42 protein-coding genes, 1 tRNA gene and 2 pseudogenes are annotated in these 47,577 nt (G+C 40.4%); 17 read left to right on the top strand and 28 right to left on the bottom strand.

Annotated elements, in window-relative coordinates; genetic code table 11:
- Positions 1–749 precede the first annotated feature (749 nt).
- A complete protein-coding gene (locus PSE72_RS12220) occupies positions 750–1,178 on the top strand; it encodes a hypothetical protein (RefSeq protein ID WP_004906643.1) in 429 nt (142 codons plus the stop codon).
- Between the two features lie 114 nt (positions 1,179–1,292).
- Here the strand turns inward: PSE72_RS12220 and PSE72_RS19965 are convergent, their stop codons facing one another.
- The 5 genes from PSE72_RS19965 to acs all read right to left on the bottom strand — a co-directional run bounded on the left by PSE72_RS19965 (position 1,293) and on the right by acs (position 6,014).
- Positions 1,293–1,433: a 3-deoxy-7-phosphoheptulonate synthase gene (locus PSE72_RS19965; protein ID WP_109913247.1), complete on the bottom strand. Its 141-nt coding sequence runs from the start codon at positions 1,431–1,433 to the stop codon at positions 1,293–1,295.
- A complete protein-coding gene (locus tag PSE72_RS19960; RefSeq protein ID WP_244069410.1) occupies positions 1,402–1,749 on the bottom strand; it encodes a 3-deoxy-7-phosphoheptulonate synthase in 348 nt (115 codons plus the stop codon). Before PSE72_RS19960 ends, PSE72_RS19965 begins: the two co-directional genes overlap by 32 nt.
- 156 nt (positions 1,750–1,905) lie before the next feature.
- Entirely contained in the window at positions 1,906–3,555 is a 1,650-nt protein-coding gene (gene actP / locus PSE72_RS12215) for a cation/acetate symporter ActP (protein ID WP_115166312.1), read from the bottom strand.
- The gene (locus PSE72_RS12210; RefSeq protein ID WP_004906633.1) at positions 3,552–3,863 is read right to left on the bottom strand and encodes a DUF485 domain-containing protein; all 312 of its coding nucleotides are present in this window, start codon (positions 3,861–3,863) and stop codon (positions 3,552–3,554) included. The genes actP and PSE72_RS12210 overlap by 4 nt, the downstream gene beginning before the upstream one ends.
- Positions 3,864–4,058: 195 nt before the next feature.
- A complete protein-coding gene (acs, locus tag PSE72_RS12205) occupies positions 4,059–6,014 on the bottom strand; it encodes an acetate--CoA ligase (RefSeq protein ID WP_115166313.1) in 1,956 nt (651 codons plus the stop codon).
- 417 nt (positions 6,015–6,431) lie between these two features.
- Between acs and sodA the strand changes: the two genes are divergently transcribed.
- Positions 6,432–7,058, top strand: a complete 627-nt coding sequence (sodA, locus tag PSE72_RS12200; protein WP_004906628.1) for a superoxide dismutase [Mn] — start codon at positions 6,432–6,434, stop codon at positions 7,056–7,058.
- Between the two features lie 137 nt (positions 7,059–7,195).
- Positions 7,196–7,873 carry a 6-hydroxyaminopurine reductase gene (gene yiiM, locus PSE72_RS12195; protein WP_115166314.1) on the top strand — a complete coding sequence of 226 codons (678 nt, stop codon included), beginning with the start codon at positions 7,196–7,198 and terminating at the stop codon, positions 7,871–7,873.
- A 91-nt stretch (positions 7,874–7,964) separates the two neighbouring features.
- Here yiiM and PSE72_RS12190 read toward each other — a convergent pair whose 3' ends face one another.
- Together PSE72_RS12190 and PSE72_RS12185 are read right to left on the bottom strand one after the other, a co-directional pair.
- Positions 7,965–9,599: an ATP-binding cassette domain-containing protein gene (locus PSE72_RS12190; RefSeq protein WP_198641958.1), complete on the bottom strand. Its 1,635-nt coding sequence runs from the start codon at positions 9,597–9,599 to the stop codon at positions 7,965–7,967.
- Positions 9,592–11,277 carry an ABC transporter ATP-binding protein gene (locus PSE72_RS12185; protein WP_272690971.1) on the bottom strand — a complete coding sequence of 562 codons (1,686 nt, stop codon included), beginning with the start codon at positions 11,275–11,277 and terminating at the stop codon, positions 9,592–9,594. The genes PSE72_RS12190 and PSE72_RS12185 overlap by 8 nt, the downstream gene beginning before the upstream one ends.
- A 186-nt stretch (positions 11,278–11,463) precedes the next feature.
- Between PSE72_RS12185 and PSE72_RS12180 the strand changes: the two genes are divergently transcribed.
- Positions 11,464–12,369 carry a LysR substrate-binding domain-containing protein gene (locus PSE72_RS12180; RefSeq protein ID WP_004906621.1) on the top strand — a complete coding sequence of 302 codons (906 nt, stop codon included), beginning with the start codon at positions 11,464–11,466 and terminating at the stop codon, positions 12,367–12,369.
- Between the two features lie 44 nt (positions 12,370–12,413).
- On the opposite strand, the gene PSE72_RS12175 is transcribed toward PSE72_RS12180, so the two are convergent.
- Complete coding sequence (locus PSE72_RS12175; protein ID WP_115166317.1) at positions 12,414–13,289, bottom strand: pirin family protein; 876 nt, start codon at positions 13,287–13,289, stop codon at positions 12,414–12,416.
- A 266-nt stretch (positions 13,290–13,555) separates the two neighbouring features.
- Between PSE72_RS12175 and PSE72_RS12170 the strand changes: the two genes are divergently transcribed.
- Positions 13,556–14,233 (top strand): hydrolase, encoded by a 678-nt coding sequence (locus PSE72_RS12170; protein ID WP_004906617.1) that lies wholly within the window; start codon positions 13,556–13,558, stop codon positions 14,231–14,233.
- Positions 14,234–14,378: 145 nt separating this feature from the next.
- Here the strand turns inward: PSE72_RS12170 and PSE72_RS12165 are convergent, their stop codons facing one another.
- From PSE72_RS12165 to PSE72_RS12105, 13 genes are all read right to left on the bottom strand, one after another.
- Complete coding sequence (locus PSE72_RS12165) at positions 14,379–14,936, bottom strand: class I SAM-dependent methyltransferase (RefSeq protein ID WP_115166318.1); 558 nt, start codon at positions 14,934–14,936, stop codon at positions 14,379–14,381.
- Between the two features lie 31 nt (positions 14,937–14,967).
- Positions 14,968–15,225, bottom strand: coding sequence for a hypothetical protein (locus tag PSE72_RS12160; RefSeq protein ID WP_115166319.1), 258 nt, complete (start codon positions 15,223–15,225; stop codon positions 14,968–14,970).
- Positions 15,226–15,452: 227 nt separating this feature from the next.
- Positions 15,453–16,496, bottom strand: coding sequence for a tryptophan--tRNA ligase (trpS, locus tag PSE72_RS12155; RefSeq protein ID WP_115166320.1), 1,044 nt, complete (start codon positions 16,494–16,496; stop codon positions 15,453–15,455).
- Between the two features lie 16 nt (positions 16,497–16,512).
- Positions 16,513–17,205 (bottom strand): phosphoglycolate phosphatase, encoded by a 693-nt coding sequence (locus PSE72_RS12150; RefSeq protein WP_115166321.1) that lies wholly within the window; start codon positions 17,203–17,205, stop codon positions 16,513–16,515.
- The gene (gene rpe, locus PSE72_RS12145) at positions 17,202–17,876 is read right to left on the bottom strand and encodes a ribulose-phosphate 3-epimerase (RefSeq protein WP_004263207.1); all 675 of its coding nucleotides are present in this window, start codon (positions 17,874–17,876) and stop codon (positions 17,202–17,204) included. Before rpe ends, PSE72_RS12150 begins: the two co-directional genes overlap by 4 nt.
- Positions 17,877–17,891: 15 nt before the next feature.
- Positions 17,892–18,794 (bottom strand): adenine-specific DNA-methyltransferase, encoded by a 903-nt coding sequence (gene dam, locus PSE72_RS12140; RefSeq protein ID WP_004906600.1) that lies wholly within the window; start codon positions 18,792–18,794, stop codon positions 17,892–17,894.
- An 82-nt stretch (positions 18,795–18,876) separates the two neighbouring features.
- Positions 18,877–19,788, bottom strand: a complete 912-nt coding sequence (locus PSE72_RS12135; RefSeq protein ID WP_004906598.1) for an SPOR domain-containing protein — start codon at positions 19,786–19,788, stop codon at positions 18,877–18,879.
- A gap of 263 nt (positions 19,789–20,051) precedes the next feature.
- On the bottom strand, positions 20,052–21,140 hold the full coding sequence (aroB, locus tag PSE72_RS12130; protein WP_004906595.1) for a 3-dehydroquinate synthase: 1,089 nt from the start codon (positions 21,138–21,140) through the stop codon (positions 20,052–20,054).
- Positions 21,141–21,185: 45 nt separating this feature from the next.
- Complete coding sequence (aroK, locus tag PSE72_RS12125; RefSeq protein WP_004906592.1) at positions 21,186–21,707, bottom strand: shikimate kinase AroK; 522 nt, start codon at positions 21,705–21,707, stop codon at positions 21,186–21,188.
- Between the two features lie 507 nt (positions 21,708–22,214).
- Positions 22,215–23,279 carry a transporter gene (locus tag PSE72_RS12120; RefSeq protein ID WP_227024235.1) on the bottom strand — a complete coding sequence of 355 codons (1,065 nt, stop codon included), beginning with the start codon at positions 23,277–23,279 and terminating at the stop codon, positions 22,215–22,217.
- A complete protein-coding gene (locus tag PSE72_RS12115) occupies positions 23,272–23,820 on the bottom strand; it encodes a hypothetical protein (protein WP_115166323.1) in 549 nt (182 codons plus the stop codon). The genes PSE72_RS12120 and PSE72_RS12115 overlap by 8 nt, the downstream gene beginning before the upstream one ends.
- Complete coding sequence (locus PSE72_RS12110) at positions 23,813–24,358, bottom strand: PilN domain-containing protein (protein WP_115166324.1); 546 nt, start codon at positions 24,356–24,358, stop codon at positions 23,813–23,815. The genes PSE72_RS12115 and PSE72_RS12110 overlap by 8 nt, the downstream gene beginning before the upstream one ends.
- A 3-nt stretch (positions 24,359–24,361) precedes the next feature.
- Entirely contained in the window at positions 24,362–25,201 is an 840-nt protein-coding gene (locus PSE72_RS12105; protein ID WP_115166325.1) for a pilus assembly protein HofM, read from the bottom strand.
- Positions 25,202–25,317: 116 nt separating this feature from the next.
- Here PSE72_RS12105 and mrcA point away from each other — a divergent pair, with 116 nt between their 5' ends.
- The gene (gene mrcA, locus PSE72_RS12100) at positions 25,318–27,834 is read left to right on the top strand and encodes a peptidoglycan glycosyltransferase/peptidoglycan DD-transpeptidase MrcA (protein ID WP_115166326.1); all 2,517 of its coding nucleotides are present in this window, start codon (positions 25,318–25,320) and stop codon (positions 27,832–27,834) included.
- A 156-nt stretch (positions 27,835–27,990) separates the two neighbouring features.
- Here the strand turns inward: mrcA and nudE are convergent, their stop codons facing one another.
- A complete protein-coding gene (gene nudE / locus PSE72_RS12095; protein WP_004906579.1) occupies positions 27,991–28,542 on the bottom strand; it encodes an ADP compounds hydrolase NudE in 552 nt (183 codons plus the stop codon).
- 326 nt (positions 28,543–28,868) lie between these two features.
- Here nudE and PSE72_RS12090 point away from each other — a divergent pair, with 326 nt between their 5' ends.
- From PSE72_RS12090 to pckA, 4 genes are all read left to right on the top strand, one after another.
- Complete coding sequence (locus PSE72_RS12090) at positions 28,869–30,962, top strand: IgaA/UmoB family intracellular growth attenuator (protein ID WP_198641956.1); 2,094 nt, start codon at positions 28,869–28,871, stop codon at positions 30,960–30,962.
- 64 nt (positions 30,963–31,026) lie between these two features.
- Positions 31,027–31,437 (top strand): ribosome-associated heat shock protein Hsp15, encoded by a 411-nt coding sequence (hslR, locus tag PSE72_RS12085; protein ID WP_004906574.1) that lies wholly within the window; start codon positions 31,027–31,029, stop codon positions 31,435–31,437.
- A gap of 39 nt (positions 31,438–31,476) precedes the next feature.
- Complete coding sequence (gene hslO, locus PSE72_RS12080; RefSeq protein ID WP_115166327.1) at positions 31,477–32,349, top strand: Hsp33 family molecular chaperone HslO; 873 nt, start codon at positions 31,477–31,479, stop codon at positions 32,347–32,349.
- Between the two features lie 203 nt (positions 32,350–32,552).
- Positions 32,553–34,172 (top strand): phosphoenolpyruvate carboxykinase (ATP), encoded by a 1,620-nt coding sequence (gene pckA / locus PSE72_RS12075; RefSeq protein ID WP_004906570.1) that lies wholly within the window; start codon positions 32,553–32,555, stop codon positions 34,170–34,172.
- Positions 34,173–34,239: 67 nt separating this feature from the next.
- Here pckA and PSE72_RS12070 read toward each other — a convergent pair whose 3' ends face one another.
- Together PSE72_RS12070 and PSE72_RS12065 are read right to left on the bottom strand one after the other, a co-directional pair.
- Positions 34,240–34,938 carry a pirin family protein gene (locus PSE72_RS12070; RefSeq protein WP_115166328.1) on the bottom strand — a complete coding sequence of 233 codons (699 nt, stop codon included), beginning with the start codon at positions 34,936–34,938 and terminating at the stop codon, positions 34,240–34,242.
- 496 nt (positions 34,939–35,434) lie between these two features.
- Positions 35,435–36,637: an NAD(P)/FAD-dependent oxidoreductase gene (locus tag PSE72_RS12065; protein WP_004906564.1), complete on the bottom strand. Its 1,203-nt coding sequence runs from the start codon at positions 36,635–36,637 to the stop codon at positions 35,435–35,437.
- Between the two features lie 375 nt (positions 36,638–37,012).
- Between PSE72_RS12065 and pitA the strand changes: the two genes are divergently transcribed.
- Positions 37,013–38,503: an inorganic phosphate transporter PitA gene (pitA, locus tag PSE72_RS12060; protein ID WP_115168232.1), complete on the top strand. Its 1,491-nt coding sequence runs from the start codon at positions 37,013–37,015 to the stop codon at positions 38,501–38,503.
- 131 nt (positions 38,504–38,634) lie between these two features.
- Here pitA and uspB read toward each other — a convergent pair whose 3' ends face one another.
- The gene (gene uspB, locus PSE72_RS12055) at positions 38,635–38,970 is read right to left on the bottom strand and encodes a universal stress protein UspB (RefSeq protein WP_004906561.1); all 336 of its coding nucleotides are present in this window, start codon (positions 38,968–38,970) and stop codon (positions 38,635–38,637) included.
- 450 nt (positions 38,971–39,420) lie between these two features.
- Here uspB and uspA point away from each other — a divergent pair, with 450 nt between their 5' ends.
- On the top strand, positions 39,421–39,855 hold the full coding sequence (gene uspA, locus PSE72_RS12050) for a universal stress protein UspA (RefSeq protein ID WP_004263149.1): 435 nt from the start codon (positions 39,421–39,423) through the stop codon (positions 39,853–39,855).
- Positions 39,856–40,121: 266 nt separating this feature from the next.
- Positions 40,122–41,456 (top strand): NADP-specific glutamate dehydrogenase, encoded by a 1,335-nt coding sequence (gene gdhA, locus PSE72_RS12045; RefSeq protein ID WP_004263145.1) that lies wholly within the window; start codon positions 40,122–40,124, stop codon positions 41,454–41,456.
- A gap of 83 nt (positions 41,457–41,539) precedes the next feature.
- On the opposite strand, the gene rsmJ is transcribed toward gdhA, so the two are convergent.
- Both rsmJ and prlC read right to left on the bottom strand, forming a co-directional pair.
- The gene (gene rsmJ, locus PSE72_RS12040) at positions 41,540–42,310 is read right to left on the bottom strand and encodes a 16S rRNA (guanine(1516)-N(2))-methyltransferase RsmJ (protein ID WP_115166329.1); all 771 of its coding nucleotides are present in this window, start codon (positions 42,308–42,310) and stop codon (positions 41,540–41,542) included.
- Positions 42,303–44,345, bottom strand: coding sequence for an oligopeptidase A (prlC, locus tag PSE72_RS12035; RefSeq protein ID WP_115166330.1), 2,043 nt, complete (start codon positions 44,343–44,345; stop codon positions 42,303–42,305). The genes rsmJ and prlC overlap by 8 nt, the downstream gene beginning before the upstream one ends.
- 309 nt (positions 44,346–44,654) lie before the next feature.
- On the opposite strand from prlC, the gene PSE72_RS12030 reads away from it, so the two are divergent.
- From PSE72_RS12030 to rhuM, 3 genes and pseudogenes are all read left to right on the top strand, one after another.
- Positions 44,655–44,749, top strand: a tRNA-Sec gene (locus PSE72_RS12030).
- A gap of 252 nt (positions 44,750–45,001) precedes the next feature.
- Positions 45,002–45,181: pseudogene (locus PSE72_RS12025) on the top strand (DUF932 domain-containing protein); the annotation flags it as partial.
- Between the two features lie 41 nt (positions 45,182–45,222).
- A pseudogene (gene rhuM, locus PSE72_RS12020) lies at positions 45,223–45,587 on the top strand (RhuM family protein); the annotation flags it as partial.
- A 177-nt stretch (positions 45,588–45,764) separates the two neighbouring features.
- On the opposite strand, the gene PSE72_RS12015 reads toward rhuM, so the two are convergent.
- The gene (locus PSE72_RS12015) at positions 45,765–46,127 is read right to left on the bottom strand and encodes a YibL family ribosome-associated protein (RefSeq protein WP_109912301.1); all 363 of its coding nucleotides are present in this window, start codon (positions 46,125–46,127) and stop codon (positions 45,765–45,767) included.
- Positions 46,128–46,466: 339 nt separating this feature from the next.
- Here PSE72_RS12015 and PSE72_RS12010 point away from each other — a divergent pair, with 339 nt between their 5' ends.
- A complete protein-coding gene (locus PSE72_RS12010) occupies positions 46,467–47,024 on the top strand; it encodes a tyrosine-type DNA invertase (protein WP_004266220.1) in 558 nt (185 codons plus the stop codon).
- The last annotated feature ends 553 nt before the right edge of the window (positions 47,025–47,577 follow it).

The following is a 47,577-nucleotide window of genomic DNA, read 5'->3' as shown; positions in this document are numbered from 1 at the left end:
GGTTTGTTTGGTATGTAGCGAAATTTTAATGAAATTAGAGGTTGAATGCTAATGAGAGACTCAGAGTAGTAAGTAACAGCTCACAAGTTGTTTGGTGGGTAGCAGAGTTTTAGTAAAATCCAATGGATATAGCGGGTTGGTGGTTTACCTATCACCTCGATGAATGGAATTGCTTGGGAAATAAGTGACAGTCCACTTAAAAAATAAAGTGGAGCAGTGAAGGTAAGCTTGAACCATCATTTCTTAAATAGGTATGAAATGAATTCATTTATACACTCTACCGATAGATAAATTCTAATCTATTAAAATAAATAATGAATTAGTAAGGTTAGTTCATCGATTTACTCTACTTTACTTATTTAGATTTTTTCTATTTTATGGTTTTTATGGTGTTAATTAGTATGTACAAAAAGTATGTGTTTATCATTTAAATATTAATAATATCAATAGATAAAATGTTATAAGCCATTTTTTCTGGTATAAAAGCTGTTCATCACCATTTTAAATTTACGTCTAAAATTTATTCGAATGGTTATTTTTATATATAAAAATTGTTAAATTGATGTTTTATTTTATTGTGCTTATAATGAGTAAATCAACTTAAGATATTACATTAGATATAAAATTTGTTTATAAATAGAATTTTCAATGGAAAGAACACAGTCCAAGGTGTCGTTAATAGCATAAGCTGTAATCATTAACTAACTGTATTTCATGTAAATATTGTTTATGTGCCAAAGGTGGATCACATGAAAAAGGCAAAAAGCGCTAATCATAAGATTTTTGATCAAATTCTTTCTGTAAATAAGCAGAATGAATTTGAATTTAACAATGGGCAAGATGGTGCAATTATTCTTTCTATACTTGTGATGTTTTTTGTACCATTTTTACTATTAAATGCAGCAAGAATTTATTTTGGAATAGATTACAGCTTTGTCGCGGTGATCTCCATGTTGGCGGTTAGTGCCATCATCACATACACATTGTATAAGCGTCTAAAAATGGATTCTGAATTTGCTGAAAAGCATATTGTATTAGACCAATTATTGATGCGTTATACGCCAAAAAATAAAGCAGAGTTTAAGAGCCTTCAAGAAGAGAGAAAGGCAAACCCATCAAGTACTTATTCACTTGTTGAAGATTGGGCTAATAGAGAAAGACTGCACTATGCAAATTAGCACACACTAACAATCTAATAAATGTTTGCATATCCCTCGGCTACTTTTAGTTGGGGGATTTTTTATCTATTGCAAAGGCTGGCCCTACATTGAGGGCTAGATTAATAAAAATAACTAATTCCAATTTTTACCTAGAAGATATGCAATTTCGAGAGATTGCATTTTGTTGAGTCTAGGGTCATATAATGACTGATATTTATAACTAATATCTTCTTCGCTGATTTCAAGGATACCTCCCTGTGCACTCAGTAACATCTAGTCCTGTCATTTCTAAATGGGCACCTCCTAGATGTACTCCTGCCTCCTTTAATATATGAATGAATTGAATCATTTCATTAGTAATACCCGTAAAATAGCGTGTTTTATATCCTTCTTTGGCATTTTTAGTATTACCATGCATAGGGACAATCATCCAAATGACGGGCTTGCCACTGGGCTGAATTGATTTTATGAGAGCCGGGAGTTTTTGTTTAATAACACCTGCTCCCATTCTAATGATGAGAACTGTTTTTCCTTTTTCTTGACTAGGGTTTAATTTCTTTATTAATTTCAGCAATGTATATGATGTGATATTTGGCCCGCATTTGATACCAATAGGTTTTTCTACCTCTCTTAAATATTCGATATGTAATTGTTATTCATTGTTATTTAATATTTACGTTATATAGAATAAAAAAAACGGCATAAATAGCCGTTTTTTATTCTATATAATTATGAGAGGTCGACGTTAATGCGATTTTCCTTGTTCAATACCAAGCCCAATCTGTGAACGAATAAATTGTTCTTTAAAGCGCTCTCTTTCCATTTTTCCTTGTTCTGAATTATCTGTTACAGAGAATAACCAGGCAGCAATAAACGCAACAGCCATAGAAAAAATTGCTGGGTATTCATAAGGGTAAATTGGTTTCTCATGATGAAGAATGCTGACCCAGATGGTTGGCCCTAAAATCATCAAGACAACTGCAGTAATTAAACCAAACCAGCCACCAGCTAATGCTCCACGAGTAGTCAGTTTGCGCCAGTACATTGAGAGTAAAATGATTGGGAAGTTACAGCTTGCGGCGATGGAGAAGGCTAAGCCAACCATGAAAGCAATGTTTTGTTTTTCAAACAGAATGCCTAACCCGATAGCAACAAAACCTAAGATAACAACGGTAATTTTAGATACGCGTAATTCATCTTTTTCATCAGCTTTACCATTTTTCATTGCCATCGCATATAGGTCATGAGAAACCGCGGAGGCGCCTGCTAAGGTTAAACCAGCAACAACTGCAAGGATGGTGGCGAATGCAACTGCAGAAATAAAGCCTAAGAAGAAATTACCACCAACTGCATCAGCAAGGTGTACAGCGGCCATATTGGTGCCACCAATTAATGCACCAGCAGCATCTTTAAATGCAGGATTGGAACTGACAAGAACGATGGCACCAAAACCAATAATAAAGGTTAATATGTAAAAGTAACCGATAAATCCAGTGGCATAGAACACACTTTTACGTGCTTCTTTCGCGTCACTAACGGTGAAGAATCGCATAATAATGTGAGGGAGGCCTGCTGTACCAAACATTAATGCTAAACCAAGGGATAAGGCGGATATAGGGTCGGAGACCAGCCCTCCAGGACTCATGATAGCAATACCATTTTTATGAACTTCTACGGCTTCTTTAAATAAGGTATTAAAGTTAAAGCCAACATGCTTCATAACCATAACAGCCATGAATGTTGCACCAGCTAATAACAAGATGGCTTTAATAATTTGAACCCAAGTTGTGGCTAACATTCCACCAAATAGGACATACAGCACCATCAATATACCCACAATAACAACCGCGACGTGGTAATTGAGACCAAATAATAATTCAATTAATTTACCCGCACCCACCATTTGAGCAATAAGATACAGTGCAACAACAACCAGAGAACCAACCGCAGATAGAATGCGAATTGGTCTTTGTTTTAATCGATAAGAAGCGACGTCAGCGAAAGTATAGCGACCTAAATTACGTAAGCGCTCGGCAATTAAGAATAGAATGATCGGCCAGCCAATTAAGAAGCCAATCGAGTAAATCAGGCCATCGTAGCCAGAAGTATAAACCAGGGCGGAGATCCCTAAAAAGGAAGCCGCTGACATAAAGTCGCCCGCGATAGCCATCCCGTTTTGGAAACCTGTAATTTTCCCGCCTGCAGTATAGTAATCAGAGCGAGAACGCGTTCTTTTTGACGCCCAGTAAGTTATATATAAGGTAAAGCCGACAAACAGTAAGAACATCACAATCGCCTGAATATTCACAGGCTGGCGTTCAACATCCCCTGTCAATGCATCGGGAAACGCTATTGAGGAGGTAAAAAAGAGAATGAGTGAGAGCAATATTTTCATTTTTCTACCTCTTTTAAAATTTCTGCTGTTAAACGGTCGTATTCACCGTTAGCCCGGATAACGTAAAGCCCCGTTAGTACAAATGAAATGACGATCAGCCCTACACCAACAGGAATTCCTCTTGTAATGTATGAACCTTCGGATATTGGTGTTCCAAGCCAGCTTGGGTCAAAAGCGATAAGAAAAATAAAACCAACATACAGCACGAGCGTTATTATTGATAACAACCATGAAAAGCGACTACGTTTTCTAACCAGTTCTTTAAAGCGAGGGTTATCCTCTACCTTTTCGTAAGCAGTAGCATTCATCAGAGTTCTCCTCTGTTATACTCGTCATACTTCAAGTTGCAGCTTTGTTGACTACACTCACTCACACGAGTTACATACTTGTGTATGCCCCTCGTGCTTCGTTCGCTTGTCGCCTAGCTACCCCTCGAATTATTTAGAGTAAACCATCTTGTTGGGATGTATGTAAGGCCGCCTCTATGAGTTGGCCTTTTGGCGTTATGACATACTCATAGACTGTTTTTCTTCGAGTAGTTTTTCGACAACACCAGGATCGGCCAGCGTGGAGGTATCTCCGAAATTACTGGTGTCTCCTGATGCAATTTTTCGTAGGATGCGACGCATGATTTTACCGGAACGAGTTTTAGGTAGTGAATCTGTCCAGTGAAGTACATCCGGGGTGGCAATAGGGCCGATTTCCTTACGAACCCAGTTGCGAACTTCGGTGTATAGCTCTGGTGATGGCTCAACCCCAGATATTAATGTGACATAAGCATAGATTGCTTGGCCTTTAATATTATGAGGAATCCCGACCACTGCAGCTTCGGCCACTTTCGGATGTGCAACGAGCGCTGATTCTATTTCTGCAGTACCTAAACGATGGCCCGAAATATTCAGTACATCGTCAACACGGCCTGTGATCCAGTAATAACCATCTTCATCACGACGAGCACCATCACCACTAAAGTACATGCCTTTAAAGGTTGAGAAATAGGTTTGCTCGAAGCGTTCGTGATCGCCAAATAAGGTTCGGGCTTGGCCCGGCCATGAATCAACAATCACTAAGTTACCTTCTGTGGCGCCTTCGATAGGCTCACCAAGGTTATCGACTAATGCAGGGCGAACACCAAAGAATGGCAATGTTGCAGACCCTGGCTTTAACATGGTTGCTCCCGGAAGTGGTGTGATCATGAAACCACCTGTTTCGGTTTGCCACCATGTATCAACCACTGGGCAGCGGCTATTACCAATTTTTTTGTAGAACCATTCCCAAGCTTCAGGATTAATGGGTTCTCCCACTGAACCGAGAATTCGTAATGAGCTGCGATCTGTACCTTCAATGGCTTTATCGCCTTCGGCCATTAATGCACGGATAGCAGTTGGGGCGGTATAAAGGATATTGACTTGGTGTTTATCAACCACTTGGCTCATTCGGTTAACTGCTGGGTAATTAGGTACCCCTTCGAACATTAATGTTTTAGCACCATTGGATAATGGGCCATATAACAAATAGCTATGGCCTGTAACCCAGCCCACATCTGCAGTACACCAATAGACTTCACCTGGATGGTAGTCGAAGGTGTATTTGAATGTCAGTGTAGCATAGACTAAATAACCGCCAGTGCTATGCAGAACGCCTTTTGGCTTACCTGTAGAACCAGAGGTATATAGGATGAACAGTGGGTCTTCTGCGTTAATTTCTTCTGGAGGGCAATCTGCACTGACCCCTTTGATGACGTCGTGCCACCAGAGATCACGCCCTTCTACCCAGCTCGGCGCATTGCCTGTACGTTGGTAAACAATCACATTAGAAACCGTAGTGACTTGCGGGTTAGCGAGTGCGTCATCCACATTTTTCTTTAATGGAATTGCACGACCCGCTCGTAAGCCTTCATCTGCGGTGATGATTAGCTTTGCTTTACAGTCAATAACGCGACCAGAGACCGCCTCAGGGGAGAAACCAGCAAAAATGACTGTATGTATCGCGCCAATACGAGCACAAGCCAGCATCGCGACAGCAGCTTCGACAACCATCGGCATGTAAATGGCGACAACATCGCCTTTACGAATACCTTGTTGTTTCAAAACATTAGCAAACTGACAAACATCATGGTGTAGTTCGCGGTAAGTGACATTTTTTGACGATGAGGGGTCATCGCCTTCCCAAATAATCGCAGTTTGGTCGCCTTTTTCAGCCAGATGGCGATCCAAACAGTTTGCACTTAAATTTAACGTACCATCTTCAAACCAGCGGATATCAATATGGCCGGGGTCAAAAGAGGTGTTCTTGACACGTGTATAAGGTTTAATCCAATCAACGATTTTTCCTTTTTCGCCCCAAAATCCTTCAGGGTCTTGAATCGAGCGTTGGTACTCATCGTTATACTGTTGTTCGTTTATCAGGGCATTTTTTGCAATTTCAGCAGGAACGGGATGTTTAGTTATTTGAGTCATATTATTATCTCCTTGCAGATGTTAATACTATGTCAAAAAATGGTTAACTAAAGCACGATTTTTAAATTTGTTTTTCTTTTGCGCGGAAGATCACGTATTAATTGTAATGAGATTTGCAGGATTATCATTTGATGCTAAATATCAAATTGAAATATAAAGCTAAAAATATAATAAAAGGTAGATTTAAAGAAAAATAAACGATGGGGTTATTGGTATTAGTTACTGAATAAAGGAGTTCTCATAGCGAATATAAATATCCATATATTTACTATGGGTTTGATAATGATTTTCATTAACAGTAAAATAACTATAATAGATAGTTATTCACAAGGTGCGAAGTTACGCAAGTGTTTACCCTATGAGCCTTGTGGTAAAAATGAGAAACATAGCGGTATTTACGTCACTGGAGACAATAATATGAGTTATACATTACCTGCTTTACCTTATGCTTATGATGCGCTGGAACCACACTTTGACAAGCAAACCATGGAAATCCACCATACCAAGCACCATCAAACCTATGTGACTAACACCAATACAGCGTTAGAAAAACTGCCTGAATTAGCGGGTTTAGATATCGATGTTTTGATTCAAAAATTGGACCAAATCCCAGCTGATCAACGTACGTTTGTTCGTAACAACGCTGGTGGCCACTCAAACCATAGTCTGTTCTGGAAAGGTTTGAAATTAGGTACTGAATTAAAAGGCGAACTGAAAGCTGCGATTGAGCGTGATTTCGGTAGCGTTGATGCATTTAAAGAACTGTTTGAAAAAGCAGCTGCAACACGTTTCGGTTCTGGCTGGGCATGGCTGGTTCTGAAAGATGACGGTAAATTAGCTGTCGTTTCAACTGCTAACCAAGACAGCCCATTAATGGGTGAGGCTATTTCAGGCGTATCTGGTTACCCAATTATCGGTTTAGACGTATGGGAACACGCTTATTACCTGAAATTCCAAAACCGCCGCCCTGATTATATTAAAGCATTCTGGTCAGTTGTGAACTGGGATGAAGCAGCGGCACGTTTTGCAGCAAAAGCTAAATAATTTTATAAGATAATTTATTTGCCATAAGCGCAGCGTTAATGCTGCGCTTTTTTTATTTGTACTCCACCAATTGTTATCTCTACTGGCATTCTTTATGATGGAAGATCTATTACTTTGCTAAGTGGAGAGCACTGTTCATGTCATATTTTCCCCAGGTCTTTATCGGTAAAGTCCAAGCAACCCAGTCTTGTGGGCACAGCGCTATTCATAAGCAAGCTGCCGACGGGTTATTGATGTTAGGGCAATTGGGGCTTGATGGCGATGAACAAGCTGAAAAGCGCTTCCATGGTGGGCCAGATAGAGCACTTTGCCATTATCCTAGGGAACATTATGATTTCTGGGTCAATGCATATCCTGATTTAGCCGATTTATTTGTTGCCTCTGTATTTGGGGAAAATATATCAACGTTGGGTATGACTGAAGAAAACGTATTTATTGGGGATATTTTTGCATGGGGTGATGCGCGTATTCAGGTCACTCAACCTCGTTCCCCTTGTTATAAGCTCAATGGGTTAACGGGAATTGAAAATTTTGCACAAATGATGCAAGACAATGGGCGCTGTGGTTGGTTGTACCGTGTCATTAAAACAGGCAATGTTAGTGAAAATGCGCCATTAACGCTATTGAGCCGCAATAGTGATATTTCAGTACAAGAAGCCATTATGATTGCATTTCACGCTCCTTATGATGAGGAACTATACCAGCGCCTGTTAAGTGCTGCAGGGTTATCCGCAAGTTGGAGCTTAACCATGCAGAACCGTTTAGATAACCACCGCATCGAAGAGTTTAAGCACCGGTTGTTTGGTAAACGTTAATCGCTAGCGAAAAGCTATTGTGCGCTTATAACAAAGAGAGTCTTTAGCCATAAGCGTTTGCTAGTAATATAACGTGCGATACTGAGAATGCCTATGTCTTAGGTGTTTGTTGTATAAACTGTTGGTACCACGGGATATTCGCCATTAATTCGAGATGTGTTCCCTGAGCGATAATTTTTCCTTTCTCCATATACACAATTTCATCTGCTTGTCGGGCTAGATTAGGCTGGTGGGTGACGACGATACGTGTCTGTTGTTTGGCTTGAGTAATAAGGTCAATCACGGAGGCTGTATTGATGTTATCAAGGCTTGCTGTTGGTTCATCCATTAAAATGATATTAGGATGCTGTAGAATCAATCTTGCAATACACAGCCGTTGTCTTTGTCCTCCAGAAAGTAACATACCGCCAGAACCAACCTCTTTTTCTAAGAACGTATGATTGGCAGTGAAATTAAGTTGTGTCAGTAATGCACTGATTACCCGGTCATCAATATTATCATCATCAAGTACCAAATTTTGGCGTACGCTACCGCAAAATAAACGGCTATCTTGTAGTAAGACTCCCCGGTGAGCACACAACACCTCTTGTGATAGGTTTTTAATATTTTTATTACCGTAGTTCACACTGCCATATGTTGGGTCTTGTAAGCGAGCGAGTAAGCTTAATAATGTACTTTTTCCTGCTCCTGATGGCCCTACAATGGCGGTAAGTGTATGTTCCTTAAAGCTAAGACCTATGTTTTGTAAAATGCATTTTTTATTGTCACTGTAAAATGATAACTGTTCACAGCTAACGCTATCGATAGTGGGTGTTGATGAACGATAAGGAAATGTTAATACCGGAGCCTGCAAGGCTATTTCGATTCGTTGAATTGCTTTTTTCATTTGTCTAATTGATTGATCTAAATGAGAAAGTAACCACATAGGTTCAATTAAGCGCGCTAATAAAACTAACCCTGCTAGCCACATATTTAATGGCATCTTTGCATGATCAACTAAATAAATACCGAACCCAAAGAGCGTAATAAACGCGGTTTGTACCATTAATGAAAATAATAAGTGAAATGGCAAGCTTCTTCGTTGTAGCTGTCTCTGAGTTTGATATTGGGATGCTAAGGCAAATTTGGGATGCAGCTGCTCATAATGGGTATTTGAGCGACGAATCAATGGCTGGTGGAGCGCATATTGGTTGAGTGCACTCATTGCTTGTTGTTCTGATTCATGAGCTGCTCGTTCAAAAAAGGCAATTTTTCTGGCAGATAAGCGTAAAGAGACTAATAACAAAAGGAGTATAAACAGTAAAATAGCGCCAAATGCACCTTGATAGACTAACATTCCAATCACGATAGTACAGGGCGTGACTAACCCATTAATAATAGGATGGAGTAAATGTGCGGGTACAGACATAACCTGTGATACAGGTCCTGAAATTAATTGGTTGCTGTTTGAAATGGGTTGCAATGAAAGCGGCAGATGGCGAATAAGTGCCGTAGCAAGATAGCGCATCACCAATCCCCCTGCAACATAGCCTTTCTGGGTGGCTATAAATGTTACGGCGAGTGTTGTTAAGCTAGAAAGAGTGAATAGTATTAATGGCATAGTGGTATCAAGGTGCCAATCTAAAATAACAACAAATAAAAATAACCCGCTAATTCCCTCTAAAACAGCGCTTAGGGTCATCCAAAATATAGCATTACGTACGGTGCACAATAAGCGTTTAAGCACAGTTCTCCTCCAATGCACGTAAAAGTTGCTGATAGGGTTCTGAATGTATTGAAAGTTGTTGATGCGAGCCTTGTGCGATTAATTTTCCGTTGTCTAACAATAATATGCGGTCTGCGAGATTCAAGCCGTTTAAGTCATGGGTAATAAGTACACAAGTTCGCGGCTCGCTATACAATAAATTAAGCACCCGCTGTGCATTTCGAGGGTCAAGTGCGGATGTCGGTTCATCAAGCAGCAATAAAGGCGCTGGTGATAGCAATGCTCGTGCAATCGCGAGGCGTAGAGCCTCTCCACCGGACAACACCATATCTTGCTCTATTACGGCATCCAGCCCTTTAGGTTGTTGTTTTACCAGTGATAATAAGTTGAGCTCACCAAGGTAACGGTACATATCATCTTCAGTGGAGTTAGGGGCAAATAGCTGTAGATTTTCACGCACAGAACAAGGCAGAGGCGGGGTGCTTTGCATGACGATGGAAACCGTACGGTTCAAACTAGTTAATGATAGCAGTGGTAATGGAACCGAGTTAAAGAGGACATTTCCCTCTGTTGGGTCTAAAAAGCGCGCCATAAGTTGTATTAAGGTGCTTTTTCCCGCTCCAGACGTTCCGACAATAGCAATAAATTCGTTGGGGGCTACGGTGATATTAATATTCGATAATATTGAGTTATCACCTATTTTAACGTCAACTTGGACAAGTTTGAGCTCACCTTGGGATGGGGTAATTTCCTTTTCTCCGTAATGCATATCCGGTTCAGCTAGAAGTTGGCGAATACGTTCTGATGCGCTAACAGCAAGGTTCAAGGCGTCTGCACCATGCCCCATTGCAGCAACGGGGGCAGCAATACTACTAATTAATAGAATGAATAAAATGATTTGAGCGAGAGGTACGGGCTCAGAGAGTAATGAAACCCCAAAAATAACCCATAATGACAGCAATGTGCTGCTGATACCGACTTGAGTCAGTGAGCTCAAGGCGCCTATTTTACTTATCCATCGCTTAAAGGCGATTTCAAATTGGTATAACGCTTGTGATGTTTTTTTTTGAATGGATTGATTGGGATATTGCCTTGCCTGTAGCGGGTTATCTGCAAGTTCAGCATATTGTTCATACAGGGCACTCATTGTCCGGTTACGTGAGGTATATAGCGCCTGATAACGTATAGAACGCATTTGTTTAAATAAAAAAACCGAGGTGATTAATGGCATTAAGCAAAAAATGGTGAGTAGTGCATTTTGCCATAATAAAATGAGAGCTGCTGTTATTGGGACGATAATTAATTTTGTGATATCTGCAGGGGCATGAGCGGTTAATTGATGTAGCCAGCGAACATCACGGTCAGCTATTTGCAAAAAGCCATCTCGACCATGTTGGGCAAAGTGGTTTAGAGGGAGTTTTTCTACTTTATCCAGAAGTTGTAGCCTGAGTTGATGGCAGAGATGGTTATCAGTTTGATGTGTTAAATACAGAGCAAAAGTTTGGCAAATTAGCCAGCTCACACCCCCTATGGATGCAATAACAACCCATTCATAATATTGATGAACGGAAGCGTTGGCAATTTGGCTAATTGCTATCAATGGAATGAGTGAACAGAGGCCTGCGATGGCTTGTAAAATAAGTGCAAATAATAGTGTGAAGCGATAGGGACGAAGTAATTCCCAAAGTGCGCGGTACATGCGAAACCTCCATAGCGAATCGGTCACTTTAATTTATTTCGCTTTGTTATCGTGAATTAGTTGTTTTGCTTGCCAGACTATTTGTTTTGTTTGCAGGCCTTATTGGCGGTATTCATTTTTAAAGCGCTTTTTTGGGGTTTTTAGTAAGATGGCGATATTGCGATTAGGAATATTGAGGGGGGTGAGATGCAATATGATTTAAATGATCTCTACTATTTTGTGAAAGTTGTCGAATATGGTGGTTTTTCACAAGCGGGTTTGGCTCTAGGGATCCCTAAATCTAAATTGAGTCGACGTATTGCAGACTTAGAGAAAAACCTTAATGTTTCATTGATTTACCGTTCTACTCGTCAGTTTCATGTCACGGAAGTGGGGCAAGTCTTTTATCAGCAGTGTAAAAATGTGGTGGATGAAGCTGAAGTTGCTCATGAATTGATTTGTTCCGTTCAGTCACACCCTAAAGGAACGATCAAGTTATCGTGTCCAGTCGCACTGTTACAAGTCTATCTCAATGAATTACTTGTAGATTTTATGATAAAGTACCCTGATATCGATGTTCAAATTTTAGCAGTTAACCGCCCTGTGGATGTGATTAGTGAAGGGTTGGATTTAGCTATTCGAGTGCGTTCATTGCCATTAGATGATTCAGGCTTAATGATGAAAGTACTAGGATATTCACGGCGTATCTTAGTGGCTAGCCCGCAGTTATTCGCAGAGCACGGTGAACTCACAGAGCCCGAAAAGCTGGTGGATTACCCGATGTTAGCGAATACAGAGCACTCACAAAATTACACGTTGACCCTAAAAAATAGTCACGATCTTAGCTTTACGCAGCATTTCACCCCGAAGTTAGCGACAACAGATATTTTAACGTTATACCATGCGGCACGCAAAGGTGTTGGGATCGCAAGGTTGCCTTATGGTGTGGTAGAAAAAGACATTGAATCAGGGGATTTGATAGAGGTATTACCGAAATGGCAGTTTCCTGAAGATATCATTCATGCGGTATATCCATCACGCAAAGGGTTGTTGCCATCAATCCAATTATTATTAAATCATTTAGCAGATAATATTTCGCCGTCAGTGAAATAAATTTCCCCGATAGCGCATTAGGCTATCAGGGAAATATTTCTCATTTACTGTGTTTCAGGAATGCGGCCAAATTTCCCACTGTTGAAATCATTCACTGCTTCATTGATTTCTTGCACAGTATTCATCACAAATGGGCCGTAACCAACAACCGGCTCGTTAATAGGATCACCACTGAGCAACAGTACTAAGGCATCTTCTGTGGCTTCTAACAGAATATTGCTATCTGTATCGTCGAGGATCATCAGCTCCCCTTCGTTTAAAGCAGAGCGGCCATCAACAAATATTGAACCACGTAACATGACTAAACCGACATAGCGTCCCGCTTTGGTTGGGATACCGACCGTTTTACCTTTGTTAAGCTGCAAATCCCATACATCTAATGGACTAAAGGTTTTTGCTGCACCTTTATTGCCTAAATAGTCACCCGCGATCACTCGCAGTGTTCCTGCATCATTGGGTAATGCGACTTTTGGCATACTATGGCTTTCTAACAGCTGGTAGCCGGGGGCCGCTGATTTGTCTTTTGCTGGCAAATTAACCCACAGTTGTACCATATCAAGAGTGCCACCTTGTTTCATGAAGGCGTCAGACTGATACTCTTGATGTAAAATACCCGATGCCGCAGTCATCCATTGAACATCGCCTGGGCCTATCACACCGCCTTCCCCTGTAGAGTCATGGTGAGCCACTTCGCCATCATACACTATTGTAACGGTTTCAAACCCACGGTGTGGGTGCTCGCCAACCCCCCTATTTGCTGAATTTGAGCTTGAAAAATCAAAAGGCCCCGCTCTATCGAGTAAAAGGAATGGGTTGAGGTATTTCCCATGATCGTTATAGCTAAACATTGAACGGACAGGAAAGCCGTCTCCGACCCAATGGCTGCGAGGAGATTGATAGATACCAATAATTTTTTTCATGGTTTTGCTCCTAAAATTGTTTTGATGACTGAATAATAAAGGAGCAAATCACTTGGCAGTAGTAGCAAAAATAGGTTTCATTGTTGCAGTGATAGAACAATAGAATAAAGACTAATTATTCTATTTATAGAACAGTGTTTATCAAAAACTGGACTACTCAGCCTTAAATCGATGAATTAATCTAAATAACACGAAAATAGAGCGTCTATCGTTCTATTTTTAAATCAAAAACAGATTTCATATTTTATCGATTGAGAGGTTTCATCATGAGTAGCCCAGCTAATTTTAATGGTCAACGTCCTGCTATTAACCCAGAAGATGCGGTGATGTTATTAATCGATCACCAGAGTGGATTATTCCAAACCGTAGGTGACATGCCAATGACGGAATTGCGTGCTCGTGCCGCTGTTCTGGCTAAAATGGCTTCCCTAGCTAAAATTCCAGTAATAACAACGGCTTCTGTACCTCAAGGCCCAAATGGTCCGTTGATCCCAGAAATTCATCAAAATGCGCCACATGCACAATATATTGCACGCCGTGGCGAAATTAATGCATGGGATAACCCTGAGTTTGTGGCAGCGGTAAAAGCAACAGGTAAAAAACAATTAATTATTGCAGGAACCATTACCAGTGTTTGTATGGCTTTCCCTGCGATTAGTGCGGTGATGGATGGTTATCAAGTATTTGTGGTCATTGATGCATCAGGTACTTACAGCAAAATGGCGCAAGAAATCACCTTAGCGCGTGTCGTTCAAGCGGGTGTCGTTCCAATGGATACTGCGGCTGTTGCTTCAGAATTACAAGGGACTTGGAACCGTGAAGATGCGGCGGAATGGGCAATGGCTTACACACAAATTTTCCCTGCTTATCAATTATTAATTGAAAGCTACAGCAAAGCGCAAGATGTTCTGAAAAATAATGAGCAATTAGATTCTGAACGTTAATTCGTGATAAACCCCACATTTAACTTACGGAATTAAATCAGGTGGTGGATGGCATATTTGCTCCAACCCATATGTGATATTAATCTAATTGATTGTTATTGAGCATGGTAAAAACGGGAAATTTATCCCGTTTTTTATGAAAAATTTATTTGGGGTAGCAAACATAAACCCAAGCGGGTGGAAAATTGAGATAGACACGTTGTTTTGTAAAATTAAAATAGCGAGAAAACATCTTTTCGCAGGATTGGGTGTATTGAAATAAAATAAAAACCCCTTGCTTGACAACTAAGCATTGATTCGCTTTTTTCAGAATTCTCATGCCTATCTTTTTATTTAGTGAGAGAAAAGGAATGCCAGAGATAATCACATCATACTCATCTTGAAGATATTCAGCCGAAATGGGGTAAACGACAACTCGGTTATCTTTAATCTGTTGAAGTTGTGTAATAAACGTATTATTAACTTCATAAATATCTAATGATGTATTTAATGAAGACTTTTGCAGTATTTGCTTTGTCATTACGCCATTACCAGCACCTATTTCTGCAAATTTACTTTGTTTGTCCCAATCGATATAACTCAGCATGGTATTACAGAGTGAACTAGATGATGGAATAATCGATCCCATCTCCCTTGGCGAAGTAATAAATTGCTTTATATATTCTTTGTATGAATTAAGCCATAGCGCATTAATAATAAACATTTGCACCTCCAATTAGGGGTATAAGAATTGTTTATTGACTTCGCACGGGTAAACCGCACTCACTACAGAATTTATCGCCATATCGGATAATTGAGCGACATTGTTGGCACTGCATTACGTTACGGTATTGCTGCTCGATCTGCTGTTTATCGTTGTAGTACCCATTATTATGGTCACTGTGTTTGGATGAGTGTCCTTGGTTTGAATACCCCCCATGCTTGGATGACCCACCATGTTTGGAATAGCGTGAACCTCGATTTAACCCAAATAATTTGCTGAAAAATGACATAGGTAATTCTCCGTTATTGAGTGTGTTCACGATTAATATAAACGTTAGAGTTAACTCCAGACACAAGGCAAAAAGAGATTAATTACACGATATTACATTTAATTACTGTGGGTAATTAATTTGACGTTTTGAATTGATGGGTTGGGTATTACGGGAGGAAATAGGCGTTGTCAGTAGCCTAATGGGGGACGAATTTCCCCCATTACACTTAATTTAAGTGGTGAATATTACAACTGCGGGCGTTTAACGAAGCCAATTGCTTCATAAACTTTATCTAACGTTTCTTGCGCGCGAGCAGCCGCTTTAGTTGCACCTTCATCCATAATTTGGTTGAGCAGCGCTTCATCATTACGGAATTCATGGTAGCGAGTTTGAAGGGTAGTTAACATGCCAGAAACAGCTTCTGCTACAGCACCTTTTAGATGACCGTACATTTGGCCTTCAAATTCTGCTTCGAGTTCTGCGATTTTCTTACCAGTCACGCCCGACATGATATCTAATAAGTTAGAAACACCCGGTTTGTTTTCTAAATCATAACGAATACGCGGTGGCTCTTCGGAGTCAGTCATTGCGCGTTTGATTTTTTTCACGACAGATTTCGGGTCTTCTAATAATGCGATAACGTTGTTACGGTTATCATCAGACTTAGACATTTTCTTAGTTGGATCTTGCAGCGCCATAACACGGGCACCACCACCAGTCGGAATGAATGGATCGGGTACAGTGAAAATATCACCGTAAATAGCATTGAAGCGTTGAGCAATATCACGACTCAATTCAAGGTGTTGTTTCTGGTCAATACCAACGGGTACTTGATTTGTTTGATAAATCAAAATATCGGCTGCCATTAGTACCGGGTAATCAAATAGGCCTGCATTGATATTTTCTGCATGACGGGCAGATTTATCTTTAAATTGAGTCATACGGCTCAATTCACCGAAATAGGTGTAGCAGTTAAGCGCCCAGCTCAGTTGAGCGTGTTGTGGGACATGGGACTGAACAAAAATAGTGCTTTTTTTCGGGTCAATGCCACAAGCTAAATAAAGCGCGAGTGTATCAAGGGTTCTTTTACGCAGCTCGATAGGGTCTTGGCGAACGGTGATAGCGTGCTGGTCAACGATACAGTAAATGCAATCGTAGTCATCTTGCATTTGTACCCACTGACGTAATGCACCCATATAGTTACCGATGGTTAATTCACCGGAAGGCTGTGCGCCGCTGAATACGATTGGTTTTTGGGGTTGCTTTAAATTTTCAGTGGGAGTGCTCATTTAGTTATGTCCTTGCTTATTTTATTTCAGATAACCCAATTGCAGGTAATAAATCAGAAAAATGTGTTAATACACAGTTCGGTTCACTCAGTGCAATAGATTCACCATAGTTATAACCGTAGGTCAGACCGACACACGGGCATTCAGCGCTTTTCGCTGCAATAATATCATTACGAGAATCGCCGACAAAAAGCAATTCTTCTTTACGTAAACCGAATGTTCCCATCGTTAAGTAGAGAGGAGCTGGATGCGGTTTTAAAGCTTTGACATCATCGCTACCCAATACTAGAGAAAAGTAGTGTTCAATGCCTAACTTATTCAATAATGGCGCAATAAATGGGGTTGCTTTATTCGTTACAATTCCCATAGGCAGGCCATGTTTCGCTAATTGCTCTAAAGTGTCTTTTACTTCAGGGAACAGTTGGCTGCCTGTTGTGACAGATGTTGCATAGAATTTATCAAAACTGGCTCGCGCTCTTTTTTGTAGCTCGGGCGTGATTTCGGCTCCTGCCCAAGAAAGCGCTCGCTCAACTAATATATCAACCCCATTGCCGACCCAAATAGAAACGCGTTCTTTACCTGCGGGAGGGAAATTTAATTCGTTGAGCATATTGTCGATAGCGTCAGCTAAGCCGCTGGCGCTATCTACGAGAGTGCCGTCTAAATCGAAAGCTATCGCTTTGATATTCTCTAATACGACTTGAGTCATTGAGATACCTTTTGTAATTCGTTACGCATCGCGTCGATAACAGTTTTATAGTCGGGTTGGTCGAAAATAGCAGAACCTGCAACGAAGGTGTCGGCACCTGCTGCTGCAATCTCTGCGATATTATTCACCTTGACACCGCCATCGACTTCCAAACGAATATCATAACCACTCTCATCAATTAATTTACGGACTTGGCGCAATTTATTGAGTGTTTGTGGGATAAAGGATTGTCCACCAAAGCCGGGGTTGACAGACATGAGCAGGATCATATCGACTTTATCCATCACATAATCAAGGTAGCTAAGTGGGGTTGCTGGGTTAAATACTAGCCCTGCGGTACAGCCATGCTCGCGAATTAACTGCAGTGAGCGGTCAACGTGTTCACTGGCTTCAGGGTGGAAGCTAATATGGGTTGCACCCGCTTTAGCAAAGTCAGGGATAATGCGGTCAACGGGTTTCACCATTAAATGGACATCAATAGGTGCGGTTATTCCGTAGTCTCGCAGTGCTTTACATATAGGCGCCCCAAACGTTAAGTTTGGTACATAATGGTTGTCCATAACATCAAAATGCACGATATCGGCACCAGCTGCAAGAACATTGGCAGTATCTTCGCCTAAACGGGCAAAGTCAGCAGATAAAATAGATGGGGCAATGAGAAAGTTTTTCATTATTGTCTCCGATTATTAATCGTTATCTGAGAGCCATTCATCGCTAGGTACAAGGCGCTGTGTTTTTTTCTTATCTATTTTTCTAGGAGAAAGGCTATTTGGTATACCCGGATATAATGCCAGTAACTCATTGACTTTTGTCCGGTTCAATATATTTCTACTGATAGTGCGACGTACTTTTACAATATGTAATTGGGCTTGATGATACCACTCTCTCGTCATCGGGGTATCATGATTTGAGATCAAGACAGGGATTTTGCTTTCTGTTGATAACTTTTGTGCCAAAATCGCTAAGTTTTGTTGTTCAAGCGAATTAAATGAATTCGTATGATACGCGGTGAAATTAGCGGTATCTGATAAAGGTGCATAGGGTGGGTCACAGTAGACAACAGATCCCTCTTTTGCGTTGAGCAAAGTTTCACCATAATGCTGAGTCATAAACATCGCATTTTGTGATTTTTCAGCAAACCACAGTAATTCTTCTTTAGGAAAATAGGGCTTTTTATAGCGGCCGAAAGGAACATTAAATTCACCACGAGAATTATAACGGCATAACCCATTATAGCAGTGGCGGTTTAAGTATAAAAAAAGGACACTGCGTTTCTCAGTATCGGTCGATTGGTTAAAGGCTTCACGCATTAAATAATATTGTTCGGAAGTATTATATTCAGGTGTGAAGATTTGCTGGGCTTCTTCGATAAAAGAATCAGCACGGTCTTTAACTGTATTATAGAGGTTGATGAGGTCACTGTTGATATCTGCCAGTATGTAGGAATCATAACTGGTGTTTAAAAACACTGACCCAGCACCAACAAAAGGCTCAATTAAGCAATCACCTTGTGGAAGGTGTTTTTTGATTTCTTCCACAAGGGGGTATTTGCCCCCAGCCCATTTTAAAAAAGCGCGTTTTTTTTTCATGCCGTCTTTATTATTACAATCGTTTAGAGTACTAAATCTATACTCTGTCAGGACAACATAATGCGCCCGGGGAAAAACGTTGTTATTTTTGATCCTGTTTGACTTGTTTCATATTTCTAACCCACGGTTTTTTCGCTTGCACTGCAGCAGGTAAGGTTCCTATTGCATTTTTTGCGTCGGTCACTGAACTATAATTTCCGTGAATAAGAACATACCAGGTTTGCCCATTACGTATAGTTTTATAGACTTTGTAATTGGCCAGTTTGTTTTCTTTTGCAAAAGCTTCCAATGTATCAGAGCGGCTTGCGCTGCTGAGTTGTAATGTATAGCTACCGGCTGGCGCAGACATGATATTACTACCTTGGCTACTTGCTGTTGATGCAGGTTTCGCTGGCTGTTTAGTCTGCACAGGATGTTTTTGCTCAACGGGTTTTGCAGGTGTTTTTTCTGGTGTAACTGGTTTTACCACGGGTTGCTGTTCGACAGGTTTAACGGTTGGTGGTGTTAACTGTGTCGTATTTTGTGGTTGGTTAGTATTTGGTACAGAAACTTGGCCTTGATTTAAGGCATCAACGACATCACCAGGTATTTCGATACGCTCACCCAGACCATTTGGTTGAGTTTGAGGCTCTCCTTGGGTTGGTGTCGGTGTGATTTGTGAACCGGTAATTTCTTGCGGTTGCCCTGATAACGTTTGACCTTGTGAATTTGTCAACGATGAGGAGCCCGATAAGTCGATATTCTGTGAATTATTTGCACCCGTTGTTTGTTGCTTTTCATGCTCTGTAGGGGCCTTTAAAGCTGAGCTGATAGCAATAATGAGCAGCAATAGAACCAGAACACCTACACCAATCATAATATGTTGGCGTGAGAGTGCAATTTTAGGTTTTGCAGTAGATGATGATTGGCGTGAGCGCCCTGTCGGTCTATCTGATGTATCTGGCCTAAGATCATTTTGACCTTGAGGCTGGTTATCTGGTTTAAATTCGTCCATTTTCCTCTCCCGAATAAAATTTGCCTATAGTAGAGATAAAATGTCTCTTATCAGTACAACCTCTTAACGACCAAGCAGGGCATCGCTGCTTATTTTAAAGCATATATCCTTTCGTAATACCACGCTAGCCAAAGTGGTATTGATAATACGCTTTTTCAGAGTTTCGTATATAGGCGTAGGCATACCGTATAATTTAACGACTTTAGCGAACATCTACCAGTAACATTTTAAAACGTCAGTAAAAATTCGGGTTTTTCTTCGTTTTATGACATACAGGATGATATTGCCGCAATGACAGTCTGCGTATCAACATCTGAACGCATTTCCGAATGGCCGATAGTGGTAGGCAAAATTAAATGTAGTTTTCCACCCATCACTTTTTTATCTCGCATCATATGTGGGAGATAATCATCGGGCTTCATTTGTGACGGGCCTGTGACGGGAAGTGATGCACGTTCTAGAAGAGTGACCACCCGCTGTGTTTGTTCAGGAGTAAATTGGCCAAGTAGCTCAGCTGTTTTTGCTGCCATAACCATGCCAGCCGCGACAGCTTCACCATGTAACCAGACGCCATAGCCCATATGCGCCTCGATAGCATGGCCAAAAGTATGGCCTAAGTTCAATAGTGCACGTAACCCACTAGTTTCTTTTTCGTCTGCCGCAACGACTTGTGCTTTTAATTCACAACAACGGCGAATACAGTAAGCCATCGCTTGGTCATCAAGAGCGACGAGAGCATCGATATTATCTTCTAGCCAGCTAAAAAACTCACTATCGAGGATAATGCCATATTTAATGACCTCAGCTAAACCAGAGGCGAGTTCTCTTGGGGGAAGTGTTTTTAAACAGTTGAGATCAATCACGACAGAAGCGGGTTGATAAAATGCACCGATCATATTTTTCCCTAATGGATGATTGACGGCAGTTTTACCACCGACAGAAGAGTCCACTTGAGATAATAAGGTCGTAGGAACTTGAATAAAACGCACTCCACGCTGATAACTTGCTGCTGCGAAACCGGTTAAGTCGCCAATGACGCCCCCACCAAGAGCGATGAGGGTGGTGTCACGGTTATGGTGTTTTTCAAGTAATGCGGTAAATACATCATTCATAATGAATAATGATTTGTATTGTTCGCCATCCGGTAGAATGATGGTATCAACTTTTACACCTGAAGATTCAAGAACATGCTTTATCTTATCAAGATAAATAGGGGCAAGAGTTTCATTTGTCACGACCATTGCTCGTTGACCTGCAGTTAATGGCCAAAATGCATCCGTTTGTTGATATAAGCCGGGTGCAATATTGATTGGATAACTACGTTCGTCTAGAGTGACGGTGACTTTTTCCATCTTGCTTTACCTTAAGTTCATTTTTGAAAATAACACCATGAATAATTAGTTTTTTTCTAATAGTTCAATGATTTGGCTGGCAACAACTTTAGCGCTTTGTTCATCAGTATGAATGGTAATATCAGCAATTTCTTCATACATCGGATTACGTTCGTCAGCCAGTTTCTCAAGAACTTCACGTGCAGGTTCGTCAACTTGTAGTAGTGGACGTTTTTTGTCACGCTGTGTACGAGATAATTGTTTCTCAATTGTGGTCTCAAGATAAACAACGACACCGCGAGCGGATAAGCGATTACGGGTCTCTTTGGACTTAACAGAGCCACCGCCTGTTGCTAAAACAATGCCTTGTTTCTCTGTAAGCTCATTGATGATTTTTTCTTCGCGATCGCGAAAGCCTTCTTCACCTTCAAGGTCGAATACCCAGCCTACATCTGCGCCAGTGCGTTTTTCTATCTCGTGATCAGAGTCGAAAAACTCCATATTAAGCTGTTGAGCCAACTGACGGCCAATAGTACTTTTGCCAGCACCCATTGGTCCAACCAGAAAGATATTGCGTTTCTCTGCCATGTTTTTTGGTATTACTACGATTATTCGTTAATGATTACCCGCCCCGCCAATCAGATTAGCGGCGGGACCTAAACTGAAACCTCATAAGTGATGATGTGAGATCAGATAAGAAAATTATCTCAATACATCAACCTGAATTGCAACTATATAAATATGGCACTAAGCAAGCAAAGTGCCATATTTAAAATTGCAGGTTTCTATATTTGAGCCGTCTATGTTGTCTAATACCTTGTTTATCATGGTTTTTAACAGTTTTTAGCTATTGGTATCAGCAAGTTATTTCTGTTAAGTGTAGAGCAACATTAATTGTGGCTGTTTTATAAGCGACTGACAGCTTGTTCTTTAATCTACGGATAGTTAGAACACTCAATGGATAACCTTGTATGCTAAAACGACGTCAGCGTCAAATTTATCCGGTAGGTTTATGGCATAAAAAATATTTTTTTTTGTCATCTTTGACTTATTGCTTATTCAACTATTTGAAGTATATGCGTTATTTTTTCTATATTAAATATTGATAAGTTTTGGTGTTATAAAAACGATAAGGACACGTTTATCTATATGCTCTGCCGTATTTGTGAATAATGTACCTAGAAAAGGAATGTGAGATAAAAAAGGTAACCCCGTCTCTGTTTTTTCTTGTTTTTGCTGAAAAATTCCCCCAAGGATAAGGGTTTCATTATTTTTGATAGTGACGGTCGTTGCGATTTCTTGCTTATTGATGGCCAAGTGATGATGTTGACTGCTAGTGAGTGCAGTATCAGGCGAGTTATGACTAATTTTTAGATTTAACTCAACTTTTTCATCACGCACAATAGCGGGAGTGACATCCATTCCGAGTACAGCATCTTTAAATTGTACGTGCGTTTTCTTTTCATTACTGGTGACGTAGGGGATCTCAGTACCTTGCTGAATACTTGCGGGTTGTTGGTGTGAAGCAACTAAACGAGGACTCGCAATAATAGAAAGCAAATTTTCTTTTTCTAATGCTTTAAGTTTCATTTCAAGTAAACCCTCTCCAAGGCTAAGAACATTGAAGGAAAATTGCCCGGATATTGAAGAGTAACGGTTGTAACGATGTAAATGATTAGCGCTCAGGTTTCCCCCTGCCATCATTCCCCATTCTAAACCCAATTCTTGTAATGCAGTTCGGCTGCTACTAATGATATGTGCGGTGATTTGCACTTGTTTATTTGGCATATCTTTATGTTTTATCCATTCATCAATCAGTGCTAATCGGTCTGGATCATCTTTAATAATGAGGCTGTTTGTCGTGATATCGTGATGGATAGATGCATTTTTTGATAATAACGACGTATCAGGGTGTTCTAATAGGAGACGAACCTCTTGAACATTGATTGAGACTAATTTAAATATTTTTTCGGCTTGTGGTGTTTTACTTGGCGCTATCGGCGCTATTGTAATCTCCGAAGTGGGCTGATTTTCTATTACTAAAGGTGGGGTAAGTGGTGCAAAGGGATCTCTAATTTCTTCGGCAGAGACTAAAAATGAAGATAAAAAGAGGAGTCCTCCAATAATTATCATGTGAATGTTAGTTAGTGAGCTATTCATTATGGTTATCATCCTTGATAGCAAGAGTGTTGTTGAAAAAAGAAAATGAGATGGTGGTAACAATAACTCCTTGTTTTAAAATTATTTTTATGTCATGAAAATGCCATCTCTGAGTTTGAGGAAGAGTAAGAAGTTGCTCTATAACGTAATAAATAGCAGCAAAATTGCCTTGGAACTCCATAAAATAGGTATTGATATCTGTGGATTGCAATTGATTAAGTGTGACTGAAGAACGAGAAAGTAAAGTATTTAACTGTGTAAGTAATTCAAGAGGGGCTTCGTTAATATCAACTGATTGTTTTAACAATTGAGCCTGCTTTTCTAGCTGTTGCAATGAAGGTGAGCGGTGGAGAGTTTTCGTTTCTTTTGCAATTGTTTCAGTTAAACTCAGGTTCTCAGTGGCTAATCCCATGATCTGATTTTGGTTTTCTTTCCAGTATAAAAAATATCCAGCAGTGATACAAAGAGCCATGAAGAAGCAAACCGGTAGCGTTTGTTGCCAAAAAGGGCGATACCAAAAAGAATGTGTAGATTCACTCATCGAGCTCCCCTTGGTATTTAGCAGTTAGGTGTAAACGATTTAATTGATTCATTCGGCTGATTTTTTTCAATTGAATATCGCTCAAACCAGGGTGTTTTTTAAGCTGTAAGCCGAGTGAATTGATATCTTGAAAATCATAACTGTTAGCTTTGATCTCTATTTTGTTATCCATTAACTGTAGATTTGTGAGCCAACTTTTTGGTGGGGTTATAGTTGAAAGATTTTGTAATAGCCTAAGTAAAAATTGGTTATTTTCCATGATGCTATCTATCTGTCTTTTTTTGTTCATCAAACTATTGATCTGTGTTTGTTGAGCAGTGATTTGCAATGTTAATTGCTGTATCTGTTCGTATTGCAGTTGGCTATTATGCTTTCTATTTTTTAGGTCATCTATTTCAATTTGTTGAAATAAAAATAAAAAAACACAAGCTATAATTACTGAACAGCAAACTACAAAGCAAAAGAGTAAAAACTCTCGTATCTTCTTTTTTATTTGCTGTTGGCGCCAAGGGAGAAAATTAACTTGGTATAGTTCCATCAGTTAAATATCTCCATGACGCAAAGCAAGGCCAGTAGCAATCACAAAATCCCCCAGTAATTGCGGTAATTTAATATTATGCTGTTGAAAAGCTTGACGTAATTCCCAGTAATGAGCTATCTCAGCAGTACGATGAATATGTTGATGGTCTGTAATTAGGTAGATAGGTAAAGTGGGTGAAGTATCTTCTTGTTCGAGAAAAGGGAGTAAGTGATAAAGTGTTTGTATATCAGTATCTTGTAAATGGTTATAATTAGCTGGCTGGCTAACTGGCCCTGACCAAAGCCATTCACCTTGTCGGTAATGAATAACCCAACATTCATCGGGTAAACCCGCATTTCTTGCCACATAACGTAAAGCTATGGGGGCGACATCAATAGCAAGTAGGTTAAATCCGCTTTCTGTAAATAGATTTTGCCAAAAGGTAATATCTGACTGGCGAGCCCCATTAAAATAAACTTGTTGTTTGATGACGCGATAGTCGATAGCCAGCTCTTGGGCGTGCATAGAAAAACGCTTTTCAGCTTGAGATTGTAAGTACCACCCTAATTCCGGTTGTGGCAATTTGATTTCACTGGGTAATGAAATTTGTTGTTTTATTGTACGAACGGCAGGTAATGCGAAGGATACTGAACACTTTTTAGGTAATTTCTGACGCCATTGTAATAAAATATCCAGTAAAATTTTATGTTGCTCATGGCTAGAATTATCCGTTAATTCGAATGGTAATTGTTGCTGCCAACATTCACATAAATGCCAGTATTGTCTGCGCCGCTTTGCAGCGACTAACTGTATTCTATCTCGATATAGGTCGATCCCAATGTTCCATTTTGATGTATACATAGTTAATTTCCTTATCATTAACAAATAAATTACGTTTTCTATTGTGCTGTATAAGCTTTATACTGTGTGTTAGTGATATCTAAACCCTCTTGTTAGCCGAGCATGGGAATTTTCCGGTGAAGTTCGTAAAATATTTTTTTATTCTTGTTTTCTGTTGCATTTTTTTGGGAACCGCCTCGATTTATGGCATGTATAAATATGTCGAAGGTGAGTTACCCGATGTCGCAACAATGAAAGACATTCGTCTGCAAGTTCCAATGCAGGTATACAGTGCGGATAACGAATTGATTGCCCAATATGGGGAAAAACGTCGTATTCCTTTACCGCTGGCAGAAATTCCTCCTTTAATGATAAAAGCATTTATTGCAACTGAAGATAGCCGTTTTTATGATCACCACGGGATTGACCCGATTGGTATTTTTCGTGCTATTACTGTCATGGCATCATCTGGTCATGCTTCTCAGGGGGCCAGTACGATTACTCAGCAGCTCGCGAGAAACTTTTATTTAAGTCCTGAAAAAACCTTGATGCGTAAAGTTAAAGAGGCTTTTTTGGCTATTCGCATTGAGCAGATTTTTACTAAAGATGAAATTATGGAGCTGTACCTGAATAAAATTTATTTAGGTAACCGTGCTTATGGCGTCGGGGCGGCTGCATACGTTTATTTTGGTAAGACAGTGGATGAGTTGACGCTTAGTGAAATCGCGATGATTGCGGGTTTGCCAAAAGCACCTTCTACATTTAACCCGCTGTATTCTTATGACCGTGCAGTAAATCGTCGTAATGTGGTTCTTTCTCGTATGTTTGAGGAAAAATACATTACTCAAGACCAATATGAACAAGCAAAAAATGAAAAAATAGTTGCTTCGTATCATGCGCCGAAAATCGATTTTTCTGCGCCGTATTTAGCCGAAATGGCACGTCAAACCTTGTTTGATAAATATGGTGAAGATGCCTATACCGATGGGTATAAAGTTTACACTACGGTGATCCGCAAAGATCAGGAAGCAGCAACAACTGCAGTTCGTAATAATTTGATCGACTACGATACTCGCCATGGTTATCGCGGTCCTGCCGAGGTTTTATGGAAACAGAATGAAACGGCTTGGACAGCAGAGCAGATTGTCGAAAAATTGAAAAAAATGCCTGTCTATGGGCCGTTAATGCCAGCTGTCGTGACATCTGCAACGGCTTCAGAAGCACAAGTGATGTTAGCTGATGGTTCGCAAATCCCCATTACAATGACCGGAGTGCGTTGGGCGCGTAAATTTATTTCAGATACTCAGCAAGGTGCCGCGCCAAGAGCCGTAAATGCAGTGATGCAAGTGGGTGAACAAATTTGGGTTCGAAAAGTTAAAGATAACTGGTGGTTAGGGCAAGTGCCTGATGTAAATGCTGCCTTTGTTGCTTTGAATCCGAATGACGGTGCAATTATTGCGCTTGTTGGTGGGTTTGACTTCAATATGAGTGAGTTTAACCGGGTTACCCAATCATTACGCCAAGTTGGTTCGAATATTAAACCTTTCTTGTATACCGCTGCGATGGATAAAGGCCTGACATTATCATCATTACTTAATGATGTGCCGATTAGCCGTTGGGATGCGGGCGCTGGTTCTGATTGGCGTCCTAAGAATTCACCGCCTCGATATGATGGACCTATTCGTTTACGTCAAGGTTTAGGTCAATCAAAAAACGTTGTGATGGTTCGCGCAATGAGAGCCATGGGTGTGGACTATGCCGCTGATTATTTGACTCGCTTTGGTTTCCCAGCGGAAAATATTAACCGTACAGAGGCGTTAGCGCTAGGTGCGCCATCATTTACACCAATGCAAATGGTTCGTGGATATGCCGTCATGGTTAATGGTGGGTATTTGATTGACCCATACTACATTTCGAAGATCGAAAATCATAATGATGAGGTTATTTTCGAAGCTAATCCTAAAATAGCATGCCCGGATTGTACGGATATTCCGGTGATCTATGGGGATACTGAACGCACTATTGCGAGCAAAGGTATTGATGATGAATCTACCGAAGAAGTTACACAATCGGGGGATGATGCCGTCATACAAGAGCCAACAATGGAATTAACAACGGCATCTAACCTAGGCGGGAACTCCGGTGACCAATATGCGCCTCATGTGATTAATACCCCACTCGCATTCTTAATTAGGGATGCGATGATGACTAATATCTATGGTGAGCCTGGTTGGTCTGGTACGGGTTGGCGTGCAGCGAGAGACTTAGGTGGTCGGCGTGATATTGGTGGGAAAACAGGAACAACGAATAGCTCGAAAGATGCTTGGTTCTCTGGCTATGGTCCAGATGTTGTGGCTTCAGCATGGATAGGTTTTGATGACAATAGGCGTACACTAGGTCGTGGTGAAGCGGGTGCTAAAAGCGCACAGCCAATGTGGGACGACTTTATGAAGTCTATTTTGGATGGAGTACCTGTGAAAACAATGAAGCCGCCAAAAGGGGTTATTTCTGTATCCATTGATAGCCGGACAGGTAAGTTAGGTTCTTCCCGTCGTGAGTATTTTATTGAAGGAACGGAACCGAAAGAACATGCTGTACAAGAGGTAGGCACGACAATTTCTACGGAAGGTGGGGCTAGCCAAGAGCTATTTTAAAATTATTGTTGGCTAAACTCTCTCAATTAGCACCCCATTGTTGATTTAAAACATGGGGTGTTTTCTATAGAGACATTTAATATATCAGGCGATTATGTGCCAATATTAATAATTGGTTATGGAAATCACATACAGCTGATACAATAATAAGTGTTTTTACTTACTACTTTTTAAGTAACGTTCTAGATAGAAAAGTGCGCTAATATTCCGAGCTTCGTTGAAATCAGGGTGTTCCAGTAATTCCATCATTCGAGATATTGGCCATAGCTCTTGTTGTAGTGGTTCTGGCTCATCTCCTTCGAGTTTTTCGCTGTATAAGTCTTGAGCGATAAGAATGTTCATTTTACTTGAGAAGTATGATGGTGACATCGTAAGTTTGGCGAGCTGAACAATGTGATTAGCGCCATAACCTATTTCTTCTTTGAGTTCACGTTGGGCTGCTTCAATGGCGATTTCACCGGGGTCGATAGCACCTTTGGGAAAGCCTAATTCATAGCTTTCAATTCCGACAGCGTATTCGCGAATGAGGATGAGGTTATCACCCATGATAGGAACAATAAGAACCGCTTCACGTTTTGCGGGCCGCATTCTTTCATAGACTCGTTTTTCGCCATTACTAAATTCGAGGTCAACTGATTGAATGCTGAATAATTTTGATTGAGCAACATCTTGAATATTCAAGATTTTTGGTTTTTTTAACTCTGTCATAACGATTTCCGAACAGGATGAGTGAAATCTATTGCTAAAAGCATATTTCATTGATTTACGAGACGCGTTGTACTTAGTACTGCCCGTATTTTGAAATCACCGTACAACTATGACCTATATCAAAATAAAATGATAGATATTATCGAGTCGATAAAATGCTGTTAGTATAATCGTCGTTCAAAAATAGCACGGATGAATAAATAAAAAAATTTTTTACAAGATGTTGTAATTTAAAATAAAAATCCTAAATAGAATAGGAATTGGCTTATTTTTAGAAAGCCTGATGGTTGATATGCTTTTCTTATTCATTTTTCATTGGGGAAACAATGCTGAACCATGTCATTATAACGGCTATAATTGTTATTAGCCTGACTATAATGGCTTCCTTCCTATATTTTAGGCGGGGGCGGCGTTCTGGCGTCTATCAAATACCCTCTGTAGCGTCACCATCATTTAGAAAAATGATTGATTCAGATTACCAAACCATCTCTCAGTATTTAAATTATTGCTCTGCTGTATCAATAAATTCTTCTCAACATCCATGGCAAATCAAAAAAAATTCAACAATAGCAACAATTTGCCATTCATTAACGCGTTTTAATTTGCGCCAAGAGCAGGGAAATAGCTGGCGTTATTTTATTGATACCATTGAAGTTCAGCTCCCTTCACAGCTTGAACCGTTTTTGCAACGCCAAAATGTCATGGATATAGTAGAAACAGACCACTTACCATTGATTATTTCAATGAATAGCCATTCGCTGAAAGATTTCAGTAGTGAATGGCAAACAGGCGTACCACTCGATTCAACATGGCCTGATGCGGCTATACAAGAACGTGGTCAACATAGTATTGAACGATTGAAAGTTCGTAAAGAGACGGCAGAAGAGCATCGATTACACAACGCCACAGGTTGGCTTGGTGCCGCGATTATTTGCCTAAGTTTTTTATTTGGTTATTTAACCCTCGTCTCAATCCCGTTATTACAGGAATCGGGGTTGGTGATTACAATGATTACGTTTGTTATTGGGTTACTTGTTCTCTTTCGCTCTAGGATGTTTCCTCGAAAATATCAAGATATTCAATGTATTCACGGTCAACCAAAGCGCTGGGAGCTTTATGGCGAGCTTGATAAAAAATATTCCACAAATACCTCTATTGCGGGTATTGATTTGCACTACCCCAGCCATTGGGCGAATTATTTAAAATACGAAGAAAACCAAGCCGTTAATATTGATTTTTATACGACGGGTGAGGTGGTTAGACTCGGTAAGTATCTTTCTTTGCATGAAGAAGAACGTTATTACCCATATAAGCGGTTCAAAAAGAATGTGTTGATGTTAGTTGGGGCATTATTAACGATGGCCTTGATATTTGCATATCAACCGATGGGGTTACCGATAAAACTGGGTTTTGCTTGGTTAGGTGGTACAGAGAAAATTAAGGTTGAGGACCCTAAGGACCTCGTTTCCCGTCAGATCAAAATTGGGGATACATTAGTTGCCCAAGGTAAAGGGATGTGTTATCGCCCACCGAATTTTAATAAAGAAAACCAAGCACAATTTGTGCCATTTGATTGTTCGGGGATTTATTGGAATGATGTAAGTTTACTGACCGAGCCTCAATCTGAGGTTGTTGAACGTTCGATATCATTGCTTGATACCGTCAAAAGCCAATTGCATCCAGATAAAAACTCGGCAGGAGTTAATCCAAGATTACAGCGCGATATTATGAAGTCAGGGATGAATATTATCTTTGATTTTTCGGCTATCATTATGGGAACAGAACAACTGTGCCATAATTCTGATAATTGCCTAAAATTAAAAAATGCGCTGACTAATCTAGGAAGTACAGAGGATTGGCCTGCTTTAGTACAGAAAGCGTCGACTGGGAAATTAAAAGGGGCCCATGTTTTATTGCGTGCGGGTAGCGCTGAGGCCTTGGAAAACATTGTGGAAGACACCATATATGATTTTATCAAAACAGAAATAGAGAAAGAAGTGCGTAAAATTAATAGTCCTCCTCCTGGAGGTGTTTTATTAATTAGTGATGAAAATAAGCCTTTAGTCGATTCGATACCGGGAGCTTCTTTTAATGAGTTATCGCCATTACAGCGTTGGCAAGAATTGCAAAGGTTATCAAATCTTCTAATCAATACACCGTTCAATATTGAAGGGGTCATTACGAGTTTATCAGTAGATGCTAATGGCACATTGCAAATTGTGTTGCATGAAGAGCCCAATGCAAAAGTGGTATCTCAGTATATACGTAGTGCGATTTTTATCCTATTTTTGTTAGTGTGTGCTTTGTTAAATGGTTCGTTGATTGTGCTACGTGTTTTGAATAATAAGAAGCGTTTGCGTAATATCACAGAATATTATGATAAATGCTTTGAGGCTAATCCCCCTTCCTATCGTCGATAGTATCATCCCGAAAATAGAGGGAGCCTCTTCTTAGTTTGATTCAGACTTATGTTGAGGAGGCACCATGAATCAATCCACTATAGAACCTGTTCGCCTTGATAAATGGCTGTGGGCTGCGCGGTTTTATAAAACGCGTGCAGTCGCCCGTGAAATGATTGAAGGTGGTAAAGTTCATTATAATGGGCAAAGAACTAAGCCCGGGAAGATTGTTGAGCTACACGGAATCGTTAAGCTTCGACAAGGTAATGATGAACGGACGGTTGAAATCATGCAAATTAGTAGCCAGCGTAAAGGCGCGCCGGAAGCACAGTTGCTGTACTGTGAAACCGTAGAAAGTATTGAACAACGAGAGAAAATGGCACAAGCGCGTAAGATGAATGCACTGACGATGCCACATCCAGAGCGACGTCCAGATAAGAAAGAACGGCGTACTCTATTAAAGTTTAAACAAACAAATTCTCATGAGTCGTCTTGATGACGGCCTGAGCAACAGCCCGAGCAATAGAGAGATATTATGGCAAACCAAGACTTACTCCACCGTTTTTTATTTGAGCAACATTCCGTTCGTGGGGAAATGATCAGTGTTGATGAAACCTTTGAACATATTTTAGAAAACCATGACTACCCAACAGCGGTGAAAGGTTTGTTAGGTGAGTTACTTGTTGCTACCAGTTTATTGACGGCAACGTTGAAGTTCGATGGTGATATTACTGTCCAAATTCAAGGGGATGGGCCGGTTAATCTGGCGGTTATCAATGGTAATAATTTACAACAGATGCGTGGTGTTGCACGTGTAGATGGCCCTGTTGTGGCTGGTAGCACTCTGAAGCAGATGATTGGTAATGGTTTTATGGTGATTACCATCACACCGAATCAAGGTGAACGTTATCAAGGAATTGTGGCGATCGAAGGGGATTCTATTGAAGAAAGCATTGATGCCTATTTTCGCCAGTCAGAGCAATTGCCAACCCGTTTATTCATTCGTGTGGGTGAAGTAGATGGGAAACCAAGTGCAGGTGGCATGTTGTTGCAAGTTTTACCAGCAGCAAATGAAACAAGCCATGAGTTCTTTGACCACTTAGTGCAACTGACAGCCACAATTAAAGGCCAAGAGCTGAGTTCATTGGATGTGAAAGAGGTTTTACACCGTCTTTATCATGAAGAAGATGTCACGTTATATGACCCACAATCTGTCGAGTTTCGTTGTACTTGTTCAAGGGAGCGTTGCGAAAGTACATTAGCGACGTTACCGAAGGAAGATGTTATCGATATTTTACACAAAGATGGAAAAATTGATATGGAGTGTGAATTTTGTGGCTCACATTACGTATTTATTGAATCCGATCTTCAAGGGTTAAATAATGAGCTAAATCAGCAACTTCACTGATACGATTTAGCAACCTAATTATGTGACAAGGGTGCAATTCTGCACCCTTTTTTTATAATTTTAAAGCATTATTACGTGCTCTAAGTCTCATTATGAATTAAAAAAAATTATACATTTTCAATTCTTTGATAGCAATCGCTGTTAATTAGTCGTAAAGAATTATGATCATCCGCAGATTAATTATGTTTACCAGGAGCAATATAATGAGCGCTAAAAGCATTACCCTGAAGGAACTTGAAAAGTACGGTATTCATGATGTAGCTGAAGTGGTTTATAACCCAAGTTACGAGCTATTATTCACGGAAGAAACTAAGCCAGGACTTGAAGGTTATGAGCGTGGAACAGTAACCACTTTAGGTGCTGTTGCGGTTGATACAGGTATCTTTACTGGTCGTTCACCAAAAGATAAATATATTGTACGTGATGACGTGACTCGCGATACTGTTTGGTGGGCAGACCAAGGTAAAGGTAAAAACGACAACAAACCGATGTCACAAGAAGTTTGGGCGGATCTCAAACATTTAGTGACTGAACAACTGTCTGGTAAACGTTTGTTTATCATTGATGCATTCTGTGGTGCGAACGCCGACACTCGTCTAAAAGTACGTTTCATCACTGAAGTTGCATGGCAGGCGCATTTCGTTAAAAATATGTTCATTCGCCCATCAGATGAAGAGCTAGTGGGCTTCGAACCTGATTTCATCGTCATGAACGGCGCGAAATGTACTAACCCGAATTGGGAAGCACAAGGTTTGAATTCAGAAAACTTTGTTGCGTTCAACTTAACAGAGCGCATGCAACTGATCGGTGGCTCTTGGTATGGTGGCGAAATGAAGAAAGGTATGTTCTCTATGATGAACTACCTGCTGCCATTAAAAGGCATTGCATCTATGCACTGTTCTGCTAACGTCGGCGAAAAAGGCGATGTCGCCATTTTCTTTGGTTTATCTGGAACAGGTAAAACCACACTTTCTACCGATCCAAAACGTAAGTTAATTGGTGACGATGAACACGGTTGGGATGATGACGGCGTATTCAACTTTGAAGGCGGTTGCTACGCAAAAACTATCAACTTATCTAAAGAAGCTGAGCCAGACATCTATGGTGCTATCAAACGTGATGCGTTATTGGAAAACGTGATGGTGTTGGCAGATGGTACAGTTGATTTCAATGATGGTTCAAAAACGGAAAACACCCGTGTTTCTTATCCAATCTACCACATTGACAACATTGTAAAACCTGTTTCTAAAGCGGGCCATGCAACAAAAGTTATCTTCTTAACCGCAGATGCATTTGGTGTGTTGCCACCTGTTTCTCGTTTAACGCCTGAACAAACGCAGTACCACTTCCTATCAGGCTTTACCGCGAAATTAGCAGGGACAGAGCGTGGTGTGACGGAACCGACTCCGACATTCTCTGCATGTTTTGGCGCTGCATTCTTATCATTGCACCCAACACAATACGCTGAAGTATTAGTTAAACGTATGGAAGCGGCTGGCGCGAAAGCTTACTTAGTGAATACAGGCTGGAACGGTACAGGCAAACGTATCTCCATCAAAGATACTCGTGCCATCATCGATGCTATTTTAAGTGGTGATATCGAAAAAGCGGACATGATTAAACTGCCTGTGTTCGATTTAGAAGTCCCAACAGCATTACCGGGTGTGGATACCAATATCCTTGACCCACGTAATACTTATGCAGACAAAGCGCAGTGGGATGAAAAAGCGCAAGACTTAGCAGAACGTTTCGTGAATAACTTTGATAAGTACACGGACACGCCAGCAGGTGCTGCACTGGTGAAAGCCGGGCCAAAACTGTAATTAGTTTTGTGAATCAATAAATAATAAAGGCTCTACCAATGTAGAGCCTTTTTTGTTGTGAAAATGATTATTCTGCGGATGGTAAGTCAAACAACAGGATTTCACTATCTTCACTTGCTTTGATGGTGAGTGCTGTTTCTTGCCAAATAGCTAAACCATCGCTGGTGGTTGCTTTTTGGCCATTGATTTCCACATTCCCTTTGACGACTTGAATCCATACAACTCGCTTATCAGCGACCGCATGAGTGTGTGTTTCATTTGCAGGTAATGCCCAGCGCCACAGTTCCATATCTTGATAAACTTTTAATGAGCCATCACGTGCATCCGGTGATAGCACCAATTGCTTGCCATCTTTGGAATCGAACCGTTTTTGCTCATAACGTGGCTCAATACCCGTTCTCTCAGGAATGATCCAAATTTGGTACAGGTGTAGCTCTTCTTCATTGCTTGGGTTGTATTCAGAATGACGAATACCCGTACCCGCACTCATAATTTGGAATTCACCCGCAGGGATTTGCTCCATATTGCCCATGCTGTCTTTATGTTCGACAGTCCCATTGAGCACATAGGTCAATATTTCCATATCTTTATGGGGGTGGGTTCCAAACCCTTGGCCCGCAGTAATAAAGTCTTCGTTAATCACTCTCAGTGCAGAAAAGCCCATAAATTGCTCATCATAGTAGCTAGAGAATGAAAAAGTATGCCAACTGTCGAGCCATCCATGGTTTGCATGACCACGTTCGTTTGCTTTGCGTAAATAAATCATCGTGTTCTCTCCTGTACGGATTTCAACCTTGGTTGAACTCGCTCTAAATGTATTGATGACAGTTTAACCAATTTACACACAGAGAAAAGTAGCTCCCATTAACCATAGGATCCAAAAAATTTGAACAAGATAGGTAGTGATTGCAGAGAATTGTGGGGTAAATAAAAAAATAGCCAGCGCAAGGCTGGCTAAAGTAAACACTGGAAGCAATGTGAGCAATGTCGTACCCCCTGCAAAAGGGTGACTAAGTAACCCTATCGAGGAAGTGATGATAATGATAATGGTTATCAATATCGTTTGTAAAGCATTATTTTTAACCAAAATAATATATCTTATAATTAAAACTGCAATTATATGATTTATATGAAATTAAATATTAACCATTATTTTTCAATGGATTAAGATTTTCTGGGCATCAATACAGGAGGATACGCTTAACGGAACAATTCCGTTAAGCGTCAGGTTAAGACTGAGTGTGTTTCCAGTCTTTTTTCTATTATTCTGTAAAAGGGAGAGGCAAGCTTTCCGCACATGCAGCTGCGGAACTCCATGCCCATTGAAAATTATAACCTCCGAGCCAGCCAGTTACATCCATCACCTCACCAATAAAGTACAGGCCAGACACTTTAAGCGATTGCATGGTTTTAGACGATATTTCGTGAGTATCAACGCCACCTAATGTTACTTCAGCTGTGCGGTACCCTTCCGTTCCATTAGGTTGTACCTGCCATTGGTGTAATGTGGTGTGCAACGCTTCAATTTGAGGATGGTTAAGCTGTTTTAGCGCACATTCAGGGATTTGCCCTTGAGCTTGTAATATCTCAATTAGCCGTTTAGGTAGTATTTTTGCTAAGGTATTTTTCAACGATTGATTTGGGTGCTGGTGTTTCTCTGAAGCGATAAAATCATTTACGGCAATATCGGGAAGTAAGTTAATACTTACGTACTCACCAGGGTTCCAGTAGCTGGATATTTGCAAAATGGCTGGACCAGAAAGCCCCCGATGGGTGAATAAAATATTTTCTTTAAATACGGTGCCATTTGCTGCTGTTACCGTTGCAGGGACAGAGATGCCTGAAAGTACCTGCAATGTTTCTAAAAGGGGTTTATGTAAAGTGAAGGGCACCAGTGCTGCTCGTGTTGGAATAATAGTATGCCCAAACTGTTCCGCAAGGCGATAGCCAAAGGGGGTTGCACCTAAACCAGGCATCGATAAGCCGCCGGTTGCAACGACAAGTGAGTGGGTACTTACTTGAGAGCCGTTAATCGTGACTAAAAAACCATCATCTATTTTGTCAACGGCAGTGACCTCACTGCGTAACTTAATAGTGATATTAGGTAGGTTACACTCACTTTGCAGCATATCGACGATATCTTGTGCGCTATTATCACAAAAAAGCTGCCCTAAGGTTTTTTCATGATAAGGGATATTATATTTAGCGACTAAGGCAATAAAATCCCACTGTGTATAGCGAGCAAGTGCTGACTTACAAAAGTGCGGGTTCGTAGAAATGTAATTACTGTGCTCTGTATACATATTAGTGAAATTGCAGCGTCCGCCACCGGACATCAATATTTTCCTGCCTAATTTTTTCCCGTTATCAACCACTAGCGTTTTCAAACCGCGTTTGCCAGAGTGTGAGGCACAAAATAAACCTGCTGCGCCAGCACCTAAAATAATAACGTCGAAATTTTTCACAATAAGTGTCTCTATATATGTTTGATTTTAAGCATAATTACATTGATAACTGGGATATTTTACGTCATCTCATCGAGATTGTAATGTAAAGCTTTGAGGAAGAACTGATGAAAACTATACAGGACGTATTATAATTAGAGAAATTCGTCTAAAAAAAGCAAACAATGATTATTTTCTGGAAATATCGTTAAAAAGTTTCAAAAATTCAGAATAACCTTGATTGCTGCAATTCATTGAAATATATGGAGTAATTGCTATGAGGTACTTTTTTGATGGGTAGTTAAATCAAAAAAAGGTTAGATTTTGCTTCCACCGCCAGCGTTTGTCACTGATAATGCGCCGCGTTCATGTCCAACATATAATGGCTTAACGTCTATGCTACATCTTTTTACAGGTTTAGAATTTCATACAGGTCTATTATTAGTTCTGGCACTGTTGTTTGTGCTGATCTATGAGGCTATAAATGGCTTCCATGACACCGCTAACGCGGTAGCAACGGTTATTTATACCAGAGCAATGCGGGCTCAGTTCGCAGTTGTCATGGCAGGGGTTTTTAACTTTTTTGGTGTCTTGCTGGGAGGGTTGAGCGTTGCATATGCCATTGTCCACCTCTTACCAACAGACCTCTTGCTTAATGTGAGCTCAGCTCACGGCCTTGCAATGGTTTTCTCATTGCTCTTGGCTGCAATTATTTGGAACCTTGGAACTTGGTACTTAGGTATTCCTGCTTCCAGTTCACACACACTTATCGGGGCGATAATCGGGGTGGGCTTAACCAACGCGATTGTGACTGATTCGTCTGTCGTTGATGCCTTGAATATACCGAAAATGATCAGTATTTTCATGTCATTAATTTTGTCTCCCGCTATCGGTTTTGTGATTGCCGGTTTGATGATTTTCTTTTTGCGCCGTTATTGGAGTGGCACAAAGAAACGTCGTCGTATTCACTTAACACCTGCGGAACGTGAGAAAAAAGATGGTAAGCGTAAGCCGCCATTCTGGACCCGTACTGCGTTGATTTTGTCAGCAGTTGGGGTGAGTTTCTCCCATGGTGCGAACGATGGCCAGAAAGGCATCGGTCTTATCATGCTGGTGCTAATTGGTGTTGCTCCAGCAGGTTTCGTTATGAATATGAATTCTAACGGTTATGACATCGCAAAAACACATGATGCGGTTGTCCACCTGCAACAATACTATGAAACACATAAACCAGCGTTAAACCATGCAATAGAAAATGCCCCGACCGTTGCAGTAAGTAGTGATGAACTCGGTGGTGAATTCCATTGTGATAGCACACGTACTGGCGCTATTTTAAATCAAGCGCAAACGATGCTTGATGGCATTCAAAGTTATGAAGAGCTGACGCCAGACCAACGTAACCACGCACGCCGTTTGCTGATGTGTATCTCTGATACTGCGAATGCGGTTGCAAAATTACCAGAAACCAGTTCCAAAGATGCCAGCTTACTGAAAAAACTCAGTAATGATTTGCTGTATACCGTTGAATATGCACCATTGTGGATCATTATTGCGGTTGCTTTAGCATTATCATTAGGCACCATGTTTGGTTGGCAGCGTGTTGCTGTGACCATTGGTGAGAAAATTGGTAAGAAAGGTATGACTTATGCGCAAGGTGTATCTGCTCAGGTAACTGCGGCAGTCTCTATCGGTGTGGCAAGTTATACTGGTATGCCAGTTTCAACAACGCAGGTTTTATCTTCTGCAGTGGCGGGTACGATGGTTGTCGATGGTGGTGGTGTACAAACAAAAACCATTAAAAGCATTGCGCTAGCATGGTTATTAACTTTACCGGTGTCCATTGTGTTATCCGGCGGTTTATACTGGCTATCGCTGTTGTTTATCTAGTCGCGCTAATTTTGGCTTCATACATGAGTATGGAGCCTTTAACAGTTACATGAACACAGTAATCTACATATACAAAATAGTGATGATCGAAAGGCCATCACTATTTTTTCATTAGAAAGTTACGATCATAGTTAACCTGTTATCAATAAATACGCTAAACTCACGATAACAAGTATGCTGAGCCTGCTTATCATCATGAATTGCTTACGGATTCGCTCACAACGCAAAATAACTTCAGGGTCATAATGTTCAAGGTATTGTTTGTTATTTATGTATCGAACTAACCGGAGTTGTTTGTTTAGCTGGCCGTGTGTAGTAAAAAAACCATTACCATCAACGGATTGATAAAGCAGAGGGTCTGAATCCCTTAAAATAGACAATAGAACACGAACGGAAGAAAAGTACCGCATCATATTTAAGATGCACAAAATGCATAATGCCCAAAACAATGCAATCATACTGAACATAATCCTCTCCTTAGAACCTAGCTCAAGCTCACAGCAATTGTCGCAAAGGAAATACAGCAGAAAAATTATACTTATACTCAGTTATTTTATTGTAGGATAAATTATTGTTTAAAAAAAGTGCAATTAGCGTAAATTTGTGATGACCTTTTGTTTATATTGAAGAAAATAAACCTGAGTTACTGAACTTTAATATCACAGTTTGCTGGGCAACTTTGTTGTTTTACTAAGCTAAAGAGTCTCCATAACTCGAATTTTTTAGGGCAATATATTAATATTGAATGAATGATGTTATTGTTTTATAAAATGTTATATGAAGTGATGATTTTAAGGTTAATCTGCTTAGATGTGATCAAAGCAACACTTAATAATCACAATTAGCAGGTATAGTATTCATAAAGATGTGGTGAAGGCATAACCACCAGATAATCAGCATTCGGAAGGAGTTTACTTATGGCTTACAAACATATTCTCGTTGCGGTAGATTTATCACCTGAAAGTAAAGTATTACTGGATAAGGCTGTCTCTATGGCAAAACCTTACGGGGCCAAAGTATCTATGATCCATGTTGATGTTAACTATTCAGACCTCTATACCGGTCTTATTGATGTCAATCTTGGTGACATGCAGCAACGTATTACTGATGAAACGCGTAATGCTCTGAAGGATTTGTCTGCAGGTGCAGGTTATGAAATTCAAGAAACACTCAGCGGTAGCGGTGATCTAGGCCAAGTACTGGTCGATGCCATTAAAAAATACAATATGGATTTAGTGGTCTGTGGGCACCACCAAGATTTCTGGAGCAAGCTGATGTCGTCTGCTCGCCAGCTAATCAATACAGTCCATGTGGATATGTTGATTGTACCACTAAATGATGATGAAGAATAATCCATATTACGCCATTTGAAATATTATTCACTAAAAACGCTTGCTTATGCAGGCGTTTTTTTTGTTTCAAAATATGTATTTTGAGGTAGTTATTGGCAGGTCAAGCAATTTATTTTGCTATAGAGTGAAAAAAAACCTTGAATTTAGAATACAAACTAATGATATATTCAATAGGCAAACGCAAATCAACCTCACATTTCCTAAAAATAATGATAAGAAAGAGTGAGGCACATCACAACAACTACATGTTAAAAAGGAAGACATAGATGACACAATCACTATCTTCGTTCTTGGAGTCTGTCCAAAAAAGAGACCCTTCTCAACCTGAATTTTTACAAGCGGTACGTGAAGTATTCACTTCCCTTTGGCCGTTCTTAGAGCAAAATGCGAAGTATCGTGACCAAGCATTACTTGAGCGTTTTGTTGAACCTGAACGTGTGATTCAATTTCGAGTGTGTTGGGTAGACGACCAAGGTAAAGTTCAAGTCAACCGTGCATGGCGTGTACAATTTAGCTCTGCAATCGGCCCATTCAAGGGTGGTATGCGTTTTCATCCATCTGTGAATTTATCCATTCTGAAATTCTTAGGCTTTGAACAAACACTGAAAAATGCCCTGACCACATTGCCAATGGGTGGTGGTAAAGGTGGCTCTGACTTTGATCCTAAAGGTAAAAGCCATGGCGAAGTGATGCGTTTTTGCCAAGCATTGATGACAGAACTTTATCGCCATATTGGTTCTAATACTGACGTCCCTGCGGGGGATATTGGTGTGGGTGGACGTGAAGTGGGCTTTATGACAGGTATGATGAAAAAACTGTCTAATGACACTTCTTGTGTATTCACCGGTAAAGGATTGTCTTTTGGTGGTAGTTTAATTCGCCCTGAAGCAACCGGTTACGGTTTGGTTTATTTCACAAATGCAATGCTAAAACGCCATGGCCTAGGCTTTGAAGGGATGCGTGTAGCAGTTTCCGGTTCAGGTAACGTTGCACAGTACACCATTGAAAAATGTATGGAGCTTGGCGCTAAAGTGGTTACAGCTTCTGATTCAAGCGGTACTGTGGTTGATGAAGACGGTTTTACAACAGAAAAACTTGCACGTTTGGAAGAAATCAAAAACAACTATGGTCGTATTGAAGAATATGCAAAAGAGTTTGGCTTAACTTACTTAGCGGGCCAGCAGCCATGGAATGTGCCTGTCGATATTGCTTTGCCATGTGCAACACAAAATGAGCTGGATGTTGATGCAGCAAAAGTGTTAATCAAAAATGGTGTTAAAGCGGTCGCTGAAGGGGCTAATATGCCAACGACGATCCCTGCAACCGAACTGTTCCTTGAAGCGGGAGTGCTGTTTGCTCCAGGTAAAGCGGCTAATGCAGGTGGTGTGGCAACGTCAGGTCTTGAGATGGCTCAAAATGCGGCTCGTCTAGGTTGGAAAGCAGAAAAAGTTGACGCTCGTCTACACCATATCATGTTGGATATTCACCAGCACTGTGTGGAATTCGGTGGCGAAGAGAAACAAACAAACTATGTTCAAGGTGCTAATATCGCGGGCTTTGTAAAAGTCGCTGATGCAATGCTTGGGCAGGGTGTGTTGTAATTCTCTGACCTCAAAACGTACGCGAAAGGGCGGCTGTATCATACTGATAAATTCACCTGTACATACGCCCTTCGCCGTTACGTTTATTCGTTATTTTTAATGCATGGATAGATATCAAACCGATGGTTTTTAGTGGTAATCGCTGATGGCGCTTTTTGTCCCGCAAGGGGCTCTGCATAGTCAGGGCGCTTAACAACTACCCTACGTTTAGCCAAAGTAATCGCAGGGGCTAATAATGAATCTGCATCATCATCTGCTCCCACCAATGACTGAAATACTCGCATTTCCTTCTTCACTAAAGCACTTTTTTGCCGATGAGGGTACATCGGGTCGAGATAGATAACATCAGGCGCGTGGGTTATTTCACTCAGAGCGGTAATACTGGATGCATGGATCAATGACATTCGCTCTTGTAACCATGGGCCAATTTCTGCATCTTGATAGCCCCGTTGTAAGCCATCGTCTAATAGGGCAGCAACCACAGGGTGACGTTCCAACATGCGGACATGGCAACCGAGAGCGGCGAGAACAAAGGCATCACGCCCTAGGCCAGCAGTGGCATCAACCACATCGGGAATATAATCTTTTTTGATTCCCACAGCTTTGGCGACCGCTTCACCACGACCCCCTCCAAATTTACGGCGATGGGCCATAGCCCCAGAGACGAAGTCGACAAAAATTCCCCCTAATTTAGGTTCATCTAGCTTACGCAGTTGTAAATTTTCAGGCGTAAGCACGACAGCCATAACGGCATCAGGGGTATGAGAAAGCTGCCATTTTTCAGAAAGTTGAGAGAGCGTGCCGGGATCGGCACCCTCTTCACAGATCAACTGGATCGCAATGTCATTAGCCATGGATACCATAGCTCTTTAACATCGCATCGAGTTCTGGTTTACGACCACGGAAGCGTTCAAACAGCGCCATTGGCTCTTCAGAACCCCCACGACTTAGGATATTGTCGAGGAAGGACTGACCCGTTTGACGATTAAAGATACCTTCTTCACTGAAGCGTGAGTATGCATCTGCCGCGAGTACATCTGCCCACAAGTAGCTGTAATAACCTGCGGCGTATCCCCCCGCAAAGATATGGCTAAAGGCATGTGGGAAACGTGACCATTCAGGGGAGGGTACGACAGCGACTTTGTCTTTAATTGCATATAACGTTGGCATGACTTGCGCACCTTTTGCTGGGTCATATTCAGCGTGTAAGGTGAAGTCAAATAGACCAAATTCCAACTGACGCAGAACAAACATGGCTGACTGGTAATTCTTCGCCGCTAACATGCTATTGAGCATTTCTGTTGGTAATGGTTCGCCTGTTTCATAATGGCCAGAAATAAATTCGAGGGCTTCGGGCTCCCAGCACCAGTTTTCCATAAATTGACTTGGTAGCTCGACGGCATCCCATGGCACCCCGTTAATCCCTGCGACATCTGCAACATCAATTTGTGTTAACATATGATGTAAGCCGTGGCCAAATTCATGGAATAAGGTAGTGACTTCATTATGGGTAAACAGTGCGGGTTTATCACCGAGTGGCTTGTTGAAGTTACAAGTTAAGTAAGCGACAGGATTTTGTAACGAGCCATCTTTATGCACCATACGACCCACACAATCGTCCATCCAAGCCCCACCACGCTTGTGTTCACGAGCGTAGAGGTCAAGGTAGAAACTACCGCGCAGAGTGTTGGTTTCGTCATAGAGTTCAAAGAAACGCACATCTTTATGCCATGTTTCGATGTCATTGCGTTCTTTGGCGGTTAAACCATAGATACGATGAACAACCTCGAATAACCCATTCAGGACGCGCTGTTCAGGGAAATAAGGGCGTAACTGCTCATCATTTAATGAGAATTTATGCTGTTTTTGTTTTTCGCTGTAATAGGCTAAATCCCAAGACTCAAGCTTATCAATACCATAATGTTCTTTAGCAAAAGAGGTCAGTTCAGCCAGCTCATTTTCCCCTTGCTGATGAGCACGGTCGGCTAAATCATTGAGGAAATTCAGCACCTGCTCTGGCGATTCGGCCATTTTGGTCGCTAGGGATTTTTCTGCGTAGTTTTTAAAACCTAATAATTGCGCTAGTTCGTGGCGTAAAGCCATCAGTTCATCAATTAATTCGCTATTATCCCATTTACCTGCATTTGGGCCTTGGTCCGACGCACGGGTGCTATATGCATAGCTCATCTCACGGCGTAATTCTGCGTTGTTAGCATAGGTCATAACAGGTAAATAGCTTGGCATATCAAGGGTGAGTAAGTAGCCTTCTTCACCTTTTGATTCAGCCATGGCTTTTGCTGCAGCAATTGCACTTTCTGGCATGCCCGCTAATTCGTTTTCATCTTTAATGAGTTTACTCCAACCCATGGTAGCATCAAGAACGTTATTGCTAAATTTAGATGCTATCTCCGACAAACGTGCAACGATTTCACCATAACGTTGCTGTTTTTCAACGGGTAAGCCAATGCCTGATAATTCAAAGTCACGTAAGGTATTTTCGATGGACTTACGTTGAGCTTGGTTAAGGGAATTAAATTCAGCACCTTCTTTTAATGACTTATATGCTTGATATAAAGGCTCATGTTGCCCCATCCAAGTACTGAATTCAGACAGTAACGGCAAGCATTTTTCATACTCTTCGCGCAGTTCTGGGCTGTTTTTCACCGAGTGTAAATGACTAACTGGCGACCAAACACGAGAAAGCTTATCACTGGCTTCTTCTAAAGGTTGGCACAGGTTGTCCCAAGTGTATTGATCCGTTGCACTCAGCAGGTTTTCTACTGTTTGGCGATATTCATTGAGTACATGTTGGACTGCGGGGAAAACATCTGCAGGTTCTATAGTAGAAAAGCGGGGTAGTGCGGAATCGGCTAATAATGAATTTGTCATAAAACATCCTGTGATTGCAGGCTTGTGCTCGTAGGCCAAGGCTTACTGTGTTGACAATAAAAGTTAAATGGCGAACTTATACCCAAATAGGGTTAATGTTATGGATCATATAACCAGTACGCCATAGCGAATATAAGAAAGTATATGGGGGCAGATGTACAAACCTCAATATCAATCTAACGTTTTTTCTTATTAACACTTATCAATAAATGGGTTTTTTGTTGGCTTTTATCAATAAAGGCAATAGTTGTAGTTTCAATGCTTTGGAAAATAATGAATTCAGTCTATAATCACTTTCCAATCTATAGAGGAAGATCGTCGTCTCCGGTGAGGCGGCTGGATTTCAAATCCAGTTGGGGCTGCCAGCAGTCCCGGGCAGGTTCGACTCCTGTGATCTTCCGCCAAACGCAGTTTCTGAATTTCTTCCAAAAGCTATATTTTCTTTGTAAATCAATAAGATTAATCATCTCAAAGTCTGTCTGATTCTCCCCTTGTTTACTGGTTTCTACCCCTGTTTGGGGGCAAAATTGGAGACATAATTTTTCCCTATTTTTTGGATGCCCCCACAATGAAGCTTTACGCCCGCCAGGTAGCGGCCTCAAGGCCAATGGTAACCCCCTATAAAATGACCGATGGAGGGGGGTTATATCTCGAGGTTATATCAACGTTTGCAGGAGAGCTTAATTAAAGGTGGATTATCGGGCCGAAATGCAAAAGGTAAGCGAGCTCGTACTTGTTCAGTAAATGGTATTGATGGGGATATTAAATTAAATAAAGCATTGTGGGTGATGACTGAAAAGATGCACAAACATTTTTCTTGCAGAGAATGGATATAGGTAATAGTAGTACATTGTTTTTACATAAAATAATGTGCTTGCTAGCTATTTATAAGTCGGGCGAAGTGCGTAAAACGGATGTGACGGTTGCGAAGAATTATCTACGTGAAAATGAACTGAAGGAATTAAACCGTATCGTCAATATGTGGCTCGACTTTGCCGAAGACCAAGCACTGGCCGTAAGCAAGTATTCTTACAAGATTGGGATACTAAACTGGATCAGTTTTTAAGTTTCAATGACCGAGACGTATTGCAAGGCGCTGGTGGAATAAGTAAGAAAGCCGCTGATGAAAAAGCTAAAGAGATATTTGATATTTTTGCTCAAAAACGTCGTCGGTTAAAAGAAGCGGAAAGAGCGAGAGCGAATATCGCGGCGCTGAAAGATTTGCTGAAAATAGGAAAGTAGAAAAATAGTAGAATCACTATTTTTAGTTAAATTGCTAAAATTAGCTTAGTACCTGAGGTGGTCGTAGTAAACAAGGGGGAGCTCATACTCACTAACGGTTCATAACCACGAAAAGTGTACTAAGAACCTTTTAGTATTAGTGAGTCATTACAGCTTTTAGTTAGGTTGATTCCCTAACTAGAAATCAGCCTTAGAAAAACCAGTCATAACATCCAGTTCCATTTCGCGGCCTAATGCCGTCATTGGATGGACAATTATCAAACCTCGCACGGACTTCTTCAGCTTGCCAAGATCGGCTTGTTCTTTCTTAGTGATTGGGCGTTTGAATGGCATATCGACTAACTTCTGTGCTTCTTTGCTGAGCTTTTGGTTACGCACTGCTTTCAGGCGAGTAACTTCAGTTTCCAACGTCACTTTTTCTTTTTCGAGTTCTGCGTATTTTTCTGCATCGCTCGTCAGTTGCATACTTGCCATCTGGTGACGAATAAGGTCTAAGCGGTCGCTAAGAAGCTTAATTTGTGTTTTTTCAATTTCTTTCATTATTTAATTAACCGTGAATAAATTTCTTGTCGGCAAGTATACACTATTTCGTATTAGAGGGTGAAAAGGGATATAGACTAACACCCCATGTGACGACGCCTTTATCGCTCATCATTCATGCAATGAAAACAACATAATTACTTTATAAATCAACTTATCACTCAACCACTCACAATTCTGTTTTTTTATGCCTTAGTGATATCATGATTAAGTGCTTGCATTTCGGTATCATCACTGACCTTTCTGACATATTATATTTAATTTTCTGAAAAATTATTATTTTTAGTTAATTTATCGTTGGTATATAGCAAAATATAACGAGGTATAGATGAGATCATAATGACTAAACGTAAATTTATTACACGTACAGAGGTGAATTCTTTATTGGATGCTACAAAGCAAGGTCGCTATCCTAATCGCGATTATTGCTTGTTATTAATGAGCTTTTTGCATGGGTTAAGAGTTAGCGAGCTCACTCATATCACAATGGCTGATATTGATTTAGTGCAGAAAGTGATATTTATTAGGAGACTAAAAGGAGGGCTGTCTACCGTACAGCCTATAATTCCCGAAGAGTTTAATGCGATTGAAAAATGGCTAGCTGAAAGAGATTCTTGGAAAACAGCGGGATCAGATTGTTTATTTATTTCACAAAAGGGAAGCCAAATTTCTCGTTATCAAATTTATCGTTTATTTGAGCAGTATGGAAAAATAGCTGGGCTTCCTGTAAAGCTTCATCCTCATATGCTAAGGCATGCATGCGGCTATGCATTAGCTGATTTGGGCCGGGATACACGATTAATTCAAGATTATTTAGGGCATCGAAATATCGCTCATACTGTAATTTATACTGCGAGTAATGAAAAAAGGTTTAGTGGTATTTGGTTGAATCAATAAGCAATTTAATGACTTGTATCAACATAAGGCTAGCACTAAACATAATAATATGAACTAAACACCAAGAATACCTCAGTTATTTAGGCAATTGATTTGATAAAACTGAGGTATTCTTATGCATATTAAGGGCAATAATTATTTTGAAAGCCACAAACAACATACTCAACTAATTTATTTCACAGCCTTTAAAAATAAAGTTAGTTAATAATTTTATTTATTCTTTTTTTTTGAATTATCATGATTTAATTACTCCAATTAAGAGTGACAGCAAATCACTTTCGTTGTTAACTAATTGTTATCATATTTTAATCATTTTTTTTACAATAATAGTCCATTTTTGATTGCTAAATAAAGCCACTCTGTGAAATGGTAGGATGTAAGTGAAATTATTTAGATGATAAATTCATGTTTTTGGTTTTTGTAAGTTAAAAACTTTTAATTTCCGCTGTAAAATACAGCAATATAATATATAACAAAAAAATTAATCAATTATCAATGATAATCAATTGGATAAATAAAATGTCTATAAAAATCAATCTATAATGCAACATAA

This window comes from Providencia sp. PROV116, assembly GCF_028482485.1.
GTDB lineage: Bacteria > Pseudomonadota > Gammaproteobacteria > Enterobacterales > Enterobacteriaceae > Providencia > Providencia rettgeri.
The sequence above is the reverse complement of the archived record's forward strand: the minus strand, read 5'-3'. Positions and strand labels throughout refer to the sequence as shown.

Excerpts from the sequence above, each read along its gene's own strand:
- prlC (WP_115166330.1), bottom strand. The coding sequence starts at position 44,345 with ATGACAAATTCATTATTAGCCGATTCCGCACTACCCCGCTTTTCTACT.
- PSE72_RS12090 (WP_198641956.1), top strand. The coding sequence starts at position 28,869 with ATGCTGAACCATGTCATTATAACGGCTATAATTGTTATTAGCCTGACT.
- nudE (WP_004906579.1), bottom strand. The coding sequence starts at position 28,542 with ATGACAGAGTTAAAAAAACCAAAAATCTTGAATATTCAAGATGTTGCT.
- PSE72_RS12170 (WP_004906617.1), top strand. The coding sequence starts at position 13,556 with ATGAGTAGCCCAGCTAATTTTAATGGTCAACGTCCTGCTATTAACCCA.
- PSE72_RS12110 (WP_115166324.1), bottom strand. The coding sequence starts at position 24,358 with ATGGAACTATACCAAGTTAATTTTCTCCCTTGGCGCCAACAGCAAATA.
- PSE72_RS12165 (WP_115166318.1), bottom strand. The coding sequence starts at position 14,936 with ATGTTTATTATTAATGCGCTATGGCTTAATTCATACAAAGAATATATA.
- PSE72_RS12175 (WP_115166317.1), bottom strand. The coding sequence starts at position 13,289 with ATGAAAAAAATTATTGGTATCTATCAATCTCCTCGCAGCCATTGGGTC.
- rpe (WP_004263207.1), bottom strand. The coding sequence starts at position 17,876 with ATGAAAAACTTTCTCATTGCCCCATCTATTTTATCTGCTGACTTTGCC.
- aroK (WP_004906592.1), bottom strand. The coding sequence starts at position 21,707 with ATGGCAGAGAAACGCAATATCTTTCTGGTTGGACCAATGGGTGCTGGC.
- PSE72_RS12180 (WP_004906621.1), top strand. The coding sequence starts at position 11,464 with ATGCAATATGATTTAAATGATCTCTACTATTTTGTGAAAGTTGTCGAA.
- PSE72_RS12135 (WP_004906598.1), bottom strand. The coding sequence starts at position 19,788 with ATGGACGAATTTAAACCAGATAACCAGCCTCAAGGTCAAAATGATCTT.
- PSE72_RS12010 (WP_004266220.1), top strand. The coding sequence starts at position 46,467 with ATGACTAAACGTAAATTTATTACACGTACAGAGGTGAATTCTTTATTG.
- pckA (WP_004906570.1), top strand. The coding sequence starts at position 32,553 with ATGAGCGCTAAAAGCATTACCCTGAAGGAACTTGAAAAGTACGGTATT.
- uspB (WP_004906561.1), bottom strand. The coding sequence starts at position 38,970 with ATGTTCAGTATGATTGCATTGTTTTGGGCATTATGCATTTTGTGCATC.
- pitA (WP_115168232.1), top strand. The coding sequence starts at position 37,013 with ATGCTACATCTTTTTACAGGTTTAGAATTTCATACAGGTCTATTATTA.
- PSE72_RS12015 (WP_109912301.1), bottom strand. The coding sequence starts at position 46,127 with ATGAAAGAAATTGAAAAAACACAAATTAAGCTTCTTAGCGACCGCTTA.
- dam (WP_004906600.1), bottom strand. The coding sequence starts at position 18,794 with ATGAAAAAAAAACGCGCTTTTTTAAAATGGGCTGGGGGCAAATACCCC.
- PSE72_RS12115 (WP_115166323.1), bottom strand. The coding sequence starts at position 23,820 with ATGAGTGAATCTACACATTCTTTTTGGTATCGCCCTTTTTGGCAACAA.
- PSE72_RS12105 (WP_115166325.1), bottom strand. The coding sequence starts at position 25,201 with ATGTATACATCAAAATGGAACATTGGGATCGACCTATATCGAGATAGA.
- trpS (WP_115166320.1), bottom strand. The coding sequence starts at position 16,496 with ATGAGCACTCCCACTGAAAATTTAAAGCAACCCCAAAAACCAATCGTA.
- rsmJ (WP_115166329.1), bottom strand. The coding sequence starts at position 42,310 with ATGGCTAATGACATTGCGATCCAGTTGATCTGTGAAGAGGGTGCCGAT.
- PSE72_RS12210 (WP_004906633.1), bottom strand. The coding sequence starts at position 3,863 with ATGAATGCTACTGCTTACGAAAAGGTAGAGGATAACCCTCGCTTTAAA.
- uspA (WP_004263149.1), top strand. The coding sequence starts at position 39,421 with ATGGCTTACAAACATATTCTCGTTGCGGTAGATTTATCACCTGAAAGT.
- PSE72_RS12120 (WP_227024235.1), bottom strand. The coding sequence starts at position 23,279 with ATGAATAGCTCACTAACTAACATTCACATGATAATTATTGGAGGACTC.
- hslO (WP_115166327.1), top strand. The coding sequence starts at position 31,477 with ATGGCAAACCAAGACTTACTCCACCGTTTTTTATTTGAGCAACATTCC.
- PSE72_RS12185 (WP_272690971.1), bottom strand. The coding sequence starts at position 11,277 with ATGTACCGCGCACTTTGGGAATTACTTCGTCCCTATCGCTTCACACTA.
- PSE72_RS12220 (WP_004906643.1), top strand. The coding sequence starts at position 750 with ATGAAAAAGGCAAAAAGCGCTAATCATAAGATTTTTGATCAAATTCTT.
- acs (WP_115166313.1), bottom strand. The coding sequence starts at position 6,014 with ATGACTCAAATAACTAAACATCCCGTTCCTGCTGAAATTGCAAAAAAT.
- hslR (WP_004906574.1), top strand. The coding sequence starts at position 31,027 with ATGAATCAATCCACTATAGAACCTGTTCGCCTTGATAAATGGCTGTGG.
- PSE72_RS12070 (WP_115166328.1), bottom strand. The coding sequence starts at position 34,938 with ATGATTTATTTACGCAAAGCAAACGAACGTGGTCATGCAAACCATGGA.
- gdhA (WP_004263145.1), top strand. The coding sequence starts at position 40,122 with ATGACACAATCACTATCTTCGTTCTTGGAGTCTGTCCAAAAAAGAGAC.
- yiiM (WP_115166314.1), top strand. The coding sequence starts at position 7,196 with ATGTCATATTTTCCCCAGGTCTTTATCGGTAAAGTCCAAGCAACCCAG.
- PSE72_RS12150 (WP_115166321.1), bottom strand. The coding sequence starts at position 17,205 with ATGACTCAAGTCGTATTAGAGAATATCAAAGCGATAGCTTTCGATTTA.
- sodA (WP_004906628.1), top strand. The coding sequence starts at position 6,432 with ATGAGTTATACATTACCTGCTTTACCTTATGCTTATGATGCGCTGGAA.
- aroB (WP_004906595.1), bottom strand. The coding sequence starts at position 21,140 with ATGGAAAAAGTCACCGTCACTCTAGACGAACGTAGTTATCCAATCAAT.
- PSE72_RS19965 (WP_109913247.1), bottom strand. The coding sequence starts at position 1,433 with ATGTTACTGAGTGCACAGGGAGGTATCCTTGAAATCAGCGAAGAAGAT.
- actP (WP_115166312.1), bottom strand. The coding sequence starts at position 3,555 with ATGAAAATATTGCTCTCACTCATTCTCTTTTTTACCTCCTCAATAGCG.
- PSE72_RS12160 (WP_115166319.1), bottom strand. The coding sequence starts at position 15,225 with ATGTCATTTTTCAGCAAATTATTTGGGTTAAATCGAGGTTCACGCTAT.